Genomic DNA, 51,190 nt, shown 5'->3' on the forward strand with positions numbered 1-51,190 from the left:
CAGTGACGCCGACGCCGACAGTGACGCCGACGCCGACAGTGACGCCGACGCCGACGCCGACGGTGACGTGTGATCAGCCGGAGTGGTCGGCTACAAAAACATACACGTGGGGTGCCAAGGTGTCCTGGAAGGGACACACGTGGGAACTGACCACTGAATGGACTGATCCTGGTGAGGAACCGGGCGTCTATGCCGAGTGGGACGATCTGGGCCCGTGCCAGTCGGGCTCTATATCCAGCCGGTCCGGAGTCACTGCGCTACAGCCGACGCCTACACCAACTAAGCCGGTCTTCCTTCCTTCGAAGAAGACAGAGGCAGAGGACATCACTCGTAAAGAGTGTGAAGATAACATGGAACTTTCCATGAGCCTCGACGGTTACACTAAGAACAGGTTCGCTTGGTGCCAGGCCGGGACAATGATTGCCCGTGACTGGGTCAAGACAAAAACCGGATGGAAGCTGACCGGTGTAGCCGTATTCAATGTGCAGTATAAGGTGCGCACGCAACAGAATTCTCGTCGGTTTACTCTATATGCACACGTCCTCCCGATAGATAAGCTCATCTGGGGGACTATGACGAACCCCTATATTAGCTTGTACAACGTGGTATGGAGCGAATCTGGGACGTGTAAGCAAGTCGATAGTCAGGGAAATCCAAACGAACCACTCTCTACTTGGAGATCTTCCTCTTCATCGGAATGGCAAGTCTCGTGGACCTTTGAGACGGCCAAGACGGCCATGGTAGATGGTGTGGAGCAGTGCAATATCAGCCCTTATAACGTCGTCACAGAAGTTAGGGCTCAATATAGAAAGAACTCCTCGGCTACAGCTGCTGTGCGAGTTCGTTGCGACTCGGCCGAATATCTTACATACTATAAAAATGGTGGATGCATAAATACGAATCAGGTCATGTATCTCACCATCAGAAGGACTGATAGGAACGAAGATGGTGTGACATGGCCGCAGCAGTATGACCATATTAAACATGCTCTAGAGAGCACGGATGGGGAGGCGACGGTACCCAGCGTTCCTGGCCCCCTTTTCCCGGATTATCCGCCTAGAACGAGCAAGGTAATTCCCGGCGGGAGTCGATGGTCTCCCCTATTTAGACTCGCTAGCGTTACCGAATCCAGGGATCAGAGAATTCATTCGAGATCGTTCTGCAAAAAAGAGATTCGAGCATCCTGGCCATCAAGTATTAAGAAACATGGAAACAAGGCGCTTAATTGCGATGAATTTCCGTTCGCGTCGACCGAGAAGGGATCCAGATATGCAGATCCCCCATATGCGTTCTCAGTAAGACTGATCAATGCTATACAAAATCAGAAGTTCGGGGAGGCTTTGGGTGCCTGGTATGAGAACAATCGCATAATTAGAAGAGATCCGTTCTATATCGACGTCCAGTAGAATTTAAAATTGAAGGGTAGTGTATAATAAGGATGTGGCGTGAGCATGACTAGAGTTATGCTCACGCCACGCCCTGTTGCCAATACCGGAAAGGAAATGCCGCGATGTCCACAAATTCTCGTCTCCTGAAAAAAATGTGTGATGTTGCCGGGGTTCAATACTCACTCATTCAAATTATGGATTGGGAAGGTCCGGGAAATAGTTCTGTAAATACCGACAAGGAAATCTCTGAGGGTGACCATAACTGGGTCGTCTCTACATCGAATCTGGTGCGCATTGAAACAAACTTCGATACACAGTTCTTGAACGTATGGTTTGAGTTGTGGGATGGCCCTCCTGTAGAGTTGGATTTTGAAGAATCTGCGATCGAGACAGACGTGTGGGTGGGGATCCTGGAATCCACTTCTGGTAAATTATCCGCTGTTGAAATAACTGATCCAAGAGAAAGTCCGCCCGTCTTTGACCTCGGCAAGGAGGGCATTAGATGGAATATGCGAGTTATTCTGCGCACCCTAGTCGAAGAGGAGCCTGATGAATGGAATGACCACGAGGAAGCCGAGCCTTTGTTGTCTGACGAACTAGAAGAGATTATTCTTCAGTTCTGGGAATAGTCATTGCGCTTGGATGACAAAAATTGAGCCCTTTTCAACCTAGTGGCGCTGATCAGCGCAGACGCGAAGGAGGACTGGGATGAGATAAGAGGAGGTCCCTTAAAACAGCAGTCGACCAAGATTCGATCCCCTAACCGGGAGCCTCGTTGCTGTCTTACCGTGCCGCGATTTCGCTGCCGGCCGCACCCTCCTCCGCCTGGCCGACCTGATCCGCGCCCACCGCGCACAACGGCGCTCCCGATGGCGCCGCCTCGGCTCTGGGCAGCAAGCCCTCCTGGTCTTGGCCCATCTACGCGGGCGGTGACACCTATGCCCGTCTGACCGACGGGTTCGCCATCGGTACCACCACCGCCTGGCGCTACGTGCGCGAGGCGGTCGACCTGGTCGCCGACGTGCACACCGCCGCGGGGAATGCCTCGCGCCTGGCCTACGCCGTCGGCGACGGCACGCTCATCCCGATCGACCGGCTGGCCGACGACAGGCCGTACTACTACCGGCACGGGGCCAACGTTCAGTTCCTCGCCGATCCGGCCAGCCGCCTGGTGTGGGTCTCGCCCGCGTTGCCCGGGGCGGTGCACGATCTGACCGCGGCCCGACGGGCCGACGGGCCGACCTGATCGACGCCCTCACCGGCGTCGGCGTTCCGGTCTTTGCCGACCGAGGGTGTCAGGGCTCGCAGACCAGCCCATCGCCATCGCGGTCCTGATACCACGCGTACTCAGCGTCCACGCCACGCCGGTACGGACCGTAGCCATTGCGGTTGGCCTCGGCGCAGGTCCGGTAGCGAGGATCGAGGGCGTTGCCTGAGTCCTCGCTCGGCGTCGGTCGCGGCGTCGGCGCGGGAGCACTGCTGGCACCACACCGGCCCGACCAGATACGTAGCCTCTCCCGCTTGGCCTTGGCCTCGTCAGCACGCATCACCTGAATGTACTTGTCGTTCGGCTTGTAGAGCACGGCCTTGCCGTACCCGTAGCGCACGAGGCTGCGGTTGACGAACGTGCCGCCGGCGTTCCAGGCGTAGAAGAGGGAGCGCCCATAGCGGTCCTTGGGGTCCTTATCGGCCAGCAGCCGTACGGTCTTACCGACCGGCAGCAGCGCGGCGGTCCGCGCGGTTGCTTCCTTGTACCAGCACTGGCCTCGCTCGGGGGTGTTGACCTCCAGCAGTCGCACTCGCACCGGACGGCTTGTGCGGGTGAATCGCACGTCGATGGTGTCGCCGTCCACGATCTTCACGATGGTGGCCTTCTTCGTTCCCTTCGGTACGGCCGCCGCATCGGCTGGGGCGGCCAAGACCGCGGCCGGGGCGGCGGACAGGCAGATGGTGAGCAGGCACGTGCTGAGACGCTTCACAGAAGCTCCTTCGCGCGAGGGGATCGAAGCGCCGCAACCGTAGCAAGGTGTGCTGGTGTCCGTACGTGAAGTGACCAACCTGAGACGGCACCGGAGAAGGGGCAGCCAGGCGCTCCGCACCTACGCGTGGACCCGGGCGAAAGGAACCGCCCAACAGCGGCCGCGGCCGCCGTACTCATGGCCTGCGCCAGGACGCGCAGGTACGGTCCGATCATGGCCCCCTCACGGAAGATCCCAGGCGGCAGCGGACGCATCCCGACCATCACTCCCGAGCGCCTCGCCCGCGGATGGTCAGGCCCGAACGGCACGAAGATCCGGACGCTGGCCGATGGTGAGGCCGACCGCTGGCTAGAGCTTCTGGAACTCGCTGGCGTCGAGCATGAGGACGTTCTCCTCTCGGCGTTGCGCGGGGGAGCTCTCGGCTGGCTGCTCCCTCTCGGCTTGTCCGCCGGCAGGAAGGCTATGAAGCACCGGTTCCTCGAAACAGTGCTGGAGCGGACCGAGGAGGCCGCAGCCCATGCGATGGCAGGCCTATCGGTTCCGCTGATCGTCCAGGACCGTGATGGTCACCTGATCGGGGCGTTGAACGCGGTTTCCCTTCCTCCGCCGGTCGTGGCGAGCGCGGCGGATCGCGGCGTTCCCTTCGAGGTCATGATCGAGGCCCTCACCACGGTGGTGAAGATCCGCGCGGTGGCCGTTGACGAACAGGCACGTGGTCAGGGCATCGGGTCGGCGCTGCTGACCCGATGCCTGCAGGTGTATTTCCAGCTCGGCTTCCACCTGGCGTACGGCCACTTCCGCGCAGGCAGCGGCTTGGAGGTCTTCTACAGCGGGTGCGGCTTCGACGTCCTGGCGGAGCAGTCGGTCCTGGACTTCGGGGTCTACCTCGGTCTTCCGTTCCGTCTTCTCCCCGAAGAAGGAGAGCGGATCTTCGCTTGCGTGAGTGAGCGGTAACGTGCGGATCGCTGACCCACATATCCGCTGCTTCCTACGCCGTTACTACTGGCTCGCCGCGAAACGAAGATCACGAGTCCCTCGGATCCTCGCTCACTCCGTGTCGTTGCAGCCACTTCCGAGCCGTCTCCGGCTTCCCGCCCGTCGCCTCCGCCAGCAGCCGGCCCAGTAACCGCTGCTGGATCCCCGCCGTCCGCAATCTCCGGGCCTCCTCTACCAAGGCCTCCTCCAGAGCCTTCTGCTCCAGCCGCTTCCTCTCCAGCTCCGCCGCCAGTTCCTCGAACCGCGCCATCGACGCACTCAGAGGGCGATTCGCGAGTCGAGGTCCTTTTCGTCGTTGATGTTGGAGAAGGCGGGCTGGTCAGGGGGCTCGCTGCCGGACTATGCGCGCGGCCGAGTGAACAAGCCGGGCTCGGTCTCGAGGAGAATGCCGCGGCCGACCAGGCGCTTGAGTTCGGAGCGGATGTTCTCGGTGTTCTTGGCCACGATGGGCAGGTCCAGGGCCTTGCACAGGTCGCGGGCGCGCAGAGGCCGGTCGGCGTCGGCGAAGACGGTCAGGATCTGCTGGTAGGCGGGGTGGTCGGGTAGCGCGGGCGGCGGTGCGGGCGGTTCGGCGCCGTCTTCGTCGGCGAGCGCGAGGAGGGTCTTGCGGGTGATCTGCAGATGGTCGATCGCCTCGTCGAGTTCACGCAGCCGCACAGCGAGTTCGCCGATCCGGGTGCGGGTCTGTTCGGCCTCGTCGGCCAGGGCGGCCTTGCGTGCGTCGATCCGCTCCAGCAGCCCTGGGATCGGCTCCCGCCCGGTCACGCGCTGCGCCAGGACGGGGTGGAGGCGCCGGTCAGGCGGCGGGTCATCACGTCGCTCATCGCCCAGTACACGCGCGATTCGGAGCTGGTGGGGCGGTGTTCGTAGTCGCGGACCAGACGGCGGTGCAGAGCCAGGGTGCCGTAGGTCTGCTCCACCACCCACCGTTTGGGCTGGGGCGCGAACCCCCGATCGGCGGGGTTGCGCTCGACGATCCGCACGTCGATGCCGAGGCCGGCGCCGTGGGCGACGACCGCGTTCTTGAACCCCTGGTCGACCAGCGCGGTGCGCACGGTGTCGCTCTGCGCGGTGATGCGGTCCAGTAGGGCGATGCCGGTGGCGTTGTCGTGTGCCGAGGCCGCCGAGACGACGACCGCGACGACGAGGCCCAGCACGTCCACGGCCAGGCCGCGTTTACGGCCGGGCACCTTTTTGCCCGCGTCCCTGCCGGTCGTGTCGGAGGGGACGCCGGCCGCCGCGTGCACGCTCTGGGTGTCCAGCACGACCAGGCTCGGGTCGGCTGATCGGCCCCGTTTCTCCCGGGCGTGCCAGCGCAGCAGGTCGTGGATGGTCTGGTCGGTGCCGTCGTCGCGCCATTTGGCGAAGTAGGAGTAGACCGCGCTGCGGGGCGGCAGGTCGTGCGGCAGGAAGTCCCATTGGCAGCCGGTCCGGCCCTGGTAGAGGATGGCGCCTGTGATCTCGCGCATCTCGTAGGCGCCCTGGTGGCCGCTGACCGAGGGGTGCGCGGCCTTCCACGCGGTGATCACGGGCTCGATCAGGGCCCACCGCTCGTCGGACACGTCGCTCGGGTACGGCTTGCGCTCGCTCACCCCGTGAGCCCAGCACACCCAAGCCCGTTGACCAGCCGAAATTCCGCAGAACCGCCCGATCGTGCTACGACAAGCCGGACATCAACTCGCGAATCACCCTCTCATAGAACCCATGCGTCAAGATTAGGCACTGGTGTCCCCGCTGCCAGGACAACTTGTCGCAAGACAGAGATCAGGGGCTCGTCCGGGTTCCAGCAGCACGTGCGACCGAGGAGCATCCCGAAGCGACGGAACGATCTCTGTGACCCGCTCAGCGCGTCTGTGACGGGCGGAGTGACCTTAGTGGGCGGCGGAGGACGGGTGGGGCGTTACGAGGTCTCCTCGATCCGTTCAGAGCGTGGGCGACACGGGAGAAGTCAGGAAGATACTCCTATTGCGCGCAGAGCGCGTAACCGTAGTAACGTGACCGCAACACGGGATAGAGAGCGTCAGGATCTACCCGTGAGCAGTCCAGCGGACGCCCAACGAAGGAGGAGATTCAGTGCAGCGACACACGCCGTTCCGCTGGATCTTCGATTCCGAGTCCGGCAGGATGGGCGACCATGAGTGGCAGCACCCCAGGACCCGACCGCGTGGTCGTCGCACGGCACTCGGTGTCGTTCACCGATCCCGAGCTGGTCAAGCTCGGCAAGACGCTCGCCAAGAAGCACGGCGTCCCCTTCGGCCGGTTCGTCGAGCAGATGCTCGCCAAGGCGCTGGACTACGACCTCGGCGCGGGCACGCCCGCCCGGCAGGAGCCCCTGCCGCTCGTCGGCGACCGCACCCACGCGTAGCCGTACGGCTCGCACAGCCAAGGAGAGATTCAGGGCAAAAGAAAACGCCTCCCAGTGGGAGGCGCTGGTGCGGACGAAGCGCCAACTTCGTCCGCGCCGGTAGATGGACAACTTAACAATCCCCAGCACGCGAATCACATCTCTGCTCTGGCCGCCAAACCGATGAGCTGAGCGCCTTTCGCGTGTCTAACTACGCTTGGAGGAGACGATAGCACCTCGCCAAGCGGATAGCCCAGCACGCCCTAAAACAGACATGGCGTGTCGGCCATCCGCCCCCCCATTGACATCACCCATCCCCGCGCACCTGACCGTCGCGCCCACGCTCGGGCTGTGGCAGCAGGCCGTCGACCACCTGGCCGACGCCGCCGGCCGCCGCTCCGACTGGGTGCGGGGCGTCATGGCGCTGGCGTGGCAGCTCATGCTGCGCTCGGACAAGTTCAACGTCACCGCGCCTCAGCGCGGCGCGACGTGGGACATCCTCACGGCCGAGATGGGATGCTCGCGCAGGGCCCTGGCCTACAAGCTGGCGTGGATGCGCGCGGTGGGCCTGCTCGTGACGATCACGCCCGGTTCGACACCGCGGTTCCGCCCCGGGACGTTCCGGGGCCGCCTCGATGACGGGTTCGGCAACCTCGCGGCCGAGTACGCGCTGACGATTCCGCTGGAGTTGCTGGACGACGCGGCGCTGCAGGCGATCGAGGACAGCTACGCGCCGGTCGAGGACGCCGACGACGAGGTCCCGTGGCCGGTCGAGACCGTCCGGGAACGTCCTGTGTTTTCGCAGGTCAACACCCCTGTGGAAGGAAGTTGCACCCCCTGTGCTGATGGTTCTGTAGGAGAGAAGACTCTCCCTACGCACGCGCGGGAAATGTCCGATTCCGCGCCACCGTCGAGTGCCTGGTCGGCCACCGTCACGCCAGGCACCAAGAAGGACATGATCGCTGCGTGTGAGCGGCTGCGCGCGGAGAACCCGCCGCTGCGAGTCGTCTCCGCCAAGGACTTGCGGTCTCTGCTGCGGCCCCTGTTCGCGGCCGGGGCCACAGTCCGCGACGTCTACCACGTGCTCAACACCCGGCCGGACGGGCAGCGGTGGGGGGACCTGACGCCGCCACTGCGCAGGCCCCGCTACGAGCGGTGCCGGATCCTGCGGGCGATGATCCGGCACCGGCTGACCTGGTGGATCACCGGCGACGGCGAGCTGAAGCACGTGCTGCCGTCGCAGGAGCACGCCGCAGCCGAGGCACGGCGCCGGACGGAGGCGCAGCGCTTCCGCGTCCAGGTCCTCGAGGGCGCCCGCTCGGCAGGGGACGCGCTGCGGGGGTTGGCGGCGGTGCGGGCGGCGTTCGCGGCGACGGGTGCGGGGGCTGCGGCGCTGGAGAAGGTCGCGGCGCGCAGGGTGCGCCAGTCGCGGTGGGTGGCGTGAGCGGGCGGGCCGGGGGAATCCGGCACAAGGATTTCGATCTACGGCGTAAAGCGCGCGAGGTCGCACAGGCCACCGGTCCCGAGCGCCCGCGCGCCGCCGTACGGGGCGGGCTTTTCGGCACCGATGGGATGACCTGTGCTTGTGTGTCTGGTATGGGGGGAGGGGGACCGGCCCTTCGGACGGTTCCCCGGAAGAGTGGCGTGCGGCTCCCGGGGCTTTACACCGTAGATCGCAATCTTTATGCCGGATGCTCGGCGGTGAACGCCACCAGCTCGGCCTCGGCCGCCGCCACCTTCTGCTCGGCCTCCGCGACCCGCGACCACGGCGCGTCCCCGTTCGCGACCGCCACCCGCGCCCGCTCCGCCTCGGCCAGGGCGCACTCCACCGCGCACACCAGCGCCGCCCGCTGGCCCTGCGCGTCCAGACCGTCCCACGAGCTGGCGGCCAGACGGACCCGATAGGCCAGCTCCGCCGCCTCCCAAATCACGCCGTCATCGCACCCGGCCGCGGCCCACGCCCGCGCGATGTCCATCGCAGGCAGGCCCGACCCGCTGGAGAAGCACCGGCCGCCCGGCAGCAGCACGCAGTCCATCTCGGTCTCGTCCTCGCCGCCCAGCGCGGCCGGCGCGTGATAGCCGAGGTAGGTGCCGCTCCACCCGGCGGGGAAGACGTCCGGGGCGAACTGCCAGTCGGGGCCCTCCATCTTCGACAGCACGACCTGGACGGCCCCGTGCTCGCCGGACACGATCCAGGCTCGCGCTCCGGGCCGGGTGCCGTCTTCGGTCTCGTCCTGGATGATGCGGGTCAACTCCATCGCGGGTGCCTTTCGTCAGCGATGCGGTCCGCCCATCATGGCGGGCAGGCCGTGAAGGTGATCACCAGATGCGGGCTCAGCGGCGCTCGTCGCGGTTGGTCTCGGCCAGGTGCGTGAGGCCCGCAGCGACCTCGGCCGGGTCGAAGACCTGGGTGAAGGCGGCCTCGCCGAGGCGGCGGATCGCGGTGATCTCATCGGCGATCTGGATGCACGCGGCGGAGTAGCCCTCCGCCCATCCCTTCTCCGCCGGCGGGATGGTGGCCGGGTCGGACGCGCGCCGGTAGCGGACGGCGAGAAGTTGCAGCCAGGCGTCTTCGGTCAGGGCCGGGTCGTCGGGCGGGCTGCTGATCTGCTGAGCGGCTTGGCGCATCATGACCGCGCGGATGGTCTGCTCGTTGTGTTCGGGGCTGCCGACCCTGGCGGGAGTGGTCGGCTGGGACGCGCGGGCCTCCAGCAGTGCCGCGTACTCGACGGTGGGCGGGATCGGCACCGCGACCTGGATCGCGCCGTGCTTCTCGCCGTGCTTCTTCAGGATGGCGTTGGTGGTGGTGCGGGAAGCGACACCGCAGCGTTCGATCTCGGTGGGGGAGACGCCGGCGGCGAGGGCGCCGCGCACGAGGGCGTCGCGCCGGTCGTCCAGGTCGCGGCGGGCGTCGACCCAGGCGCGCAGGGCGTCGACGGCCAGCTCTGGGCTGTCGAAGGCGAGCGCCGGGTCGACGGGTGGAGTTACATCGGTCATGTAGTGAACACTACGCGATTAGCGTAGTGATCACTGCGTGTTTCATGTAGTCCGTACTACGTTGGCGCGGGGTCCGCTGCCGCGGGGGTGATCGGTGCGGGGAGGGTAGGGGATCGCTGGGGGGTGCGCTCCCGATCGCTGACAGACGCTCTCAGCGCTTCGATGGGGGTCGTTTGCGCTGATCAGAAAGCTTTGTATTTACACGACGCTTATGCAATAATCGGTACACCACAACCGAAGATCAAAACCAACGGTGAGCAGGCAAAACACACCGGCGCACCAAAATTAATGAATGCAAAAACGCATTCAAAATACGCCCGAAAGGACCACCATGATCGAACGCCTCTACACCCGCGCCACCCCCGGCAACCCCGACAGCATCGACGTCGTCCACCTCTCCATCACCCTCCCCGGCCACACCGACGGCTTCGGTGACACCGCCCCGCACGGCGCGGTCTTCGCCACCGAGTTCACCGGCACCCGCGCCGACCACGACTTCTTCAAGGGCACCTGCCACCTGCCAGTCGGCAGCACCTGCACCTGCGACACCGCCCCGGCCTACGACAGCGACACCCTGGAGCAGGCCGACATCTACGACCACCACCACGACGGTTCCCTCGCCGAGTTCGTCCGCACCCACGAGACCAGCCTCTACAACGACGGCTACGTCCGCCTGGCCGCCCCTCTCGACCTCGCCGAGTCCTCCTGGACCTACACCCGCCGCACCGGCCTCGTCACCGAGGAGATCGAACTCACCGCCAGCGACGGGGAGATCCACAAGAACGGCGCCCTCATCTGGGCGTGGGAGTCGCTGCCCACCGACGACCCGGACGGCGAGCAGGCCGACCGCGCCGCCGCGATGCTCCGCTTCCTGCACGACTGCGACGTCGAGCTGATCCGCGAAGGCTTCATGCGCTGACCCGCCCCGCCCCGGCGGGCCACCCGCCCGGGGCACCCCACCAACGAGAAAGGACCCCTGCACGATGGCCCGCCCCCTGCGTGACGTCCTGGTCGCCACCGGCTGCCCGGCCGCCAACGACTACCTCACGTCCGGCCGCGCGGCCCTCGTCGCGGAGGCCCGCTACGACCTGTTCCGCCTCACCCGCGCCGAGCGGGACGCCGCCTGGGACACCGCCCACTCGGCGCTGCGCACCGCCCGCACCCAGGACGTGCGCGCCGCCGAGGCCGTCGACATCGAGATCGACGCCCACCAGGCCGACATGACCGACCCGCCCCAGCGGTGGCTACGCCTGCGCGAACACGTGCCGTCCTGGCTGCTCTGGAACTGACCCGACCGCCCCGCCGAGAGGGGGCCGCCACCACACGGTGCGGCCCCCTCGGCATGAAAGGAGACACCCGCCATGTACGACGACGACCCCGGCGCCGACCTCGAAGCGCTCTACACCGCCCGCCTGGACGCGGACCTGGAGATGGCCGAGATGGCGGCCACCGCCGACCGCATCCACCGCCTCCGCACGAAGGGCATCTGCACCCACCAGTCGTGGGTCGGCTACCTGCCCAAGCCCGTCCACGAGCCGCAGAAGCAGCTCACGCCCGGCCAGGTCGCCTGCACCGACATGTGCAGGCGGGTCTTCGCCAGCGAAGACGACCTGATCGCCGACGCCGAAGAGCACCTGCTGTAACCCCCCGGGGGCGGGGCCGCCGGCCGTACGGCACGCCGTCCCGCCCCCTCCACCAATCCGGAAGGAATCATGGAACAGCCCATCCTGCGGTCCGTCCGCGGCCTGCTGCTGACCCCCGCCGTCAACGGCGGCCAGCCCGCCGCGGTCGACATCACCGCCTACACCACCTGGCCCGAGTGCCAGTTCCCCACCGCCGCCCTGGCGTCCCTGCTGTCCGTGCCCGGCCACCCGGTCACGGCCGAGCAGGTGCGCATCCACACCCTGGCCCACCCGTACGCGGCCACCGCGACCACGCCCGCCCGCTTCGGGGTCGTCCTGGCCTGGGCGCCGTCGCTGGCCCCCGCCAACCGGGTCGCCTCCCAGCTCGCGTCCTGGTACGGGTTCGAGAGCCGCACCGGCGAGGACCTGCCGATCCGCGGCAACGCCGTCTTCTGCGCCCTGGGCGGTGATTACCAGGCGATCGACGCGCCGAAGGACCTGCGGGACAAGGCCGTCGAGATCGCCGACCTCGACGCCGAGGGGTGGCTGGTCCGCTACCCCGACTACACCACGCGGCTGCGGCCCCGCCACACCGACCGCGTCCTGGTCGACGGCGTGCTCTGCTCGATCGTGCAGATCGGCTCGAACGGGCAGATGGTCCGCTACCGCGACCCCCACACCCACGACGAGCACTGGGCCCGCCGCCCGGGCGGCGGCTGGACCGTCCTGCCCGACACACCGAAGGAGAAGACCAAGGCATGAGCACCCCCATCCCCCATGCCGAGCAGCCCGGGTTCACCTGGGACACTCTGCGCCCCTACGAGAAGGGCGGCTGGCCCTGCGGCGCGACCGGCTGCGACACGGACGAGTCCGTGGTCGCGCTCGTCAGCCAGGACCCGTACTGGCGCTACGGGCTGTGCGCCGGATGCGCGGCCGACGCCGGATGCCCCGCCGAGTTGCTGCCCGCGAAGGAGGCCACGCCGTGACGATCCCTGACCCGACCTCCGCCGCGGCGACCGACGACGACTCGAAACTGTGCGTCGTCATCCTGCCGCAGAACAAGGTGCAGACCCTGCTGCAAGGACTGCATGCCGCCTGCGACGAGTACCGCGACCACGACGAGTGCGCCGCCTGCGACGCCGAAAAGGAGCACACCGGGAACCCGGATGCCACCTGCGAGGACCTGGACCACGAGCAGGAGAACGTCGGCCGGTGGCAGGGCATCGCCGCGGAGATCACCGCCCACACGGGGGTGACCTACCCGTGACCGAACACCCGCCGCTGCCCGAGCGGCCAACCTGGGCGGACCTGGTCGAGGGCGACGTCCTCACCCACAACTACAACTCCAGCCACACCTGGAAGTGGCACGTCATGGGCCAGGTGTATCCGCTGCCGCCGTATCCCGGCTACATCGGAGTCCCGATCTGTACCTACGTCGATGGCAAGCCGTTCGGGCCAACTCACACCGTCCGGTTCCGCGTTACCGATCTCGTCGCTGATCTCGGCACGGTCACCGTCATCACCCCCTCACCGACACGGAGGAAGAAATGACCTCACCCGCCCCTGCGCCGCCCGTCACCGACCTGCGCGGCGAACCGCTCGCCCGCGCCGCCCTGTCCTGGCTGCGGGAGCACCCCGACGGCTGGGACCAGGACACCTGGAAGACCTGCTTCGCCGGGACCATCCTGGCGATGCTCGGCGGCAGGCTCCTGAACTTCAGCGGCACGGTCATCGTCACCGACGACGACGGCCGCGAGGAGCACCGCTACATCGAGGAGCACGTCAACCAGGCCCTTGGCCTGGAGCGCGGCCACACCCTGTTCGACTCGCACACGTCGTGCGATTGCAAGGTCTGCCGGTACGACGGCGACGAGGTGCCGTGCCGGTCGCGGCGAATCACGCTCGATGACCTCGAAGCGGAGATCAACCGGCTCTACGCCTGAACCCCCTGCGGGGCCCGGTGTCCCGAGCCGGGCCCCGCATCCCTCTATCGAATGCAGTATCGCATTCAGAAAGGCACCATGCCATGTCTACCACGTCCACGCGCCGCTACGTCAGCGCGGGCGAGACGGTCCGCATCCGCGTCTTCCCCGGCAGCGAGGCCGCCGACCACGCCCGCATCACCGGGCACGTCGTCAACGTCCGCCTGCACGCCGACGACCGCGGCGGCCTGCACGGCGCCGTCCAGCAGGACCGCGGAGAGCTGACCTGGCTGACCCTCAACGAGATCGGCTTCTACCAGGACGAGCACGGCCGCTGGTACGTGCCCGCCCACTGCGAGCCTCCGCACGACGAGCCCGGCCGCTGACCCCTCGGCCGCCGGGCTTCCCGCCCGGGACCCGGCGGCCCTTCCCCCTACCACCATCCGAAACGAAAGGCACCGCCACCCATGGCAACCCGACCCAAGCCCACCACCGGCCGCGCCGCCGACATGACCGACGCCGAGTGGGATGCCTTCTGCGCCCGAAAGGACGCCGGCCGCGCGGCCGCGCACGCCGGCCAGATGAAGGCCGCGACCGCCCTGCAGCAGCACCCCGAGATGATCGACGCGTTCCGCGTGTTCGCCGCCCGCATGCACCCCTACAGCATCGGCAACGCCCTGCGGATCTTCGGCCAGGACCCCTCGGCGACCCGGGCCGATGCCCGGTTCTTCTGGGGCGGCAACGACCGGCGGATCCGAGAGGACGCCGCCCCGGTGTGGATCTACGCGCCGAAGGTCGAGCGCACCCGGAAAGAGGAGGTGACCGACCCGAAGACCGGCCAGACGGAGACCGTCGAGGAGCACTACTCCACCTGGCCCGTGGAGGACGTCTACCCGGCGTCCGCCACGGTGCCGAAGAACGGGCCGTGCATCTTCTGCGGCACCGACGAGGGCGGCACCTGCCCGCCAGGGTGCGCGGTGATGCAGCCCGTCGCCGGGCCGATCCCGTCCCGCGACGACGTCGTGGAGGTCCTGCACAAGACCCTCAAGGCTGTGGGCGGCTTCGACGCGTCCGGCCTGGACGAGCTCGACGACCCGTTCCCGGACGGCGCGACCGCGCCGGGCCTCACCTGGCACACGCTGTCGGTGGTCCGGCCGGCCGCCAAGGGTAAGGGCAAGAAGGACAAGACGCGCCGCTACCGGTTCCTGCACGAGGCGGATCTCGAGACGGGCCGGATCCGGTACGCGGTCGCCGGGTTCGGGGTGATCTGGATCGGCCCCGACACCTACGCCTACGGCGGCAGCGACCCGGACACGCTCCGCGTCGAGTACGGCGACGTGCGCCCGACGTCGGACTACCGGATCAAGAACGGGTCGATGCCCGCGCCGTACGCGCCGGTCGTCTACGGCATCACCCTCGGCGGCTACGCCATCGTCTCCCCCGAGAAGCGCACCGAGGACAGCCGGTTCTGGCTGAACGTGTGGCGCGTCGGCCCGTACCACCAGGGCGTGCCGGACGCCACCCGCGACCACACCGCGCAGGTCGTGCGGCAGCTCATCGACCACTACCTGACCTGCCCGGAGCGGGCCGACGTCGAGGCCGCGCACGCCCGTCTCCACGCCCCGAAGCGGGCCGCTGAGCACGCCGACAAGGCCGCGAAGCTCCGCGCCGAAATGGAGGACCTGCAGGCGAAGCTCGCCGCCGAAGAAGCCGCCGCCGCCGCGCAGAGCGCACTGATCGGAGGCCAGCAGTGACCCCGCCGATCCCCGCGCTGCTCGCCCGCCAGCAGACCTGGCGCGGCGTGGCGGTGCCGTACGTGACGCTGCGGCACCGCGACGGCACCCCGATCCTCGGCGAGGTCGACCGTGAGCGCGTCGCCGCGTGCCTGACGTGGATGCGCTGCCAGTTGTGCGGGCAGGCGCTGGAAGACGTCGCGGTGCTGATGGCCCGGCCGATGGACTTCGGGCAGGGCTACGTCAACGAGCCCGCGCAGCACCCGTGGTGCGCGGCCTACGCCGTCCAGGCGTGCCCGATGCTGTCGGGCCGGCTGGAGCGGCACCGCGTCAGCCCCCGCTCGTCTCGCCAGTGCGGTGACCCGCTGTGCGCGTGCGTGGAATGGGCCGAGCAGGAGCCCAGTCTGGACGCGCACATCCGTGCGGGGCAGCCCGCCAGCCCGTGGTTTTCCGTCTGGTTCCCCGTCGCCGCGTACACGCTGCGCAGGTCCGCGCGGGGCCGGGTGAAGGGCGTCGCGCTGCCCGACCGGGCGGTCACGAAGATCCGCCTGGTCAGCAAGGGCCATCCCGGGCCGGTGGATCTCACGCGGAGCATGCTGTTCGATCTGCCCTGGTCATAGCCAGGGGCGAGCCCGCACCTGCCGGGCTCGCCCCTCTCCCTGAAGCGGACACCCCCGTCCCCGGCGGCGGGGGCGTGCCGCCCTTCCTGCTTACCCGGTAAGCACCCGAGCGCCGTACAAGACGTACGGCACGAACGAAAGGACATCCGCCTCATGCCCGTCACACCCGACGCTGAGGACACGATCGCCTACCCCGCCCCCTGCGACCTCCCCGGCGGCTGCGGAGCCGCCGCCGACCAGCCCTGCGAGGGCTACTGCCTGGTCGACTGGAGCGACGACGGCCACCCCGAGCACTCCGGTGTGCTCGACGGCTTCGGCCAGGTCCACTCCGACGCCGACCCCGGCCTGTGAGGAGCGCCGCCGTGCCCGCTTACCCGGTAAGCACCACCGTGGAGCCGCCCCGCATCTGGGCGGTCGTCCTCAACGAACTCGTCCTCGCCGGGCGGCCCTGCGCCGACTGGTGGCAGCTGTACCGGCCCCGGTTCGAGACCAGCGGCCAGGTCACCGTCCTGGGCAGCGGCGTGCCCGGCGACCTCATCCAGCTCGGCCCCTACGACCGGGAGACCGCGGACTTCATCCGCGGCCACCTGATCGAGCACGACGTCCCGCAGGGCGCGGTGAAGATCCGCTGCTGGAAGGCCACGCCGTGACCGCGCCAGACGAGCCGCGCGGCGCGGTCGCCCGCCACGACCAGTGGCGCACCACCCACCTGGCCGAACGCAACGACCTGTGGTGCATCCGCATCGGCCACCCCGGCTACGCCCGCTCGGGAGGCCTGTTCTCGGCGGCGGTCTCGACCGCGCCGCTGTGCCGCCCCACGATGATCGTGCGGTGGGGGCCCGCCGGCGACGGCGGGGCCGTCGACAAGAGGGGCGCCTGCCTGGGCTGCACCTGGGAGGGCCCTACCCGGCGCTCTCCCAACGACGCCGTGGAGGACGCCCACGACCACGCGTGGCCGTCCTGGCGGTCCCTGCTGGCGGTCCGGGAGCTGCGGACCAGTAGCTACGACCCAGAGGCGGTGCGCCGCTGGCGGCTGCAGGTCGCCTCCGCTTACCCGCCCGGGTGGCTGGAGAGTGGCGGCCCGATCGTGGTGCTGCGCCGCAACCCTGACGACCGCATGCACCGGGCCGGGAAAGCGCCCGGCGGCGGCTACGAGATCGCCGCTGCACCTGATCCTCGCGAAGAAAGCAGCGGCGAGGCGATGCAGGGAACCCTGCCGGGCCTCTAGATTACGAATGCGCAAGCGCATTCGATAGTAGGGACCCCTGAGACGAGGAGCCACCATGAACAAGCGTGAGCTGATCGAGAAGGCCGCCGAGGCCACCGGCCAGCCGGTGAAGGTCGTCACCGCCGTCCTGGACGCGGTCCTGGACACCATCCAGACCGCCGTCGCCAACGACGACACGGTCTCCATCACCGGCTGGGGCAAGTTCGAGCTGGCCAAGCGCGCCGCCCGCACCGCCCGCAACCCGCACACCGGCGAGCCGATGCCCCTCGCGCCGACCGTCAGGCCGGTGTTCCGGGCCGGCACGGGCTTCGTCGGCCTGACCCGACAGAAGCACGCCGCCAGCAAGTAACGCCGCACGATCCCGAGGGGGTGGGCCGCACAGCCCACCCCCTCCCGCGTGTATGAGAATTGTTCTTACTCCTGTTATGCGGAAGGCGTAGCATGACGGCATGAGCAGTGAACGCGTGACCCTGTCGATCAACGCCGTCACCCGGCAACTCGCAGCCGAAGCCGCCGAACGCGCCGGCCTCAGCCTGTCCGCCTGGGCAGACCGGGCGCTGGCCTACTACGCCGTCCGCGAGGGCGCACCGGAACACGACCACCTCGCCGACGACCTCACCGAGGCCCTGGCCGACGAGCACGAGCTGGCCGCCGCCGACGACGAGTTCCACCAGCGGGGCGCCGCGTGATCCAGCTCAAGCCCGGAGGCGTCTACCTCTACTCCCCCAAGGGAATCGACCGCGAACGGCTGATGCTCGTCACCTCCGCCGCCGGGATCTGCGACTCCCGGCGGCGTTTCATCACCGGCCTGACCGTCCTCGCCGCTCCGGACGGTGACACCCTCACCGTCCCGATCACCGTGGGCGGAGCCCGCCGCTACGTCAACACCACCCAGCCCATGCGGCTGATCCGTGACTGGTTCCTTGAGGACCACGGCACCATCTCCCCCCAAGAGCTGGAAGCCGTCCGAGCGATGCGCCGCCTCGCCGAGGACCTGTGATGGGTGCCTGCCTGGAACCCATCCCGCAGATGGGGCCATTCAGGACCGAGATCCGCGGCGAATCGTTCTACCTCACCGCGCCCCGCTCGATCCTGCGCGTCGCCTCCCCCACCCACTGGAGCGTCACGGCCGCCGCCGCTGACCAAGCCGTGGCCGCGCTCGACCAGGCGATGCACCAGACCGCGTTCGTGGAGTACATCGTCGGTGGTGGCACGTTCACCTCCCGGCCCGTGGCCGAACCGCGTGACGGCTGGCTGGAGTTCACCTGGACCGACTGCCACGCCCACCCCGACAACCCTCACGTCAACGGCCACGACCGCGCCCTGGTCGAGCTGCCCTACCAGGACACGCCTGCGGTCCGGTGGATCCTCAACGCGCTCAGCGGCACGCCGACGCCACCACACTGGGTCGATGACCCGGCTGTCCCTTTGAGTGAGCACAAGCTGACCGGCTATCCACTGCTGGCTGCCTGCTCATGCCGCCGCTGGCACTCTGTGGCCCGCGACAGCGTGAAGGCCGCCCAGGGGTGGATCTGGCATATGCGCCGCGAGCAGGAGCAAGCCCACGCGCTGACGGGAGGTGGACGATGACCACCGGAGGCATGTGACCCCAGGCTCGGAGCGCTTACCCGGTAAGCACCCAGGGCCCAACGACGAAGGGGAGAGGCAGGTAGCCTCTCCCCTTCGTCGTGCCGGAACGGCTCACCGCGCCGTGGTGGCCGTCAGCAGCTCCACGAGCGTCTCCAGATGCTCCGGCCGCATCCGCTCCCGCAGCGTGGCCGCGACCTCGGTCGGCGACCCGAGCGGCAGCGTCACGTACGGCCCGCCCGTCTCCGGGGGCTTGGGCGTCTTCCCGCGCGGCTCCGCCGGGGCGCTTACCGGGTAAGCACCCTCCCCCGAACCACCGCCGCTCTCCCCCGCCGGCGCGGGCGAAGGCGCAGGGGCCGGGCCGGGCAGCTCGACCTCCGGAGCGGTCTCGGGAAGGTACTGCTCCTCCGGCGGCAGCTTCCCGATCACCCGGGCGTCCCGCACCGACAGCCGCCCGTCCTCCAACGCCTCCTGCAGATCCGGCCGCAGGTTCAGCAGGGTCAGCCGCTGGGAGGCCCACCCCGAGGACTTGCCCAGGCGGCGCGCGGCCTCCCGCCCGGAGATACCGCGCAGCTCCATGAGCTTGGCCAGGGCCCGCGCCTCCTCCAGCGGCGACAGGTCATCGTGGTGCAGGTTCTCGATGAGCGCGCGTTCCTCGGCGTCGACGGCGTCCTCGCGGACCTTCACCGGCACCTCGGACAGGCCCGCGAGCTCGGCCGCGTGGCGGCGCCGGTGCCCGTGGTGGATGACGAACGGCCGGTCCCCGACATGCTCAGCGTGGTGCGGGTAGACGGCCAGCCAGATGTCGCGGGGCACGACCACGATGTCCTGCAGCAGACCGTCCTGGCGGATCGTCTCCGCCAGGCCCTCCAGCTCGCGTAGCGTCTCGCGCGGGTTGTCAGGGTTGTCGGCCAGGTCGGTCAGCCGTACGGTCTGCGGCCAGGCCGGTCCGGATGCGACCGGCCGCAGCGCGGCCACGGTCGCGACCGGCGCGGCGGCGGTCGCGGTGTCGTCGCCGGCGGCGACCGGCTCCGGAGCGGCGACGATACGGGAGCCCGTCGACGGGCGAGCGCGGGTCGGCTTGGCCACTACCGCACCTCGACCGGTGCGCTCAGGCCCGCACGGGCGACGAGCTGCGTGGCCAGCTCGGCGAACCGGTCGGCCATCTCCTTGCCGTCGCGGCCCAGCGCCTGCAGTGGCAGCGGGGGATCGGCGTCCGCGGCGTCCTTGATAGCGACCCGCTCCGGTAGCACTGGCCGCATCAGCGCCTCGCCGAATGTCTCCGGGATCGACTCCTCCACCTGGAAGCGGTGCGCGCCCGTACGGGTGTCGACCCGGTTGACGACGTAGCCCACGACCTCAAGGCCGGGGTTGCTCAGCTTCTTGCGGTTGGCCGTGACGAAGTCCCGCAGCGCGATGGCGCCCTCCATGCCGTCGATCTCGGGGTCCATGACGCACAGGGCCAGGTCCGCGGCGGCCAAGCCCATCTGGGTCAGGTGGCCCAGGTTCGGTGGGCAGTCGATGAGCACGACGTCGAACTCGGCGTCGGCGCCCTCCAGGGCGACGTCGAGGCGCTGCACTGCACCGAGCTGAGCGGCCTCCAGCGTGGCACGGTTCTCCAGGTCCGCGCGGGAGGGGATCAGCGTGATCCGCTCGCTGTACGGCTCGGGCCAGCCAACCGGAGCGAACGCATCGACCGCGCATCCGGCCAGGTCCTCGTTCGGGTTCTCCGCGATGGCCTTGAGCACGTCGGAGATGGTCGGCCGAGGCGTGGCCGGATCCTGCTGGAAGGCCAGACGGCGGCTGGCGTTGGCCTGCGGGTCGAGGTCGATGACCAGGACGGACAGACCTCGGTCGGCCAGGGCCGCAGCGAGGTTGATGGTGGAGCTGGTTTTACCGGTGCCGCCCTTGTTGTTGGCGACGGCGATCCTCCGCGAACGCCGCGTGGGGGTGGTCATGGGTCCTCCTGTAGCGAGTTGCGCTCCGGCAGCCGCCTGAGCGCATTGCACATCCTAGGGATTCACGCACCGCCGGGTCGTGGGCATCGGCGGGTGTGGACAGGCGAAAGGGCCGCCTCCCGGTGTGGGTGACGGCCCGCCGCTGGTCCTCGCTACAGGTCCGCTCGTCAGCATACCCGCCGCCCGGCCGGGTGATCAGCGTCCTGATCGGGTCGGCTATCGGGTCCTTTTGAAGCGCTGTACGGAGCGCATGTGCGTGTCGTAGGCCGCCACCAGCTCCGCCGGAGTGGTGACGAGGACGGCGTCCATGCCGCCGCACGCGCACGTTGCCCGGTTGATGTCGTGACCGGCCCGCGCGGAGGCGACGAAGTCGAGTTCCCGGCGGGGCGCGTGCCGGTGGTGCCTGATCAGAGGGTCGCCGGCCCAGTGCGGCCAGGTGTCCTCGTCGTGCGTTCGCGTCACTCGGCGGCCGGTTCCGGGGGCAGCCGGTTCTCCGGGTTGACGGGGATGCCGAGCAGGTCGAAGTACGGGTCGAGCGCGTCGTCGTAGATGCCTTGCGGGCTCAAGCCGGTGCGTTCGCACGCGGCGGTGAGGCGGGCGTCCACGATCGGGTCGGCGCGGATGGTGATGGTCTCCCGCTCGTCCTTCGGCACGCCCTTGCGGGGCCGGCGGGTGGGAGGGTCGCGGCGGGGCCGGTCGGGGCTGACGTCGACGTCGGTGGGCACGCCGATCCGGTCGAAGTAGTGGGTGAGGGCGGCCTGGATGACGCCCTTGCGGCCGAGGCCGGTCTTCTCGCAGGCGACGGTGAGCCGGTCGACGGCGATGGGCCACATGCGGATCGACAGGGGCCGCTGCTCGGTCCAGGTGGGGGCCTTGGTCCGCTTGGGGGAGCGGGTGGTGCGGCTCGGTGGGGGCGGGGTCTGGCCGGGTGCGATGAACAGGGGCTGGCGCAGGGGGTCGTCGGAGGGTGGCCGGTCCATGTGGTGGTCTCCGCTGTGGTGGGCCTCGCGCCGTGGTGCCTCGCGCAGTGGGTGGGGTCGTTACGCATGTTAGCGCTTTTTGCGTTGTTGAACGCGGGCATGCATTCGAGTGAGCCGGTGAGCGCGGACAGTAGTCACCCCATGTTGATCAGTAACTGTCGCGCATGCACAACGGATCAGGTAGCATGGTCGCAGACCATCACGCTAGATGATCATGAAGCGCGGTCGCCACCACGACCCCGCCCACCCGAAACGAAAGGCACCCCATGACCCGCCCCACCAGCACTTACGAATGCAACAACGCATCCGTAAAGCCACCCGCTCCGCTCACCCTCGCCACCACCACCCACGGCGGCAAGGTCCACCTCGCCTGGGCCACCCCCGTCAACGGCAACCACCTCCTGTGCGGCAACCCCGCCCCCGCCGGCCAGATCCTCGCCCACCTCAGCGACGACGGCCGCGAAGCCCTGGCCCACACCCTCCTCACCGTCGCCGTGACCGCCGACCGGCTGTGCCGCTGCTGCTTCACCATGCGATTCCGCACCGAGTACACCACCCTCGTCCAGCTCCTCACCGGCCCATGAGCTGGATCAAGGCCGTCGAGATCGTCCCCGGCTACCTCGTCCGCAGCCCCTACGGCTCCCGCGACGTCGTCCTGGAGATCAACGAGGCCGTCCACTACCCCAGCCACGTCGAGCTGAGCGGCTGGAAGGTCAACACCCGCACCTGGGCCGAGAAGCACTTCACCGGCGGCAAATGGCGCAAGGCCACGCAGCTGTGGTTCATCGCCGACCAGCGCGGCGCCTGGGAGTACCCGCCCGTCCGCGTCGCCGGACCGCTTACCCGGTAAGCACCCGGGCCCGCCACCTGGCGGGCCCGCCCCATCCCCTGAAAGGCACCGCAATGCCCCACATCGACCGTGAGGACCACCGCGTCATGGAGCGCGCCCGCGACCTCCTCACGCAGCACAGCCCGACCCTCATCGAGGCCCTGCGGGTCTACGCCGAGTACATGGACGGCGCGGCCACCGAGGCCAGGACCGCCCACGAGGCCGGCGTCGAGACCTCGCTCGTCACCAACAACGGCTTCCGCCAGATGAGCGAGCTGTTCAACCACAACCGCGACAAGGCCCGCGCCGCCGCCGAGGCCATCGTCTCCTGGAAGGACGACGAGTGACCACCCCGAGATTCCAGGCCGTCCTGTGCGGCAGCGGCTTCCGCGTCCACGCCGCGGGCTGCCGCGACATCGCCCGCGACATCGCGCGCAGCGCCTCCGCCATCGACGCGATCCCCGTCATCGCCACCACGGCGGAGGAGATCGCCGTCGAGCTCAACCAGGATTTCATCGCCGAGGGCTCCATGACGGCGGACGAGGCGCTCGACTACGTCACCTTCGTCGGCTGCACGGGGCTCGCGTGATGGCCCCCAACGGATCCACCCCGAAGAAGGAGGACATCTGCTGATGGCCCGCGACCGCCCCATCGACTGGAACAGCCCGTACATCCGGCGGGTTACCGAGCGCGACACCGTGAGGCACTACGATTCCACCCCCGGCTTCGCGCCGAAGCGCCACGGTCGCAGCGCACCCGTGGGCGCGCTCGTGGAGATCGCCGACCCTGCGTTCATCGGCGGCTCGATCTGGAGGGGCGTCGTCCGCTCGCACATGATGTGGACGGACGACAACACGTACACCGGCCTGTCCATCGTGGAATGCACCGACCCGGTCGACTTTCCGGACTACCGGACCATCGGCCGTGCCGAGCAGGTCGAGATCAAGCACGTCACGGTGATCGGCTGATGGCCCGCCGGCCGCGCCGGTGGGCGCCGAAAGGGAAGGGCTGGCGGTGCGTCCTGGACGGCGGCACGACGGCCGTATGGATGCGCCTGGAGGCCGACGACACCGTGACCGCCACGGTGTATCTCGACTTCAGCCAGGGCCAGGCCGAGCCGGACCCGTACGACGGGATCTGGTCGGTCAGCACCTACCGGGGCGGCCCGATCCTGCACGCGATCATGGACAAGCCGTACAAGATCGTTCCGTACACCTTCCGCTGGGCGGGAGTCGACACGTTCTGGGGCACCCCCAGCGGCTACGAGCCGCTGCCCCGGCACGGTGTGCCCCGCCGGTCCCCGAAGATCCGCCGCGACTGGACGCGCTACAAGCACGTCCACACCCGCTGGTACCAGCGGCCCATGCCCGGCGGGTACGGCATCCGCGAGGTTCTGCCCCGCAAGTTCCGCGACCCCCGCGGCGCCTGCTGTCGCTGATCGAGGAGGCCAGCGGGAGCGTAGGCGCTTGCGCAGCTGAGACCATGATCAGAGAAAATGTGGAGCGCATATAAGGAATGCAGAATCGCATTCCTTACTTCGTGGCCCTACCCTCCAGGAGGAGACGATGACCGAGACGGCCCTGTGCGTCGCGCCGCGCTGCGGAGCGGGAAACGGCCCCCGCCAGGCCGTCTCCGGTCAGTTCATCTGCGGGGGCTGCCTGACGCGCTGCCGCCGGGATCTTGCGGCGATGCCTGCGATCGTGCGTTGGCTGGCCCAGCACACCACCCCTGGCGGCAGCGGCGGTGAGAAGGTCTCCGGGTCCCGGGAGGCCCCGGTCCCGGTCCGCCTGGACGTGCTGTCGGCGATCTTCCCGGCCGCCGAGCGCGTCATCGACCCCTACGGCGACCAGACCGGCCCGCCGTCCATCCCCACCACCCTGAAGTCCTGGGTGTGGCTCATCTGCGAGCACCGCGGCCTGGCCTACCCGCAGCGGGCCGACACCGGCGAGCTGGCCGGCGTCCTGCTGCGGCACCTGGACTGGGCCGCGAGCAGGCCGTGGATCGGTGAGCTGGTCGGCGAGGTCGCGCACCTGCGGAAGGTCGCGCACACGCTCGCGCCGTGGCAGGTCCACGTGCAGGCGCTCGTCGCGCCGTGTCCCTCCTGCGACCTGCGGGCGTTGATGCGGATCGCGGGCGAGCCGTACATCGAGTGTGACCGGCGCATCGGCGGGTGCGGAAACTGCTGGACCGAAGCCGAGTACGAGCGCCACGTGGCTGAACTCACCGGCGCGTAAACACGACGGAAATGTATCATGATGGGTATGACGATCCTGAAGCCTCCGCCCCCATATGAGCAGGCAGCAGCCGCTGAGAAGCGGCTGACCGCAGCGGCGGAAGCCTTCCACGCGGCTCTGCTGGTGCCGCTCACCGACCCTGAGACTGGCAAAGAGATGCTGCCGCGCACCCCGCTGGCGGACGTGCTGCGGCTGAACGAGATCGCGATCCGCCGCGCCCACCCCCGCAGTTGGGAGCGACACCTGGAGAAGTTCACCGCCGCGGAGAAGGAGCTGTACGACGCGATCCTGGAGGCCACCCGGCCGGCGGACGGCGAAGGGGTCTCCAGCTACCCGCGGGTGCCGTTGCGGAAGCGGGCTCAGCTCGCGGGCCTGACGGTGTACGCGATTGAGCGGATCGTCGCAGCGGGGGGTAGGCCGTCGTAGGATCAGGAGCGGGTGAAACTGTCATACATCCATAAGACGGCCTCGGCGGCGTCGCGCTGCCGGGGCCGTCTTATGTCTGATGGTGGTTCCGCGGGCAGGGATGGAATGACGTTAGACGCCCCAGGCGGGCGCTTGGTTGTCACACTCCCATCAAGAATCTGAGAATTCCACACTGGATGAACCAAGAACCGGAACAATAGGGCGTATGCCTCGCATTAGCCCTAACCTCCGGCTAGAGAAGCTCGGCGACCGCCTGCGCCGCCTCCGGGAGGAGAAGGCGCTGAAACTGGTCGATGTCGCGCAGGCGACGGGCATCTCCGTCGCGAAGGCCAGCCGCATGGAGAACGGTGCCAACCAGGTGAGCACCGAGGATGTCGAGCGGCTCCTGGACCTGTACGAGGCGGACGATGCGATGCGGATCATGTGCCTGCAGCTCGCCGAGCAGGCCCGGCTGGCACCGTGGTGGAAATCCCACGAGAAGGGACTGTTCACGCCGTACGTCTCGCTTGAGACCGAGGCCCGCCGCAAGCGCTCGTGGCAGCCGAACCTCGTCCCGGGCCTGCTGCAGACGCCTGAGTACGCTAAGGCAGCGATCTCCGCTGATCAGCCGTGGGAAGACGCGTCCGTCATCGCGCTTCGGGTCCGGGCCCGTATGGCGCGTAAATGGGTGTTGACGTGCGAAGACCCGCTGAAGATGCACGCGATCATCGGGGAGGAGGCGCTGCGCCGGCCGGTCGGCGGGCCGGAGGTGATGGCCACCCAGATCGATCAGATTGTGCGGATGAGCGAGCTGGCCAACGTAACGGTGCAGGTCATGCCATGTTCGGTGGGCGCGCACGCGGGCATGGCGGGGGCGTTTCTCCTGCTGTCGATGACGGATAATCCCACGGTGCTGTTCCGGGAGGTCGGCGCCGAAGGGATGATCGACCACGGCCCGCGCGTCGAGGAGTACGAGAAGCGCTGGGCCTACATCGCCGCGGCGGCGTTGCCTCCCGAGGAGACACGAGCGTTCCTGACGGGCATCAAGCAGGAGGTTCCATGCTGACCAGGCAGTGGGTCACCGCGTCCGAGAGCGGCGGATGCGTGGAGGTGCGGCTGGCCGACGACGACGAGCGCGTGCTGGTGCGCGACACCAAGGACCGGGGCCGGGGGCCGGTGCTGAGCTTCACCCGGGGGGAGTGGGGGGACTTCCTGCGGGGGGTGCGGAGCAGCAGGAAGTTCGACCATCCCGCGTGGGGTGCCGCCGGATAGCAGAGGGGGAAGGTGCCCCGGCGGCTCCCGCGTGGGGGTGTTACTCGTCGCGGGCGTGGTCGAGGCCGAGCTTGTACGCGGCGGCGGCCGACAAGGGGATGGTCCCCCGCCGGGCGAGACCGCGGTACATGGCTGAGGCCGCGCTGGTGATGGTCAGCGCGGTGAACAGCCGCGTTGCGGCGGGCCCGTCCGCGTGGGGTGTTGCGATGCCGACGATGAGGATGCCGCCTGCGCCGATACCGGCGAGCACGGCCAGCATCCCCGTCAGCGTGGTTCGTCTCATGTAGTTGGTGCGCCTTCCCGTACTGGAGCGGTGTCGAACCGCTTCACCAGTCCTTGAAGATCACACTCTGACACTCGTGGAATTCTCACGTCATGCCCTAGAGCCCCATGAGTCCAGATCGTTATGATTACAACTATTTACGCCAATTCGTTCACAAAATAGACACATGATCAAGCTGAAGGCGGCTTGAGTGGCTCTTCCTTTTGTAGCCTTGCCATCACGTCAGCGAGGAGTGTCTTCTCCATCTCCCGCTTGTCCGGTTCGGAAAACTCCGGCGAACTGCGGATGTCGTCCAACTTGCGCAGCAGGGCCATGACGACGCGTTCGGAGGTCAGCTCACTGACCCCGGCCAGCACGGGATCGCGCGTGGCGCGTCGTTCGATCTCCTCACGCAGCAGCCGGGCCGCCTCATCACGGCCGGCGTCAGCAAGCTGATCGGGCTCGATGCCGAGCACCAGGCCGATCAAGACGAGCTGCTTGTCGGAGGCCCGGGTGCGGCCATTCTCGATGTTGCGCCAGGTGCCTTCGGAGAACGCCCCCTCGGGCGCCATGGCCGCGATCCGCCGGGTGGCTTCCCGGATCGTCAGTTCCTTGGCGATGCTGCCCGCTCGCGTTCGGACGTTGTTGACCAGGACGGCTTCGGGTGGCAGATCGTCGGTCGTGCGTCTTGCCGCTGGCACGGCCGCCTCCTTCACAGGGTCCGCTTACTTCGCGCAGCTAGCGTTGTTTCGCTGATTACGCGCAACGGTATCAGCGAGTGCCACTTCGGTACAGGCATATGAGTGTCTGTCCTACGTCACTTTGATTACTAAGTGTAACCAAAGTAGTTACTGAGATTACGCACATTACGCGTAGCAAGTTGACTCCTGCGCAACAGAGGGTATCTTGGGATCATGAAGATCCACCCTATAAACCGAGATGAGAGGAGGTGAGACGGTGGCCAGCACGACGACCGGCACTACCGACCCGGACCCCCACAGCAACGCCACCCTCACCACACCGGTAACCCTCGGTGATATCCCTATGTGCGGTGCCTCACCGCCCGCCGGAGCGGCGGACGCCGCGGCGATCGTCGCGCGGATCCGCGCGAACGAGCCCGTCACCGCCGCCGAGATCGCCGCCCTGCACCTGCAGGAGGTCGGACGCGCAGCCGAACTGCTGCGCGTCAGCGGCGGCACCGTCCGCAACATGGTCAACCGCGGTGAGCTGGACGCCTTCCGCAGCGGCCGCCGCATCCTCGTCCCCCTGGCCAGCATCACCACCTACCTGGCCCGCACCTACACCCCCGCCAGGAGCGGCACCGCCGCCCCTGCAGCGGCGTAACACCTCCACCCGAAACGGAGACATCCATGTTGATCGCTCACCGCCGCACCGCCTCACGGTGCAGCCTCTCCCCCTCCGGGGTCCTGACCACCCCCACGGCCGCCTGGACCCTCGTCGGCCACCGCCGCCGGCCGGACGGCGACCTCGACGTCATCGTCCGCCGCACCCCCCACGGAGACCGCGGCGGCAACCGGTACTTCGGCTACCGGCTCAACGCCGTCGACGCCACCTGGCGGCAGGTGGGTTCGTTCTGGACCCGCCCGGACCGGGCCGCCGCCGCTATCGAATGCGCTCCCGCATTCGTTGAGGTAGGCAGTCCTCACCTGCTGAGCCTGCTCTGCCTCGTCACGCCCCGCGTCTCGGAGTGCAGCACCGGCCACGGTGAACCTTCTCCAGCCGGGAACGCGCGCTCCCTGCGAGGCGGCTGGGTCTCCTCAGCCGCCTCGCGCGTCCTGGTGGTCGAGGAGATCACCGCCGAGCACCGCCGCCTCGACTCCGACCTGTACCTGCACCCCCGGCCCACGCACGCCCTGTGCGAGCGCGATGCCTTCGGCACCCTCGTGAAGGTCTGGGCCACCAACCGCAACCCCCGCGCGGACCTGTCCCGCGCCGGTCTCGCCCTCGCCTCCGAGCACGGCCTGACCTACCGGAGGACCCAGTGAGCACGCCGCTGACCGACGCCATCGCCGCCGGGTGCCGCACCCGGCCCACGGCCGAACTGCTGGGTCTCTACCGCCAGGGCGCCGCCCTGTCGGCGACCGGCCCCGTCACCCTCAGCGGTGACGTGCTGGCCGCGATCGAGACCGTCCTGATCGAACGCGACGCGCTGGCGGGTGAGGCCCGATGACGCCGCCCACCGACGCCGAGATCGAGCACTACCTGGCCGCCATCACCGCAGGCGACGACCACGCTCACCCGTACTGGCCGGCCGCCGTGCTCAGCCGCACCACCACCGAGACCGGAGGCACCCGATGATCCCGCTGAGCCTTGTCGACGCGACCGCCGAACGCGTCGTCGCGGTGGCGCACGCCACCCTGGAGGAGTTCGACGGCCGTCCCATCAGCGACTACCTCGGTGGTGAGGCCGCGTTCCGGCTCGGGGAGCTGTCGCTCGCCCTGCGCTCGGTGCTCGCGCTGCTGCCGTACCCGGAGGAGACGCCCGCCCCGCGGCCCGCGTGGCCGATGGGCCGGGCCGTCTCGATCGGGTCGCTCACCGACCTGCCGCGCCCGCTGTTCGTCGTCGCGCCGGAGTTCAACGACGGCTGGCCGGTCAAGGTCAGCAAGGTCCACGCCAGCGACGACGGCACGGTGGCCGTGGACATCAACTACAGCGGCACCTCCTCCGGCCGCGTCTACTGGCCCACCGACCGCATCGTCCTGCCGCTGAAATGGGAGGACGCTGAATGACCGTCCTCGACATCGGCACCGCACGCCTGCTCGGCCGGTGGCCGGACGGCTCTCCGGAGTGGCACGCCGCCCGCGATAACCGCATCGGCGGCTCGACCATCGCCGCGATCCTCGGCATCTCGCCGTGGGAGTCGCAGTTCTCCGTGTGGTGCCGCATGGCGGGCCTGGTCGACGGCGACGAGCAGACCGCCGCTCAGGCCCGCGGCCACTACCTGGAGGGCGGTATCCGCGCCTGGTACGCCGACCAGCACCCGCAGCTGCAGGTGCGCCACGGCGGCACCTACGTCCACGCCGACCCGGCCCGCTCCTGGCAGCTCGCCAACCCCGACGGGCTCGTCTACGACGGGGACCGGCTCGTGCGGGGCGCGGAGTTCAAAACCGACGCCGACGGCTCCCACTGGGGCCGCCCCGGCACCGACGAAGTGCCGCTCTACTACCGCACGCAGGTGCTGTGGTACATGGACGTGTTCGGCCTGCCGGAATGGGACCTCGTGGTCCTCGATGGGCGCCTGAACTTCCGCTCCTACACCGTCCGCTACGACGCCGACGACGCCGAGTGGATCCGCAGCCGCGCCGAATCGTTCATGACGGCGCTGCTGTGGAACGAGATGCCGGAGCTCGACCACCACCCGGCGACCTACGAGACGGTCCGCAAGCTCCACCCGGACATCGACAAGGACGAGCACCTGGTCCTGCCGGACGAGCTGGCCATCGAGTTCATCGAGGCCGCCAAGGACGTCGAGCGCGCCACCCAGCGCGAGCAGGCCGCCCGCGCCGCCGTCCTGGACGCCATGGGCAACGCCTACCGGGCCTGGTGGAACGGCCACAAGCTGGCCCGCCGCCAAGCCAAGAAGGGCGGCACGCCGTACCTGATGGCCGAGCAGTACCTCACCTCCATCCCCACCCCGACCCGCCCGGCCGCCGCCGTGGAACCCGAAGGAGTCGCAGCATGAGCACGTCGACCGCGCTGGAGCGGCACACCGCCCAGCTCGCCGAGCAGATCAACGCCCGCACCGCGGAGTTTGCCGCGGCCCTGCCGAAGGGCGTGACGATCGAACAGCTCAAGCAGGACGCCCTGAACTGCATCAACGCCACCCCGGCGCTGGTGACCTGCTACACGCCGACCGTGCTCGGCGCGCTCATGACGTGCGCGCAGCTCGGCCTGCGGCCCGGCGTCGCCGGCCTCGGCCACGCCTGGCTGCTGCCGATGAAGAACTGGCGGGAGAAGCGCACCGACGCGACCCTCATCATCGGCTACCGCGGCTACGCCGAGCTGGGGTACCGGCATCCGCGCGTCGTCGGCATCAGCTCCAACATCGTCCGCCAGGGCGACCTGTTCGAGATCGACCTGGGCGCCAAGACGGTGACGCACCAGCTGCCGCCGCTGGGCACCCCGCGCGGCCGCCCTCTCGGCTTCTACGCCACGGCCGACATCCAGGGCCCGCACGGCACGAACCTCATCATCGCTGAGCCGATGAGCCTGGAGGAGATGCAGGAGCACCGCGACAAGTACGCGATGGCCAAGAACAAGAACGGCATCGTCGGCCCCTGGAAGGACCACTTCGAGGAGATGGCCCGTAAGACGATGATCCGGGCGCGGCTGGTCAAGATGATGCCCGTCGCGCTGGAACTCAACGTCGGCATGATGGTCGACGAGGGCGTGCGGACCAACCTCGACCCGGACGCCGACCCGGTGGAGGTCACCGAGCGCCCGGCCCCCGAGGACGACGAGACCGGCAGCGGCGGCCCGGCGACGGTCCAGCCCGCCGAGACCGTCCGTGAGAGCGTCACCCTGACCCGGCCCGCGCAGACCGCGCAGCCCGAAGCGCCCGCTCCCGGTGGGATCAACTCGGGCCAGTCCAGCCGGATCGCCGCGCTCATGCGCGAGCGCGGCATCACCACCGCCGACGCGGCGCTCGACGTCGTCCACAGCGTCATCGGCCGCCGGGTGCCGTCCCGGCAGATGACCGCCGACGAAGCCGGAAAAGTGATCGCCGCGCTGGAGGCGATGCCCGTCCCGACGCTGGAAGGCGAGGTCGCCCCGAAGGACCAGCGGCCGACCCTCGCCGAACCCGTGCAGGATCCCGCGCCGCCGGCGCAGACGGCCGGGCCCGCCACGGACGACCAGCTTCGGCAGCTCAACATCCTGTTCACCGAGTGCGGCGTCACCCACCACACCGGCAAGGGCTCCAAGGCCAAGAACGACACCGAGCGGTTCGCTTGGCTGGAGCGCACCATCGGCGCGAAGGTGGCCAGCACCAAGGACCTGACCGCTGAGCAGGTCGAGCGGGCCATCGCGATCCTCACCGAGGGGAAGGTCGGACTCGCCCAGCGGCGCACCGAGCTGATCACCACCATCGGGCGGCTGTTCGCGGGGATCGGCATCACCGACGCCGACGACCAGTTCCGGGACGTGTCCGCGATCCTCGGGCGGGTCGTCACCACCCCGGCGGACCTGACCGTGAACGAGCTCGCGGACCTGGCCGCCCTGCTGACCGACACCCAGGGCAAGGTCGCCGCGTGGAACGCCGCGGTCGACGCCGCGGAGAAGGCCAACCGGGACGCCGCCCAGACCAGCGGCACCGCCACCGAGTGATCCCCTCCTGCCCGGCCCGCCGCTCCTGGCGAGCCGGGCGCCCCTTCAACCCTCGCAAGGAGGACCCCGTGATCCGTCCCATCTACGTCGCCAGCAGTCCGCTCACGCCGGAGGACATCCGCTACTACGTCAACGACCACGAGGCGGTCCTGGAGATCGGGGACCTGCGGATCGTCGTCCCCGCCAAGGACATGACCGGTCTGCAGGCCGCCGCCGCCATCGCTGACCGGCTGGTCGACGTCGCCCACGCGTTCCGCGTCCAGGTCGGCCAGCAGGGCGGCCGCCTGGCCGAGGAGATCCGGGCCCGAGAGAACGCCGCGGCCCGCTGCACCTGCGGCATGCCGCACCTGACCGGCCACCGGCACCGCACGGACGGCCCCTGCTACGCAGAGGAGGCCCCCCAGACGCCCGTCCTGACCGGTCAGCCGCCGGCCGAGCAGCCGCCCACGCCGGAGGGGGAGGTCGACACGAGCTTCTGGGCCAAGCCCCTCGTCCCCACCCCGGCCCCGGCGCGGCCTGAGCAGGTGACGCAGTCATGACGGCCGTGGACCTGCCGGGCGGCGGCACCGTCCTGCTCGACTGGTCTCCCCCGCTGGGGACCTTCACCGCCCGCGCCGACCGCAACGGCCAGGTGCTGTGGCAGGAAGGCACCACCGCGAAGGAGCTGCCGACGCTCGCGGCGCTGCGCGCGGTCCTGCTCGGCCACCGGGTCTGCCTGCCCGGCGACATCGCGGACCAGCTCCTGGCCACCCAGAACGAACGCGGTTCCGCGTTCTGAAACCCTCCACCCGAAACGGAGACACCCATGGCAACCATCGGCGAAGCCAACGCCATCAACACGCTGCTGAGGTACTTCCTCAGCCCGGCCGGCATCCCTGCCGAGAACGCCCGCGAGGCGGCGGAGTTCCTGGCCGAGCGCGCCAGGAAGGCGCTGCAGACCGGTATCCCGCCCGAGGAACTGCGCGCCTGGTGGCAGGCCCGTGAGAACACCGCCTACATCGAGGGCGCTGACGGATACCCGGGGCTGCGCTGCTCGACCTGCCACACCTACCTGTGCCTCGTGGAGGCGCGTGAAGGACTCGCTGGCCTCAACGCGGTCGTGGACGCGCACATCTGCCCGAAGGAGAACGACCGATGATGACCATCCTCGTCATCCTCTCCGTGCTGACCATCGGCCTGATGAACGCGGGCTGCTGGTGGCTGTACGTGCGGGGCCAGCACGTCGACCGGGCCCGGCTCGCCGCCGAGCAGTACGCCCGCCACCGCGCCGAGCACGAAGCCGACCAGCTCAAGGAACGAGCCATCGCGCTCGCGCTCGAGGTGAGCCGCCTCAAGGCGGATCTCCTGACCGTCACCAAGGAGAAGCACACCCTGCAGACCCGCCTCGATGACCTCACCGCAGGACCGGGCGCGTGACAGCCGTCCTGCTCGTCCTGCTCTTGCCGTACGTCGCTGCTGCGGCCGTGGCCCTCGTGGTCGCGGCCGTGGCCGGCCTGATCCATCTGCTCGGAGGCAGCCGGTGATGCTCCCGCTGTGGCTGGTCGTCCCGCTCGTGGTCCTGCCGTGGTCGGCGCGCTCGTCGTGCTGCTCGTGGCCATGGTCGTCGCCGACACGTGGCTGTACCTGGCGCAGAACCGGCGCCGGGTCCCGCTGGACAAGCTGGCCGACCCGGCGTTCAACCCCCGTCTCGACGGGCTCGTGATCGAGCCCCCGCACTGGAAGCGAAACGATGCCTGAACCCGTCATCACGATCCGAGCGTTCGGGGTGCCCGCCCCGCAGGGCAGCAAGAAGGGCCGCCCCATCTACAAGGGCCGCGGGCCTGAGCGGGTCTTCACCGGCCGGGTGGCCCTGCAGGAGTCCTCGGACAAGGTCAAGCCGTGGCGGGCCGCGGTAGAGGCTGCGGCCAAGGCCGTCGTCGCGACGAAGCCCGGCTGGGCGGTCCTGGACGAGCCGCTGATCGTGGAGGTCTGCTTCTCCCTGCCGCGGGGCGTGAGCGTGAAGCGGGCGCATCACACGACGTACCCGGACCTGTCGAAGCTGATCCGGTCGACCGAGGACGCCCTGACGAAGGTCGTGTGGGCCGACGACGCCCGCGTGATCGCCTACCGGAACCCGCGCAAGCTGTACGCCGGGGACGACGACCCGGACGCGCTGCCTGAGCCCGGGTGCGTGATCCGCGTCTGGCGGGTCGCGGAGGTGCAGCGGTGATCCGGCTGCTGGCGTTCGTCGTGATGACCGTGTTCGTGTGCGCCGTCTCCTGGTTCGCCTACGCCCGCTACCCGGTCACCGGGCTCGTGCTGCTGGTGTTCGGCACGGCCGCGTTCATCGCGCCCGGTTACTTCGCGCTCATGGACCCGGGCACGCCCGCCCAGCCCGCCGGCCAGAAGGAGGGGGAGCGGTGACCGTCCGAGGCGAGACCATCGTCTGCTGGTGCTGCGGCATCCCCGGCCCGTCGTCGGGGGCGTTCGAGCTGACGGAGTCCTGCTACAGCCGGTGGCTACGCGCAGGCAAACCCAGAAGCGGGCCGCCGCCCCACGACCCGGCCAAGGGCAAGCAGGCCCGCGCCGAAGGCCTGCGCCGCGCCCGGGAGATGCGGCTGCAGCGGTACCTGAAGATCCGCGGCGAGTGCGCGACGCAGGGCGAGGCCGCGGCCCGGCTCGGCGTGAGCCTGCGCACGATCTGGAGCTACGAGCAGCAGATCCGGGAACGCGAGCGGACCACCCGGGCGCGGCCGGACGCCGCGTGAGCGACGTCGACCAGCCGGGCCGGGGCCGAACCCCCGGCCCGGCCCGTTTCCTCTGCCCCGTCTCGTCACCGAACCGAGGAGGACCACCATGCCGCCGCCGATGACCAGCGAAGCCGCAGCGTGGATCCGCGAGCATGTCCTGACGCTGCCGTGGGTCACCCTGAACCTGCCCGGCCGTAAATGCGGGTGCCAGCTCGGCCGGACCCACGCGTGCCGGACCGGGCACCACGGCGACTGCGTGTTCATCCGCGAACCGGGGCCGCTGCTCACCCACGAGACCGAGGTGTACGGTCCTCGCGCCGGTAACCTGCGCGGATCTACCGTGAAGGTGTGGCTGACCTGCCGGTGGATGTGCGACTGCTGGTGCAGGCACCGTCTCGAGCTGGACCCCGCGCCCGCCCCCGGGGCCGCCCCGGCGGACGACCAGGCGTCCCTGTTCGACCTCGACCCGCCCCCACCGACATCCAGGAGCCACCAGCAATGACACCCCTTCCCTCGACCCGGTACCGAATGCGGCACCGCACTGGTAAAGAATCGGCCGCCGCTCAGGGGAACCGAAGGCGCCGGGTGACCATCACCTACGGCGGGACCGCCGCGGACCTGCGTGATCCACGCACCGTCGTTCCCGCCAAGACCGTCTACGGCCGCTACCGCAACCAGCTCATCGCCTACGCCCAGTGGAGCCCGCAGCCGAAGGTCAACGCCGAACCGGTCCGCGCGCACCTGCTACGGCTCCAGCAGGAAGCGCAGCTCGGTCTCCCAGCGATCTCCTCGATGACCGGCGTGGGCTTCGCGACCCTGCAGAACATCGTGATCGGCAAGCCGTACCGGGGGAAACCGCCCGCGCAGACCGTGTTGAAGTCGACGGCGGACAAGCTGCTCGGGTTCTGGCCGACCCTCGACCGGCTCCCCGGGCGGGTGCCAGTCGACGCGACCGGCACCCGCCGCCGGGTCCAGGCCCTGATGCGGCAAGGCTGGTCGATGCCACGGATCGCAGCCCAGATCGGCAGCAGCAGAGAAGCGCTGAGCCGGATGATCCAGCGCCGCACCGTCATAGCGCGGATCGCCCGCGCGGTCCGCGACGTCTACGACGAGCTGTGGGACGTGCCAGCCCCGGCCCGCACGGCAGCCGACGTGCGATCGGTGAACAGGACGAAAGCCCTCGCCGTCCGCTGCGGCTACGTCACCGGCATGGCGTGGGACGACGACACGATCGACGACCCGAACGCCCGCCCGGACCTCGGGGCGCGCGTCTCCCGCGACCAGGCCCTGTCCGAGGACTCCGACTGGCTGATGACTACCCAGGGCCTGACGGTCGAGCAGGCCGCCGAACGGCTCGGCGTCACCCGCGACTACCTCGACAAGGCCCGGTCCCGCCACCAGCGGCGGCCTGACCCGGCAGGCCGCCGTCACGCACCTGCAGGCCGTCTACGCGGCCCTGCGCGCTCACCGTCTCCAGAAGGCAGGCCAGCATGAACCCGCTGCTGACGTACTTCCCGGAATGGAAGCGCGAACTGTGGCAGCCCTGGCGCGACGACGCCGCGTGCGCCGGCCGCGCCCACGAGATGAGCGACCCGCGGCGCGCGAAAGCGCTCTGCAGGAACTGCCCCGTGCTCGCCGCGTGCCGCGCCTGGGCCGACAGGTGCGCCGCTCACGGTGAAGACCGCTCCGGTGAAGTCCTCGCCGGAGAAACCCCGTCCGAGCGTGGCGCTCGCCGCCGGACAACTCCCTCTCCGCCCGAAGGAAACGCAGCATGATCGGTGACGGTGAGCTGGTCGACGGTGTTCTCGGCTGCGCGGTTGCGGACGTGACCGGCGGCGGGATGCAGCCGTGCGAGCGGGACGCGGTGCTGGAGGCGCTGCTCAGCTGCACCCACGGACATATGGAGCAGACACCGCTGTGCATGTTCCACGTGCGGGAGGTCGCGGACGGCTGGGTGCGCTGCCCGGTGTGCGAGGTCGCGCCGGGCGGTGGACACCGCTGCCGTCTGGAGGTCCTGGCGGACGTCGACCGGCCGGGCGGTGATCCGTGGGGGAACGTGCGGATCCTCGTACGGCCGGCGGCCGGACGGACCGGTAGGGTCCGGCGGCTGCCGAGGTGACGGGACCGAGGAGGGCGGCCTACGGTGGCGGCGTGCTGCTTCCCTCGGTGGCCATCCCTGGTGTGGTGATGCGTGAAGGAGAAGCGGCGTGGTGTGGTTCAGGGTTGATGACGGGCTGCATGGCCACCCGAAGGTGGTGATGCTGAGCCTGGACGCGCTCGGGTTGTGGACCCGGGCGGGGTCGTGGGCGTCGTTCTACCTGACGGACGGGTTCGTGCCGGAGGAGATCGTCCGGGAGTTCGCGAAGCGGAAGTGGAAGCGTCTGTCGGACGAGTTGGTGGAGCGGAAGTTGTGGCTACGCGTCGATAAAGGGTTCGTTTTCCATGACTTCGGTGAATACAACCCGCTCGCTAAGGACGTGCTAGCGGAACGGGAAGCTGCGCAGAAACGGATGCGTGAGCTGCGGGCCCGACGCAGGAACAGGGAGCTTCTACCTGCGGGAACGCCCGACCCGGAGGGGGAGACGGGAATTAATGTTCGCCCGAACACTTCGGGAACGTTCGCGGAACGTTCGCCTGATGTTCGTAACCCCGTCCCGTCCCGACCCGACCCAACCCCAATCAAGTCCTCATCTCACTCACCTACCTCGCCGTACGGGCCGCGCCGAGGACAGGACGATGACCGGGACCAGCAAGGAGACGACGACCTGGCCGGTCTCGTCACGCGGCTGCTCACGCCGCACACCCGCACCCCGATCACGGCCGACCACGCCGACCGCGTCGTCCGCGACATCCTCACCCGGGGCCGCAACGTGAAGTACCGGGCCCGGTACATCCGGCGCGTCCTCGAAGACAACCCCGCCCGATTCCTGCCCACCCCCGCACCCGCAGCAGCCGCAAGCGGCGACCGCTGCCCCCGCCACCCCTACCAGGCCGCGACCACCTGCACCTCCTGCGCAGGCGACCGCAAAGCCCGACCCGACGCGTAACCTCCCGGCTGGCGAATGCACAACCGCGTTCGCCAGCCCCACCCCCGGCAAGGAGGACCGGTGTACTTCAGCAAGGCCACCCTCACCCGATGCGGGCGCCCCGGCTGCGGAGCGGCCATCCGCTGGACCATCACCGAAGCAGGCAAGAAACAAGCCGTCGACGCCGACCCCATCCCCGACAGCCACCCCCACACGCACAAAGCCACCCGAGCCGTCCACTGCGACGTCCATGGACGCCTCCGCTCCCGCACCATCACCACCGCCCGGCCCCTGGCCGCAGGCGAAGCCCGCATGATGGCCCACGCCGCCACCTGCACCGGCACCCGAACCACCCCACCGCCACGCCGGCCCCGCGCCCGCGCACCGCACGACGTCCTCGGCGTCCCCGCCACCGCGACCCGCGAACAGATCCGCAGCGCCTACCGGCGCCTGGCCCGCGAGCTCCACCCCGACCTCAACCCCGACCCGGCCGCCGCCGAGGAATTCAAAGCCGTCACCCGCGCCTACGCCGCCCTCACCGGCGGGCACTGACCGGCCCTCTCGTCACTGACCCCCTACGCATCCCCCGCACACTGCGCGCATTACGCACCCCCCGCGTAGGTGTAGAACGCGCTGAGATCAACGCTGAGACGCGAACAGGGGGGTCCCCGTACATCGATGACCCCACCACCCCTGCGACCCTCACAGAGCGCTACAGAGCTTCAATCAACAGTGAAAACGATTATCAGTGCTAACCCACAACGGGGGTGCCCTGTGAAAATTGCTTGCACATGCATATAACCCCGTGGCCGGCCCCCTCTGATTGTTTACACATGCAACTAAACTCGGGTGCGCGACCTCCGCCCGTCGCGCGTACGCGCGCATTTCCGCCTGTGCGCGCGTGCCCGCTCACATGCGAGGATCCGACAAACAGAGATCGAATTCCGTCTTGCATACACGACGGATCGATGTATGGTTGACCCATGACAGTTTCACGGATCGGTCAGGGGGTGGGTTTGTTGCTTGCGTCGCTCGCAGCGCTCACCCTCACGGCCGCACTCAGCCCCCGCGCGGGGGCAGACATCACCCCCGCGCCCGACCCATCGCCGGACAACACGGCCACGGCCACGGGACAGCCGTCCCCTGACCCCGTGGTCACGGTCACGGTCACGGTCACCGAAACCCTGCCCGCCGTAAAGGTGACGGTCACGGAGACCACGACCATGCCCGCCCCGCCTGCGCAGGCCCCCCCGCCCGCGCAGGCACCGCAGGCACCCCCCGCCGCGCCGCAGGCAACCACCCCGCCACCCGCGCCGGTGGTCACGCCTACGGTCACGGTCACGGCGACGCCTACGGCCACCCCGGCGGCGGCCCCCGCGCCGGTCCCGACCCCCACGGCCCAGCCGGTGGCGAACGGGACCGCGCGACCGGATCCCGGCCTAACGAATGCATCCCCGCATTCTGAACAGCCGGTGTCCTTCCCGCCCCCCACGGGCACCCCCACCCCCACGCACACGCCGGGGGCAGGACTCCCAGCCAGGGCAGCGGTCGCACTCAAGACCGCCCCGGCGGGCGACTCCGAAGGGCTGCCGGTCACGCTCCGGCTGATCCTCGGAGCCGCCATCGCGGCGGTCGTCGTCGCCGCCGGTCTGTTCGCCGTCGTGCTGGACCGGACCTTGAAGGCCCGTAAGGCCCGCCGGAAGGGCACGGGGGCACCCGCCCCCTTCCCCGCCCGTGACGGCCAGACCGTCACGGAAACCCTGTCCCTCTAACCCCTCTGCCCCCGCCACCCCGGCGGGGGCACCCAACCCAACGAAAGGCACTGATCATGACCAGCACCACCCCGGCCGCCGCCACCCCCGCTGCCCTCACCAACTTCGCCCCGGCGGAGCTGGTCACCATGGCCGCTGACGCCCTGGAGGGCAAGCTTGCCCGGTTCGGCCGGTACGTCCCGCTGAACCTGTCCGTCCTGGCCACCTACGCGGCGGAGGGCACGCTTGACGGGTCCGTGATGCCCGTTGACGCCCTGATCCCGGCGACCGACGCGGACCCGGCGGAGTACGTCTACACCGACGCCAAGGGCGGCCGGTGGATCCTCCGGAGCAAGCGCGGCCTCACCCTGCTGGGGGTCGAGGCGGGCCACGCTTACGCCGGGGAGATGAAGCCCGGCCAGATTCGCGCCGCTGCGGAGAAGATCGCAGCGGAGATCGCCACCGCCAAGGCCAAGGCCGTGGAGGAGGAGAACGCCCGTCTCAAGGCGGAGTTGGAGGCGCTGAAGGCCGCCAAGGCGGAGACCCCCGCCGCGCCCAAGGCGACCGGCCGCACCACCAAGTAACACCCCCGCCCCCCGCCACCCGGCGGGGGGCACCCCTCCCACCCGAAACGGAGACACCCCATGTTCAACCGCTCCCACCGGCACACCGCCGAGACCGCAGCCGCCCACGCCCGTCACATCGCCGATCACGTGATGGCGATCCTCGCGGACCATCAACTCAACCTGCCCGTGACGGTGGCCGTCGGCCGCACCCGCGCCGCCATCCGCTTCGACCGCGTGAGCTACGAGGTCGTTGCCGGACTCGGGGAAGGTCTGGCCGACCCCGCCGCCCGCGCCTACGTCGCCATGGCGCTACAGATGCTCGCCACGGCCGCCAGCATGCTGCGCAGCGACGACGGCCCCCGCATGATCGGAAGCCACGCCTACAGCGTGTGCCAACTCCGGGAACTGACCCTCAGCCGCCCGGCGGGAGACCCCGCCACAACGGTGCTGCCGTTCGACCGCGCCCGCCCCTACATCCGATAGCCCACCCGCCCATTACCGAATGCGGAGACGCATCCGGTAACGGGCACCCCACCCGAACCGAGAGGAACGAAGAAGATGGCCAGCCAGGACCGCCAGCCCGCCCGCCCCGTTGACGAGATGATCAGCGCCGTGATCTCTACCGCGTTCACAGACATCATGGCTGCTGTGGGCATCGGCCACGGTGTCATCGTGGGCATGATCGAAGACGGCACGGTGTCGCTCTCACTGAATGTGGACGGCCACGCCCGCGCTACGACGCTCGTGGAGAGCATGCCGGACGGCATGCGGAAGATCACGGCCCGCGCCGCTATCGCACAGGTTGACCTACTGCTGAGGCTCACGGGATGCGGACACGCCGACATGATCAGCGTGGAAGCCATCGCAACCACGCTGAAGGCGCTCAACGCATCCATGACTGTCGCCAACGCCCAGCGCGTCACCGTCAACTAGACCGCGCCGACGCGCCCCGCTTGCCACGGCAGGCGGGGCGTTTTCGCGTGTCGGCACGGGGGGTACCCCCCCGCCGGCCAGCGCCGGCCGCGCCGGACTCGGCGGTGGTTTTTGGGTTTTGCTTCATGATGTGGGGATGGGTTGGGTGGATCTTGGGGTGGCGGCGGGGCGTGCTGGGGTGTCGGTGCGGACGGTGGAGCGGTGGGTTCGGGAGGGGCGTCTCGTGGTGGTGGGTCGGGGTGCGTCGCGGCGGGTGGAGTTGGCCGCGGTGCTCAGGGTGGAGCGGGAGCGGCGTGCTGCTCGGGGGCGGCCGGGGCCGCGGTTGGGTGTTCGGGTGAATTCGTCGGGGGAGTGTGTTGCGGGCGTTGACGAGCGTGCGTGATCCTTTTGGAGGGTGCCGTTCGTGTGCCTGGGGGGCTCCGCTGGTTGGGCGTTGAGCGTGGGGGTTTTGTGAGTTGGTCTCATGTTTACTGGTGAGCATCGCTCTACCTGTTGGTAACTTGTGGGAATAGGTATTCCCGGTAGTTGACCTTACGGTTACCTACCGTTGACCCTGACGCTCACTTGTCAGAACCCTCTCACCTGGTCCTGCTCCCATACGCTCCCCGACGTCCTGAGCGCTCCCGTACGGTCCCGTGATCCGACGCGCGACCATCAACCCCTGACGGTCCCTTACCCGCACAGACCGTCCCAGACCCCGCACCCCGCGCAGACACTCCCATTGAGCAGTGCCGGTGCCCGCCCGTCGCGCGATCCGAGCGGGCACCGTACCCCTTGAAGGCCACGCGACGCTGTGAACGGACCCGCGTGGCCACCCCCGCACATCGGCGCCGACCTGCCGCACCTGAGCCGTTCGCCCCCTTCAACGTCGGCAGGCCCGGGACGACCCCCGTGGCCTCGGGACCTGCCGAACACCACCCCCGCACCCGACCCGGGCGCGGGCCGTACCCCTCCATGAAGGAACCGACATGACGACCACCTCATCCCCGCTCGCCCTCCCTGCTTTCGTCCCGGCCCGCGTCTTCTCCGGCGCCCGCCTTCACGAACTGCGCACCGCGGCCGGCGCCCGCCTGGAACTGCTCGCGTTCGTATCCGGCCTCACCTCCTCCGCGATCCGCTCCTACGAGACCGGCCGCTCCGTTCCGAGCCTCAACACCGCCGCGGCCATCGCCCAGGTCCTCGACTGCACCCTCGACGACCTGCTCGTCGCGACCACCGACGAGCCCCAGGAGCAGGACGAGGCCGGGACCGAGGCGTAAATGCGCTGGCACACCCACGACAACCTCGCCGACCCCGACGCGCCGCCCGCGCCGAGGGGCCGGCTGGTCGACCGCTCCTGGTGGCTGACCGTCCCGCGTCTGCTGCTGGCCTGCCGCGTCCTCGGGCATCGGCCGACCGTCGACGGTGTCGACACGCCCCGGTGGTCGGCCCGCTGGGTCGTCTGCTCCCGGTGCGGGACCCGCCCGTCCCCGCAGGGCGACCTCGACCCCACCGTCTGGGCGATCCGCCAGCCGTACGACGGGCCGTTCGTCATCGTGGATCCCCTCCCGAAGGACCGGCACGCCCGGCTCGCGGAGCTCGGCGGACCGCACCCGCCCGGGGCATGGCCGCGCCGGCCGGTAGGGGAGGTGTCCGGCGAGGTCGTGCTCGGCCGCACCTACGGCCGCATCTCCTTCGGCATCGAGGTCGGCTGCGAAGGCGACGAGCACACCTTCGGCGCCGCCGTGACCATCAACCCGATCGGCGCCCTGTACGTGACCCTGGCCGGGTTCGGGCGAGGCCTCGCCCGCCGCCTCAACCCGGGCACCACCACGAAGACCATCGGGCTCGACCTGTACGGAGGCCGCCTGTCCTGGCAGGTGTGGGCGGACCGCGACTACTGGTCGAGTGAGACGCCGGCCTGGCGCTCCGGGTCGGTCGGCGTGAACCCGCTCGACTCCCTGCTCGGCGGGCCGAAACGCTACGACTACCGCGACGAGGCCGGGCCGGACCTGGAGACGGTCGACCTGACGGACGGCACCTACCAGCTGCAGCTCGTCCTGCGCCGCCAGCGGTACGGCCGTCCCCGGGGGAAGGCCCGCTACTCCTGGTCGGTGGCGTGGCGCTCCGACCGGCCCATCCCCGTCCGCCCCGACGACGCGGGTTCCAGCAACGGCATCGTGTCCGCCGCCGTCGAGGTCGGAGACCAGGCCGTCACCGACGACACCTGGGCGGCCGAAGCGCTCACGCGGATCGCCGCGCAGATCGAGACGATGCGCGCCCGGCACCGCTACCGGCCGCAGAACGCGGGGGAGCAGGCAGGACCGTGATGCCCGCCGGCCCCTACTCGCTCGATGCGCTCGCGGCCCGGCGGATCAGCCCGCACCCCGCGGCGTACCGGGACCGCGCCGCCTACGTCGAGGACTTCTGGCTGTGGTGGGCGCTGCGCCGCGACGGATGGCTGACCCGCGCCGAGCAGCACGCCGTCACGGATGTACTCGCCGAGCACCTGAACGTCCAAGGGCGGAGGGCATGAACCACTACTCGTCCTTGGACGGTTCACGCCCCTTGACCGTCACCCCAAGGCGCTTTCGCGTCCACTCCACGCTCCAGTGGAACGCGGCGAGAGCGGGGAGCGAGAACAGCGCAGACCCTGGGCCTTGCCGCACCACCACGTCGAGCAGGCTCAGAACCGTGATGATGCCGATCAGCGCCCACGTCCTAGTCTGGGACTCCAGCACCCAACACGCTGCCTGGCGCAGTCGCTCCGCCGAGCGTCGGCCCGGGTCCTGTAGCTCACGACGTAGTTGCCATACCCGGCGGAACTGCTGCACCGCGTAGAGGACCTGCATCGACTTGGTGGCCCCCGCGTCGGCGAGATCCCATTGCTCGGAATGAAACTCCTCCTGGTAACGAGCGCGGTGTTCGAGTGGCACGAGCTGGAGTTCAAGGTCGATCAAGCGTTTAGCGAAGCGAGGCACGGTCGGTCCGGACGGGTGACCCCTTTCGGGTGTGGTGGCCTGTAGCTTCCTCCTCGCGTGCCGAACCTCCTTCTCGAACGCCGCAAGCCTCGTGGCAGCCTCATTGAGAGAGTTGATGAGACCCTCGGCATCGCGGTTGGTGATGGGGTCGTAGGCGCGGATGAGGACGCGGGCGAGGTCGAGGGCGAGGCCGTGGACGCAGTCAAGATCGCGGGCGAAGCTGGGGTCGCGGACGTGGTCGCGGTGGCGGGCGAAGGCACGGTCGCGGAAGGAGACGGATTCGCGGTCGTCGGTGCGGTCGATGACGAAGAAAAGTTCGGGGTATCGGCTGTAGGAGTTGGGGTCGCGGGCGAAAGCGAGGAAGCGGTCGAGGCCGATGTTGGGGTCGCGGACGAAAGCGCGGGCAAGATCGGGATCGCGGGCGTGGTCGAGAATGCGGGCGAGCTTAAGGGCAGAAGAATCGTCTAGGACGTAGGCGAGAAAGAGGAAGTCGCGGCTGAGGTCGAGGTCGCGGGCGCGGATACGGGCGAGGGTGTCGGTGAAGAGGTGGGCGAGGTCGCGGGCCTCGGCCAGGACGGAGTCAAGGACAGCTAGCTGCTCTGCTGTATCCGTCACGTCGCTCATGCTGTCCCCCGAGCCGGCTTCGCGCGGACACCAAATAGGTCGGCGACCTTGCTGCGGGATCGGGCGAGGGCGGCTCGTGCATTCTCAGCTCCGTCCGGAGTGAGCCGGTAGTACCGGCGGCGCGGACGGCCCTGCTCGTGTGGGTCGTTTTCCTCCCAGCGGGATTCGAGCCAGCCGATTCCCTCGAAGCGGGCGAGGATCGGGTGGATGGTCCCAGAAGCCAAGCCAGCGGCCTGACAGATCTCCAGGCCGTACATCTCACGGGCGGGGTCTTCGAGGAACGCGCGGAGGACGAGCTGCGTCGGCAGCGTCATCCGGGGCGGAGGCTGCTTGCCCATGCTCTAACTCTACCAAGCCCCTAGGTAGAGAACGACTTGATTCGAGAATCCCAGGAGAAGCCGTGCCCAACCGCTACGTCGAGCACATCCCTCTGCCCGACATCCCCCGGGCCGTCCGCAACGCCAAGGCCCACGACCTTGTCGGGATCCGCCGCTCCATCGAGGAGTTCGGGTGCGTCATCGCGGGCGAGCTGGACGAACGCACGGGCCGGCTCGTCGTCGGCCACGGCCGCCTGCAGGTGCTGGAGGAGATGGCTGCCGAGGGCGCGTCCCCACCTGAGGGCGTCAAGCTCACCGATGACGGCACGTGGATGGCGCCGATCGTGCGGGGCTGGGCGTCGCGCTCCGACGCGGACGCCGAGGCGTACCTGATCGCGAACAACCGCACCTCCGAGCGGGGCGGCTGGGAAGACGACGTGCTCGCGGAGATGCTGGCCAGCATCGCGGAGAGCGACGCGCGGCTGCTGGACTCCACCGGCTACAGCGCCGAAGACCTGGCGGATCTGGAGGCGGCGCTGGCGGCGGACCTCCCGCCGGGCTTCGACACCGGCGACGACGGCGGCGTGGAGCGGGAGGAGGAGCTGCCCGAGCCGGGGGACGCGCCCACCGAGGAACGCGCGGCCGTGTGGGGCATCGTCGTCACCTGCGACACCGAGGAGCAGCAGGCCGGGCTGCTGGAGCGGCTGACCGACGAGGGCTGGAACGTGCGGGCCCTGATGTGACATCGGGTCCTCGTGGTGGCCGGTACGGTGGTGGACCGTGACCAGCGCCCTCGCCTCTTCCGTTGTACGGCTGCCCGCCCGGGACCGCTGGTACGTGATCCCTGCCGTGCTGCCGATCGAGGTGACGGAGGAGACGGCAAAGCTCACCGTCGCGGAGTTCTTCGGGCTGATTGAGCTGTGCGACATTAATAAGTGATTCTGAAAATATGTTCGAACGCCGCCAAACCGGCAATGGATGCAAGCTTGTTTGACTCGCATCCATTGCCGGCTTGGATACCTAGATCACCTCGCTTGCTGCTCGCTGCTGATCCCCATAGGAATCACTTTGCTTGTAGATTGCCTCTGGAGCTTTGGAGGACGGCCAGGTCATGATCAGGTATTCTTCGACTGGCGTCTCCGCAACGAGGTCAATCGCAGCGTCACGGCCTCGCGCATGTACGCGAATACGATACTGACCAGGCCCTTCGGGGGTGAGGTCAGGGAAGTAATCAGGTGCTTCGGACGCTAGGCCACATACGCGCATCCTGCCGAGAACTGCTTCCAACGGCATCTCCACAACCTCGTCCCACTCTTCTGTTGTGACACGAGGGGGCTCGTCGTATACCTCTACGGATACAGCTACCTTGCCGGTGTGGATACCAGTCTTGATTATCGCGATACCGGGCTGAGTGGTAACGAGACCGTTGGGAAATACCACGGGAGTCTGCGGTAAAGTGCCGGCTTCGGCTACAAGGAGTGTGTGGTAGTTCATCCACATGTCACCTTGTGCTGCTGCGACAGGTACGCTCATGGGACTAGGGTAGGTCCTTCGAGTTAGTTAGGGGATGATCGACACGTAGAATGCGTCGTTCTCTATTACGCGGTTGTTGTAATAGAAGGTATTAAGATCGCTTCCTCCGTTGCTGTTCTGTGTTTCATCGATCATTCGCCTGCTGAAGTCACCGTTACCGGTGTGCGCGCCTTCGTGCGTAGAGGCCATCGGGTACTCATCACAGCTCTTCCCTGGAGGGCGGGGCAGACTGCGCGGGCAGGCTGTGTCGCGATTCTGCTGGCTGAGATCTGGATCGGTGAGGCGGTGCAACGGGTCGCTGTCAGGGGCGCCAGGCAATCCACTCGCCTGAGCGTCAGCGATATGGTCCGCGAGTTCAGGATAAGGGCCGCTCTTGCTGTAGGTCATCGTTGGGTCGAAGTCGGGAATGACACACCCGGGCACGCTGTTACCAGGGAACGCATGGTCACAGCGCACCCGAGACCAAGGAGTGGCGGAAGCGGCCTCTACGGGATTGACCCATGTTGGGTTAGTGAAGGTCGAAGTTATCTCCGTGTCCGCCCAACCGATGGAGCCTCTGGTGGTGGCGGTGGAGTCGAAGAAGAACTCCCCGCCAGGGGCAGGCGTTTGGTTCAACTTCAGCAGTTGAGGTGAGAAGCTTCCGCCGGCCAGCGTGCAGTCTCCGCTGCAGTCCCCTACCCCGGAGATCATGGTTCCGGACCATTGCCCCCACGCTGCGTAGACGCTTACCTGCTGTTGCTGAGCCCACGTAAGAAGCCTGGGCGACGTGTAAGCGAAGTTGAATACGTTGTAGTTGATGCCTCCGATCAGGCGCCCGGTAGGGACTTCGAAGATCTGGAGGTATGCGCCTTCGACCATGCATGCCTCGGTGCGATTCGTCATCCACACATCTACGGCATCTATGCACCACTCCGGGAGAGGCTGAATATCTAAAGCACCAGCCTCGGAGCGAGAGCGCGCATCGGCTTTCGGTTGAGGAAGCTTGATCTCGGATGGTGGCGCAGGATCGACGCATACAGCTTGTTTCTTTCCTGCGTCGACCTTGAGCTTTCCTATTTTTTGCTTCAGCTCATCGCAGGTATCGATTCGGTTCTTCCTCTTCGCTGCAGGCGCTGGGCGTGGCGGTTCCAGGCTCTCAGCTCTCGCCGGGTCGCGTATAGGGTCCGAAGCGCTGGCTGATGTGGGAAGAGAAGCCAGGACTGTCAGAGTCAATCCTAATGCAACAAGGATTGGCTTTTTGCGCACGCGTTCCTCCGGTCTTGGGGATTTTAGCAACTCCTGATGGAGTGCTCCTTGCGACAGGTTGGGCGGTTTTGCCCGGATAGTTCAGCACGGACATGCGGGAAAAAGCAACCCCTCCTTGAGATATGCAACAACTACATCATGTGATTATTCGTGGCCTCTGTGTAATGAACGCTGGATATGTGCGAGGCGATAAAAGGGAAAGAGCGTTCCATTCACTCTCGGTATTCGTCGAACTACAAATCCATGGTTGACTTTTATAACTACTTCTTGTATGCACCCTGGTTTGGTTGCTATCTAATTGCGGCGAGGTGAACGGAAAGGGAGAGCGTGCACGTTGAGATCACACTGTCGTCGCCGGTGAGGCAATCCGCGCGGGTCCTGCAGTTGCAAGGCATGTTCGACGTGCCGATCGAGCAGAAGCTCACCAGCTCGTGGGCGATCGACGTGCCGGTCGAGGAGCGGCCGTGGAACGTCGGTCTGATCGTCGGCCCGTCCGGCGCCGGGAAGTCGACGCTGGCGCGGCACCTGTGGCCGGGCCGGGTCGTGTCCGAGCAGGCGTGGACGGACCGGGCGCTGGTGGACGACTTCCCGAAGGGCATGTCCATCAAGGACATCGTGGCGCTGCTCGGCGCGGTCGGCCTGTCCAGCCCGCCGGCGTGGCTGCGGCCGTACGCGACCCTGAGCAACGGGGAGGCGTTCCGCGCGTCGATGGCGCGGGCGCTGGCCGAGGCCGAGGGCCTGGTCGTGGTGGATGAGTTCACGTCCGTGGTGGACCGGCAGGTCGCGAAGGTCGCCTCGCACGCGGTGGCGAAGACGGTCCGGCGGCGCGGGCGGCAGTTCGTCGCGGTGACCTGTCACTACGACGTGCTGGACTGGCTGCAGCCGGACTGGGTGCTGGACGTGGCCGCCTCCGAGTTCCGCTGGAGGCAGGTTCAACCCCGGCCCCAGCTCCAGCTTGAGGTCCGGCCGGTGGACCGCGCTGTCTGGCCCTTGTTTGCACGTCATCACTATCTGACGGGCAGCCTGCACCGGGCCGCGAAATGCTTCGGCGGGTTCATCAACGGTGAGCTGGTGGCGTTCACGTCGTACCGGCATTTCCCGCACCCGAAAACGAAGACGATTAAAATGGCACACCGCACGGTGGTGCTGCCCGATTATCAGGGTCTTTCCATCGGCGGGAAGCTCACTGAGTGGGTCGGGCAGCACCTTTATGAGCAGGGGTATAGGCTCCGTGCGGTGTTGAGTCATCCGGCGCTTATCACGTACCGTTCCCGGTCGCCGAGGTGGCGGATGGTTGGGCAGGATAAAACGCTCGGCACGACGAGTTCGTGGAAGCACATGCATGCCGACACGTTGAATCCCCGCCGTCTTGGGACGGTGTCATTTGAATACGTGCCTCGGCGCCCGGACCGGTGACGCGAGCAGATCGAAGATCGTTTTCGTCTCCGGATCGGCATCGGTGAAGGCCCGCCGCCAGTCCGGCGGCGGCGCGAGAAGCCCCTGGTTGCCGCGGACTTCGAGGAGTCGCGTGGCCGGCGTCGGGTCAGCCAGGACCCAGTTTCTGGTGTGGGGGTTGGCCCAGGGCGAGGGGTGGCCGCGCACGACGTCGACCAGCTCCACCGAGCCGAGGATGACGCCGAACTCCAGGTCGTACGGCGCGGGGATGCCGAGTTCGGCGAGTTTGTCATAGCCGCGCTGGTCGGTGCTTTTTCCGGCGTGAATGAGAAGGGTCCCGGTGTATCTCGGGTCCCAGCTCCGATTTTCGATGTCCTTTCGTCCGTGGGACTTTTCGGGGTCGCCGTGGATTATCGCCCACGCCCATGGTTGTTTAACGGTGATCATTCTTACTTGCTGCATACGTGCAGGGTAGCGCATCTAAACGATCTTGGGTAACGCTAGTTGATCTTGAATTGGGGGGTCCCTCATGGGTATCGGAGCAGCGAAACTCATCCCCGTATCCGAACGTCGCGCAAAGGCCATCCAAATGCGGCTGGCGGGAGTCAGCTACGAAGTCATCGCCAAACAACTCGGCTACTCCAGCCGCAGCGCCGTCTGCCAGGACATCAAGCGCGCCCTGGCCAAGTCGATGAAGGAAGAGCAGGAGTCCGCCGAGGAGCTCCTGAAGCTGGAGATCGACCGCCTCGACCGGCTCATGGCCTCCGTCTGGCCCGCCGCGCTCGACGGCGACGTCAAGGCCGTCGAAGCCGCCGAACGCATCATCAAGCGCCGCTGCGGCCTGCTCGGCCTGGACCTCATCAACCGCAACGGCTCCGGCGACGGCGACCTCGTCTCCCTGCTCGGCACCCTGTTCTCCGAGCTGCAGAGCCGCCACCCGGCCGCCCTCGCCCAGGGCACGCCCGCGGTCGAGGTCGACGCGATCGAGGTCGGGGAGGCGCGCACGTGAGCCTGGGCATCGTTCGGCTCTCGCCCGCCCAGGAGCGCAGCATCGCCGAGTCCACGGCCCGCCTCAACATCTGGACCGGCAGCGTCCGATCCGGCAAGACCATCGCGTCCCTGCTGCGGTGGCTGATGTACGTCGTATCCGCACCCCGCGGCGGGCACCTGGTCATCGTCGGCAAGACCGGCGACACCATCAGCCGCAACGTGTTCGAGCCGCTCATGGATCCCAGCCTGACCGGCCCGGTAGCGAAGCGGATCTTCCACACCCGGGGCAACCCGACCGCGAACATCCTGGGCCGCCGCGTGGAGATCATCTCCGCGAACGACGTACGCGCCGAGTCCCGCCTGCGGGGCCTCACCTGCGCGGGCGCGTACGTGGACGAGGCGACGCTGATCCCAGAGACGTTCTTCGACCAGCTCCTGGCCCGCTGCTCGGTGCCCGGGGCGAAGATCTTCTGCACGACCAACCCCGACGCGCCCAACCACTGGCTGCGCAAGCGGTTCCTGCTGCGGCATCGCGAGCTCGACCTGCGGTACTGGCACTTCGTCCTCGATGACAACCCGGCGCTGGACCCGGTCTACGTCAGCAACCTGAAGGCCGAGTATTCCGGGCTCTGGTACCGCCGCTACATCCTCGGCGAATGGTGCATGGCCGAAGGCGCGATCTTCGACATGTGGGACCCCGACCGCCACGTGGTCGACTCGCTGCCGCTGATGGAGCGCTGGCTGGGCGTCGGCGTCGACTACGGCACCGTGAACCCGTTCGCCGCGCTGCTGGCCGGCGTGTCCGTCCCCGACGCCGAGGGGCAGCGCCGCCTGTACCTGGCCTCGGAGTTCCGGTGGGACTCCCGGGCGGAGCGGCGCCAGCTCACCGACGCGGAATACTCCAAGCGGCTGGTCGACTGGCTCGACAACATCCCCGACGCCTACGGGCCCGGCACTCGCGGGGTGCGCCCTGAGTACCTGATCGTCGACCCGTCTGCGGCGTCGTTCGTCACCCAGCTCCACCACGATGGCTTGATGCCGCAGCTCGGCGACAACTCCGTCCTGGACGGCATCCGCACCTTGTCCAACCTCATGGCCGCCGATCACCTGAGGGTCCACCGCTCCTGCGCGGGCTGGCTCGGCGAGGTCGGCTCTTACTCCTGGGACGACCGCAAGGCTGAGAAGGGCGACGACGTCCCCGTCAAGGTCGATGACCACAGTTTGGACAGCAGCAGGTATATCGCCCACACCACCCAGGCGGTATGGCAGCCGCTGCTGGAGCCCGTTCCGTCGTACTGACCTCCCGACCCACCCCGGCCTGGCGCCGGGGCGGTGCTGCTCCGCGCGCCCTTCCCCGTGCGCGCGTCGAGCGCCGATCCGGTCGTGGCCTGCCGCTGTTGAGGGGCGGCGGTGGGCCAC

Annotated in this window: 83 protein-coding genes and 1 pseudogene; 67 read left to right on the forward strand and 17 right to left on the reverse strand. The window is 68.5% G+C overall.

Annotated elements, in window-relative coordinates:
- The 3 genes and pseudogenes from ABD823_RS19305 to ABD823_RS19315 all read left to right on the forward strand — a co-directional run.
- A partial coding sequence (locus ABD823_RS19305) for a NucA/NucB deoxyribonuclease domain-containing protein (protein WP_344861510.1) occupies positions 1-1,406 on the forward strand: 1,406 nt, incomplete at its 5' end.
- A 104-nt stretch (positions 1,407-1,510) separates the two neighbouring features.
- Positions 1,511-2,017, forward strand: coding sequence for a hypothetical protein (locus tag ABD823_RS19310; protein WP_344861513.1), 507 nt, complete (start codon positions 1,511-1,513; stop codon positions 2,015-2,017).
- Positions 2,018-2,163: 146 nt separating this feature from the next.
- Positions 2,164-2,693, forward strand: a pseudogene (locus ABD823_RS19315) (transposase family protein); the annotation flags it as partial.
- On the opposite strand, the gene ABD823_RS19320 reads toward ABD823_RS19315, so the two are convergent.
- The gene (locus ABD823_RS19320) at positions 2,684-3,487 is read right to left on the reverse strand and encodes a thermonuclease family protein (RefSeq protein ID WP_425566629.1); all 804 of its coding nucleotides are present in this window, start codon (positions 3,485-3,487) and stop codon (positions 2,684-2,686) included. The pseudogene ABD823_RS19315 and the gene ABD823_RS19320 sit on opposite strands and share 10 nt — an antisense overlap.
- 93 nt (positions 3,488-3,580) lie before the next feature.
- Here ABD823_RS19320 and ABD823_RS19325 point away from each other — a divergent pair, with 93 nt between their 5' ends.
- Positions 3,581-4,321 (forward strand): GNAT family N-acetyltransferase, encoded by a 741-nt coding sequence (locus ABD823_RS19325; RefSeq protein ID WP_344861517.1) that lies wholly within the window; start codon positions 3,581-3,583, stop codon positions 4,319-4,321.
- Between the two features lie 70 nt (positions 4,322-4,391).
- Here ABD823_RS19325 and ABD823_RS19330 read toward each other — a convergent pair whose 3' ends face one another.
- The 3 genes from ABD823_RS19330 to ABD823_RS19340 all read right to left on the reverse strand — a co-directional run bounded on the left by ABD823_RS19330 (position 4,392) and on the right by ABD823_RS19340 (position 5,955).
- Positions 4,392-4,613 (reverse strand): hypothetical protein, encoded by a 222-nt coding sequence (locus ABD823_RS19330; RefSeq protein WP_344861519.1) that lies wholly within the window; start codon positions 4,611-4,613, stop codon positions 4,392-4,394.
- Positions 4,614-4,702: 89 nt separating this feature from the next.
- Entirely contained in the window at positions 4,703-5,128 is a 426-nt protein-coding gene (locus ABD823_RS19335) for a hypothetical protein (protein WP_344861521.1), read from the reverse strand.
- Positions 5,125-5,955 carry an IS5 family transposase gene (locus tag ABD823_RS19340; RefSeq protein WP_344861523.1) on the reverse strand — a complete coding sequence of 277 codons (831 nt, stop codon included), beginning with the start codon at positions 5,953-5,955 and terminating at the stop codon, positions 5,125-5,127. Before ABD823_RS19340 ends, ABD823_RS19335 begins: the two co-directional genes overlap by 4 nt.
- A 542-nt stretch (positions 5,956-6,497) precedes the next feature.
- On the opposite strand from ABD823_RS19340, the gene ABD823_RS19345 reads away from it, so the two are divergent.
- The gene (locus tag ABD823_RS19345; protein WP_344861525.1) at positions 6,498-6,728 is read left to right on the forward strand and encodes a hypothetical protein; all 231 of its coding nucleotides are present in this window, start codon (positions 6,498-6,500) and stop codon (positions 6,726-6,728) included.
- Positions 6,729-7,008: 280 nt separating this feature from the next.
- Entirely contained in the window at positions 7,009-8,151 is a 1,143-nt protein-coding gene (locus ABD823_RS19350; protein ID WP_344861527.1) for a hypothetical protein, read from the forward strand.
- Between the two features lie 238 nt (positions 8,152-8,389).
- On the opposite strand, the gene ABD823_RS19355 is transcribed toward ABD823_RS19350, so the two are convergent.
- Together ABD823_RS19355 and ABD823_RS19360 are read right to left on the reverse strand one after the other, a co-directional pair.
- On the reverse strand, positions 8,390-8,965 hold the full coding sequence (locus tag ABD823_RS19355) for a hypothetical protein (RefSeq protein ID WP_344861529.1): 576 nt from the start codon (positions 8,963-8,965) through the stop codon (positions 8,390-8,392).
- Positions 8,966-9,041: 76 nt separating this feature from the next.
- Positions 9,042-9,704 carry a hypothetical protein gene (locus ABD823_RS19360; protein ID WP_344861531.1) on the reverse strand — a complete coding sequence of 221 codons (663 nt, stop codon included), beginning with the start codon at positions 9,702-9,704 and terminating at the stop codon, positions 9,042-9,044.
- A 331-nt stretch (positions 9,705-10,035) separates the two neighbouring features.
- On the opposite strand from ABD823_RS19360, the gene ABD823_RS19365 reads away from it, so the two are divergent.
- The 18 genes from ABD823_RS19365 (at position 10,036) to ABD823_RS19450 (ending at position 18,419) form a co-directional block, all read left to right on the forward strand.
- Positions 10,036-10,623 carry a hypothetical protein gene (locus ABD823_RS19365; protein WP_344861533.1) on the forward strand — a complete coding sequence of 196 codons (588 nt, stop codon included), beginning with the start codon at positions 10,036-10,038 and terminating at the stop codon, positions 10,621-10,623.
- Between the two features lie 64 nt (positions 10,624-10,687).
- Positions 10,688-10,993, forward strand: a complete 306-nt coding sequence (locus tag ABD823_RS19370) for a hypothetical protein (protein WP_344861535.1) — start codon at positions 10,688-10,690, stop codon at positions 10,991-10,993.
- Between the two features lie 72 nt (positions 10,994-11,065).
- Entirely contained in the window at positions 11,066-11,347 is a 282-nt protein-coding gene (locus ABD823_RS19375) for a hypothetical protein (protein ID WP_344861537.1), read from the forward strand.
- 69 nt (positions 11,348-11,416) lie between these two features.
- Positions 11,417-12,088 (forward strand): hypothetical protein, encoded by a 672-nt coding sequence (locus ABD823_RS19380; protein WP_344861539.1) that lies wholly within the window; start codon positions 11,417-11,419, stop codon positions 12,086-12,088.
- A complete protein-coding gene (locus tag ABD823_RS19385; protein ID WP_344861541.1) occupies positions 12,085-12,312 on the forward strand; it encodes a hypothetical protein in 228 nt (75 codons plus the stop codon). The genes ABD823_RS19380 and ABD823_RS19385 overlap by 4 nt, the downstream gene beginning before the upstream one ends.
- Positions 12,309-12,593, forward strand: a complete 285-nt coding sequence (locus ABD823_RS19390; RefSeq protein WP_344861543.1) for a hypothetical protein — start codon at positions 12,309-12,311, stop codon at positions 12,591-12,593. Before ABD823_RS19385 ends, ABD823_RS19390 begins: the two co-directional genes overlap by 4 nt.
- Entirely contained in the window at positions 12,590-12,877 is a 288-nt protein-coding gene (locus ABD823_RS19395) for a hypothetical protein (RefSeq protein WP_344861545.1), read from the forward strand. Before ABD823_RS19390 ends, ABD823_RS19395 begins: the two co-directional genes overlap by 4 nt.
- Positions 12,874-13,269 (forward strand): hypothetical protein, encoded by a 396-nt coding sequence (locus ABD823_RS19400; RefSeq protein ID WP_344861547.1) that lies wholly within the window; start codon positions 12,874-12,876, stop codon positions 13,267-13,269. Before ABD823_RS19395 ends, ABD823_RS19400 begins: the two co-directional genes overlap by 4 nt.
- A gap of 83 nt (positions 13,270-13,352) precedes the next feature.
- Positions 13,353-13,634 carry a hypothetical protein gene (locus tag ABD823_RS19405; RefSeq protein ID WP_344861549.1) on the forward strand — a complete coding sequence of 94 codons (282 nt, stop codon included), beginning with the start codon at positions 13,353-13,355 and terminating at the stop codon, positions 13,632-13,634.
- A gap of 81 nt (positions 13,635-13,715) precedes the next feature.
- Positions 13,716-15,002: a hypothetical protein gene (locus ABD823_RS19410; protein WP_344861551.1), complete on the forward strand. Its 1,287-nt coding sequence runs from the start codon at positions 13,716-13,718 to the stop codon at positions 15,000-15,002.
- Positions 14,999-15,601, forward strand: coding sequence for a hypothetical protein (locus tag ABD823_RS19415; RefSeq protein WP_344861553.1), 603 nt, complete (start codon positions 14,999-15,001; stop codon positions 15,599-15,601). The genes ABD823_RS19410 and ABD823_RS19415 overlap by 4 nt, the downstream gene beginning before the upstream one ends.
- 153 nt (positions 15,602-15,754) lie before the next feature.
- Positions 15,755-15,952: a hypothetical protein gene (locus ABD823_RS19420; protein ID WP_344861555.1), complete on the forward strand. Its 198-nt coding sequence runs from the start codon at positions 15,755-15,757 to the stop codon at positions 15,950-15,952.
- 11 nt (positions 15,953-15,963) lie between these two features.
- Entirely contained in the window at positions 15,964-16,251 is a 288-nt protein-coding gene (locus tag ABD823_RS19425; protein ID WP_344861557.1) for a hypothetical protein, read from the forward strand.
- A complete protein-coding gene (locus ABD823_RS19430) occupies positions 16,248-16,829 on the forward strand; it encodes a DUF6349 family protein (RefSeq protein WP_344861559.1) in 582 nt (193 codons plus the stop codon). Before ABD823_RS19425 ends, ABD823_RS19430 begins: the two co-directional genes overlap by 4 nt.
- Before the next feature lie 55 nt (positions 16,830-16,884).
- Positions 16,885-17,178, forward strand: coding sequence for an HU family DNA-binding protein (locus tag ABD823_RS19435; RefSeq protein ID WP_344861561.1), 294 nt, complete (start codon positions 16,885-16,887; stop codon positions 17,176-17,178).
- A gap of 100 nt (positions 17,179-17,278) precedes the next feature.
- Entirely contained in the window at positions 17,279-17,518 is a 240-nt protein-coding gene (locus ABD823_RS19440; protein ID WP_344861564.1) for a hypothetical protein, read from the forward strand.
- Positions 17,515-17,829 (forward strand): hypothetical protein, encoded by a 315-nt coding sequence (locus tag ABD823_RS19445; protein ID WP_344861566.1) that lies wholly within the window; start codon positions 17,515-17,517, stop codon positions 17,827-17,829. Before ABD823_RS19440 ends, ABD823_RS19445 begins: the two co-directional genes overlap by 4 nt.
- On the forward strand, positions 17,829-18,419 hold the full coding sequence (locus ABD823_RS19450) for a hypothetical protein (RefSeq protein ID WP_344861568.1): 591 nt from the start codon (positions 17,829-17,831) through the stop codon (positions 18,417-18,419). Before ABD823_RS19445 ends, ABD823_RS19450 begins: the two co-directional genes overlap by 1 nt.
- Before the next feature lie 111 nt (positions 18,420-18,530).
- On the opposite strand, the gene ABD823_RS19455 is transcribed toward ABD823_RS19450, so the two are convergent.
- From ABD823_RS19455 to ABD823_RS19470, 4 genes are all read right to left on the reverse strand, one after another.
- The gene (locus ABD823_RS19455; RefSeq protein ID WP_344861570.1) at positions 18,531-19,505 is read right to left on the reverse strand and encodes a ParB/RepB/Spo0J family partition protein; all 975 of its coding nucleotides are present in this window, start codon (positions 19,503-19,505) and stop codon (positions 18,531-18,533) included.
- Positions 19,505-20,374: a ParA family protein gene (locus ABD823_RS19460; RefSeq protein WP_344861572.1), complete on the reverse strand. Its 870-nt coding sequence runs from the start codon at positions 20,372-20,374 to the stop codon at positions 19,505-19,507. The genes ABD823_RS19455 and ABD823_RS19460 overlap by 1 nt, the downstream gene beginning before the upstream one ends.
- 216 nt (positions 20,375-20,590) lie before the next feature.
- Complete coding sequence (locus tag ABD823_RS19465; RefSeq protein ID WP_344861574.1) at positions 20,591-20,836, reverse strand: hypothetical protein; 246 nt, start codon at positions 20,834-20,836, stop codon at positions 20,591-20,593.
- Positions 20,833-21,354, reverse strand: coding sequence for a hypothetical protein (locus ABD823_RS19470; protein WP_344861576.1), 522 nt, complete (start codon positions 21,352-21,354; stop codon positions 20,833-20,835). Before ABD823_RS19470 ends, ABD823_RS19465 begins: the two co-directional genes overlap by 4 nt.
- Before the next feature lie 266 nt (positions 21,355-21,620).
- Here ABD823_RS19470 and ABD823_RS19475 point away from each other — a divergent pair, with 266 nt between their 5' ends.
- The 10 genes from ABD823_RS19475 (at position 21,621) to ABD823_RS19520 (ending at position 26,094) form a co-directional block, all read left to right on the forward strand.
- Positions 21,621-21,938, forward strand: a complete 318-nt coding sequence (locus tag ABD823_RS19475) for a hypothetical protein (protein WP_344861577.1) — start codon at positions 21,621-21,623, stop codon at positions 21,936-21,938.
- Positions 21,935-22,204, forward strand: coding sequence for a hypothetical protein (locus ABD823_RS19480; protein ID WP_344861579.1), 270 nt, complete (start codon positions 21,935-21,937; stop codon positions 22,202-22,204). The genes ABD823_RS19475 and ABD823_RS19480 overlap by 4 nt, the downstream gene beginning before the upstream one ends.
- Positions 22,205-22,257: 53 nt before the next feature.
- Positions 22,258-22,530, forward strand: a complete 273-nt coding sequence (locus ABD823_RS19485) for a hypothetical protein (RefSeq protein ID WP_344861581.1) — start codon at positions 22,258-22,260, stop codon at positions 22,528-22,530.
- Positions 22,527-22,772 (forward strand): hypothetical protein, encoded by a 246-nt coding sequence (locus tag ABD823_RS19490; RefSeq protein ID WP_344861583.1) that lies wholly within the window; start codon positions 22,527-22,529, stop codon positions 22,770-22,772. The genes ABD823_RS19485 and ABD823_RS19490 overlap by 4 nt, the downstream gene beginning before the upstream one ends.
- A 43-nt stretch (positions 22,773-22,815) precedes the next feature.
- Positions 22,816-23,151: a hypothetical protein gene (locus ABD823_RS19495; protein WP_344861585.1), complete on the forward strand. Its 336-nt coding sequence runs from the start codon at positions 22,816-22,818 to the stop codon at positions 23,149-23,151.
- The gene (locus tag ABD823_RS19500; RefSeq protein ID WP_344861587.1) at positions 23,151-23,621 is read left to right on the forward strand and encodes a hypothetical protein; all 471 of its coding nucleotides are present in this window, start codon (positions 23,151-23,153) and stop codon (positions 23,619-23,621) included. The genes ABD823_RS19495 and ABD823_RS19500 overlap by 1 nt, the downstream gene beginning before the upstream one ends.
- A gap of 127 nt (positions 23,622-23,748) precedes the next feature.
- Positions 23,749-24,417 (forward strand): hypothetical protein, encoded by a 669-nt coding sequence (locus ABD823_RS19505; RefSeq protein WP_344861589.1) that lies wholly within the window; start codon positions 23,749-23,751, stop codon positions 24,415-24,417.
- Between the two features lie 27 nt (positions 24,418-24,444).
- Entirely contained in the window at positions 24,445-24,843 is a 399-nt protein-coding gene (locus tag ABD823_RS19510; RefSeq protein ID WP_344861591.1) for a hypothetical protein, read from the forward strand.
- 205 nt (positions 24,844-25,048) lie between these two features.
- Complete coding sequence (locus tag ABD823_RS19515) at positions 25,049-25,888, forward strand: helix-turn-helix domain-containing protein (RefSeq protein WP_344861593.1); 840 nt, start codon at positions 25,049-25,051, stop codon at positions 25,886-25,888.
- Entirely contained in the window at positions 25,882-26,094 is a 213-nt protein-coding gene (locus tag ABD823_RS19520) for a DUF397 domain-containing protein (RefSeq protein ID WP_344861595.1), read from the forward strand. Before ABD823_RS19515 ends, ABD823_RS19520 begins: the two co-directional genes overlap by 7 nt.
- A gap of 40 nt (positions 26,095-26,134) precedes the next feature.
- Here ABD823_RS19520 and ABD823_RS19525 read toward each other — a convergent pair whose 3' ends face one another.
- Positions 26,135-26,377, reverse strand: coding sequence for a hypothetical protein (locus ABD823_RS19525; protein ID WP_344861597.1), 243 nt, complete (start codon positions 26,375-26,377; stop codon positions 26,135-26,137).
- A gap of 170 nt (positions 26,378-26,547) precedes the next feature.
- Positions 26,548-27,057: a hypothetical protein gene (locus tag ABD823_RS19530; protein ID WP_344861599.1), complete on the reverse strand. Its 510-nt coding sequence runs from the start codon at positions 27,055-27,057 to the stop codon at positions 26,548-26,550.
- Positions 27,058-27,313: 256 nt separating this feature from the next.
- Here ABD823_RS19530 and ABD823_RS19535 point away from each other — a divergent pair, with 256 nt between their 5' ends.
- The 28 genes from ABD823_RS19535 to ABD823_RS19670 all read left to right on the forward strand — a co-directional run bounded on the left by ABD823_RS19535 (position 27,314) and on the right by ABD823_RS19670 (position 43,222).
- Entirely contained in the window at positions 27,314-27,700 is a 387-nt protein-coding gene (locus tag ABD823_RS19535) for a helix-turn-helix domain-containing protein (RefSeq protein ID WP_344861601.1), read from the forward strand.
- 26 nt (positions 27,701-27,726) lie between these two features.
- Positions 27,727-28,362 (forward strand): hypothetical protein, encoded by a 636-nt coding sequence (locus ABD823_RS19540; protein WP_344861603.1) that lies wholly within the window; start codon positions 27,727-27,729, stop codon positions 28,360-28,362.
- On the forward strand, positions 28,359-28,547 hold the full coding sequence (locus ABD823_RS19545) for a hypothetical protein (RefSeq protein WP_344861605.1): 189 nt from the start codon (positions 28,359-28,361) through the stop codon (positions 28,545-28,547). Before ABD823_RS19540 ends, ABD823_RS19545 begins: the two co-directional genes overlap by 4 nt.
- Positions 28,544-28,675, forward strand: coding sequence for a hypothetical protein (locus ABD823_RS19550; RefSeq protein ID WP_344861607.1), 132 nt, complete (start codon positions 28,544-28,546; stop codon positions 28,673-28,675). Before ABD823_RS19545 ends, ABD823_RS19550 begins: the two co-directional genes overlap by 4 nt.
- Complete coding sequence (locus tag ABD823_RS19555) at positions 28,672-29,106, forward strand: hypothetical protein (protein ID WP_344861608.1); 435 nt, start codon at positions 28,672-28,674, stop codon at positions 29,104-29,106. The genes ABD823_RS19550 and ABD823_RS19555 overlap by 4 nt, the downstream gene beginning before the upstream one ends.
- Positions 29,103-30,059 carry a lambda-exonuclease family protein gene (locus ABD823_RS19560; RefSeq protein ID WP_344861610.1) on the forward strand — a complete coding sequence of 319 codons (957 nt, stop codon included), beginning with the start codon at positions 29,103-29,105 and terminating at the stop codon, positions 30,057-30,059. The genes ABD823_RS19555 and ABD823_RS19560 overlap by 4 nt, the downstream gene beginning before the upstream one ends.
- Entirely contained in the window at positions 30,056-31,702 is a 1,647-nt protein-coding gene (locus ABD823_RS19565) for a recombinase RecT (protein ID WP_344861612.1), read from the forward strand. The genes ABD823_RS19560 and ABD823_RS19565 overlap by 4 nt, the downstream gene beginning before the upstream one ends.
- A gap of 68 nt (positions 31,703-31,770) precedes the next feature.
- Complete coding sequence (locus tag ABD823_RS19570) at positions 31,771-32,241, forward strand: hypothetical protein (RefSeq protein WP_344861614.1); 471 nt, start codon at positions 31,771-31,773, stop codon at positions 32,239-32,241.
- Positions 32,238-32,480, forward strand: coding sequence for a hypothetical protein (locus ABD823_RS19575; RefSeq protein WP_344861616.1), 243 nt, complete (start codon positions 32,238-32,240; stop codon positions 32,478-32,480). The genes ABD823_RS19570 and ABD823_RS19575 overlap by 4 nt, the downstream gene beginning before the upstream one ends.
- 27 nt (positions 32,481-32,507) lie before the next feature.
- Positions 32,508-32,840, forward strand: coding sequence for a hypothetical protein (locus tag ABD823_RS19580; protein ID WP_344861618.1), 333 nt, complete (start codon positions 32,508-32,510; stop codon positions 32,838-32,840).
- Complete coding sequence (locus tag ABD823_RS19585) at positions 32,837-33,118, forward strand: hypothetical protein (RefSeq protein WP_344861619.1); 282 nt, start codon at positions 32,837-32,839, stop codon at positions 33,116-33,118. Before ABD823_RS19580 ends, ABD823_RS19585 begins: the two co-directional genes overlap by 4 nt.
- Before the next feature lie 117 nt (positions 33,119-33,235).
- Complete coding sequence (locus tag ABD823_RS19590) at positions 33,236-33,439, forward strand: hypothetical protein (protein WP_344861621.1); 204 nt, start codon at positions 33,236-33,238, stop codon at positions 33,437-33,439.
- Entirely contained in the window at positions 33,432-33,911 is a 480-nt protein-coding gene (locus ABD823_RS19595) for a RusA family crossover junction endodeoxyribonuclease (RefSeq protein ID WP_344861623.1), read from the forward strand. The genes ABD823_RS19590 and ABD823_RS19595 overlap by 8 nt, the downstream gene beginning before the upstream one ends.
- On the forward strand, positions 33,908-34,105 hold the full coding sequence (locus tag ABD823_RS19600; RefSeq protein ID WP_344861625.1) for a hypothetical protein: 198 nt from the start codon (positions 33,908-33,910) through the stop codon (positions 34,103-34,105). Before ABD823_RS19595 ends, ABD823_RS19600 begins: the two co-directional genes overlap by 4 nt.
- Complete coding sequence (locus tag ABD823_RS19605) at positions 34,102-34,449, forward strand: helix-turn-helix domain-containing protein (protein WP_344861627.1); 348 nt, start codon at positions 34,102-34,104, stop codon at positions 34,447-34,449. The genes ABD823_RS19600 and ABD823_RS19605 overlap by 4 nt, the downstream gene beginning before the upstream one ends.
- A gap of 52 nt (positions 34,450-34,501) precedes the next feature.
- The gene (locus tag ABD823_RS19610; protein WP_344861742.1) at positions 34,502-34,933 is read left to right on the forward strand and encodes a DUF6248 family natural product biosynthesis protein; all 432 of its coding nucleotides are present in this window, start codon (positions 34,502-34,504) and stop codon (positions 34,931-34,933) included.
- Between the two features lie 83 nt (positions 34,934-35,016).
- A complete protein-coding gene (locus ABD823_RS19615) occupies positions 35,017-35,925 on the forward strand; it encodes a hypothetical protein (protein WP_344861629.1) in 909 nt (302 codons plus the stop codon).
- On the forward strand, positions 35,922-36,206 hold the full coding sequence (locus tag ABD823_RS19620) for a WhiB family transcriptional regulator (protein WP_344861631.1): 285 nt from the start codon (positions 35,922-35,924) through the stop codon (positions 36,204-36,206). The genes ABD823_RS19615 and ABD823_RS19620 overlap by 4 nt, the downstream gene beginning before the upstream one ends.
- Positions 36,203-36,550, forward strand: coding sequence for a hypothetical protein (locus ABD823_RS19625; protein WP_344861633.1), 348 nt, complete (start codon positions 36,203-36,205; stop codon positions 36,548-36,550). Before ABD823_RS19620 ends, ABD823_RS19625 begins: the two co-directional genes overlap by 4 nt.
- A gap of 88 nt (positions 36,551-36,638) precedes the next feature.
- Positions 36,639-37,478, forward strand: a complete 840-nt coding sequence (locus ABD823_RS19630) for a hypothetical protein (RefSeq protein WP_344861635.1) — start codon at positions 36,639-36,641, stop codon at positions 37,476-37,478.
- Between the two features lie 60 nt (positions 37,479-37,538).
- The gene (locus ABD823_RS19635) at positions 37,539-38,009 is read left to right on the forward strand and encodes a J domain-containing protein (protein ID WP_344861637.1); all 471 of its coding nucleotides are present in this window, start codon (positions 37,539-37,541) and stop codon (positions 38,007-38,009) included.
- Between the two features lie 920 nt (positions 38,010-38,929).
- Positions 38,930-39,229 (forward strand): hypothetical protein, encoded by a 300-nt coding sequence (locus ABD823_RS19640; protein ID WP_344861639.1) that lies wholly within the window; start codon positions 38,930-38,932, stop codon positions 39,227-39,229.
- 56 nt (positions 39,230-39,285) lie between these two features.
- Positions 39,286-39,792, forward strand: a complete 507-nt coding sequence (locus ABD823_RS19645; RefSeq protein ID WP_344861641.1) for a hypothetical protein — start codon at positions 39,286-39,288, stop codon at positions 39,790-39,792.
- A 60-nt stretch (positions 39,793-39,852) separates the two neighbouring features.
- Complete coding sequence (locus ABD823_RS19650) at positions 39,853-40,257, forward strand: hypothetical protein (protein ID WP_344861643.1); 405 nt, start codon at positions 39,853-39,855, stop codon at positions 40,255-40,257.
- A gap of 75 nt (positions 40,258-40,332) precedes the next feature.
- On the forward strand, positions 40,333-40,707 hold the full coding sequence (locus ABD823_RS19655; RefSeq protein ID WP_344861644.1) for a hypothetical protein: 375 nt from the start codon (positions 40,333-40,335) through the stop codon (positions 40,705-40,707).
- 968 nt (positions 40,708-41,675) lie between these two features.
- Positions 41,676-41,966: a helix-turn-helix domain-containing protein gene (locus ABD823_RS19660; protein WP_344861646.1), complete on the forward strand. Its 291-nt coding sequence runs from the start codon at positions 41,676-41,678 to the stop codon at positions 41,964-41,966.
- Positions 41,967-43,016 (forward strand): hypothetical protein, encoded by a 1,050-nt coding sequence (locus tag ABD823_RS19665; protein ID WP_344861648.1) that lies wholly within the window; start codon positions 41,967-41,969, stop codon positions 43,014-43,016. It begins immediately after the preceding gene.
- Complete coding sequence (locus tag ABD823_RS19670; RefSeq protein WP_344861650.1) at positions 43,016-43,222, forward strand: hypothetical protein; 207 nt, start codon at positions 43,016-43,018, stop codon at positions 43,220-43,222. The genes ABD823_RS19665 and ABD823_RS19670 overlap by 1 nt, the downstream gene beginning before the upstream one ends.
- A 4-nt stretch (positions 43,223-43,226) precedes the next feature.
- Here ABD823_RS19670 and ABD823_RS19675 read toward each other — a convergent pair whose 3' ends face one another.
- Together ABD823_RS19675 and ABD823_RS19680 are read right to left on the reverse strand one after the other, a co-directional pair.
- Positions 43,227-44,291, reverse strand: coding sequence for a hypothetical protein (locus ABD823_RS19675; RefSeq protein WP_344861652.1), 1,065 nt, complete (start codon positions 44,289-44,291; stop codon positions 43,227-43,229).
- Positions 44,288-44,629 (reverse strand): PadR family transcriptional regulator, encoded by a 342-nt coding sequence (locus ABD823_RS19680; protein ID WP_344861654.1) that lies wholly within the window; start codon positions 44,627-44,629, stop codon positions 44,288-44,290. Before ABD823_RS19680 ends, ABD823_RS19675 begins: the two co-directional genes overlap by 4 nt.
- Positions 44,630-44,691: 62 nt before the next feature.
- On the opposite strand from ABD823_RS19680, the gene ABD823_RS19685 reads away from it, so the two are divergent.
- Both ABD823_RS19685 and ABD823_RS19690 read left to right on the forward strand, forming a co-directional pair.
- A complete protein-coding gene (locus ABD823_RS19685; RefSeq protein WP_344861656.1) occupies positions 44,692-45,351 on the forward strand; it encodes a ParB N-terminal domain-containing protein in 660 nt (219 codons plus the stop codon).
- Between the two features lie 37 nt (positions 45,352-45,388).
- Positions 45,389-45,547 carry a hypothetical protein gene (locus ABD823_RS19690; RefSeq protein ID WP_344861657.1) on the forward strand — a complete coding sequence of 53 codons (159 nt, stop codon included), beginning with the start codon at positions 45,389-45,391 and terminating at the stop codon, positions 45,545-45,547.
- An 81-nt stretch (positions 45,548-45,628) separates the two neighbouring features.
- On the opposite strand, the gene ABD823_RS19695 is transcribed toward ABD823_RS19690, so the two are convergent.
- Both ABD823_RS19695 and ABD823_RS19700 read right to left on the reverse strand, forming a co-directional pair.
- The gene (locus ABD823_RS19695) at positions 45,629-46,141 is read right to left on the reverse strand and encodes a hypothetical protein (protein WP_344861659.1); all 513 of its coding nucleotides are present in this window, start codon (positions 46,139-46,141) and stop codon (positions 45,629-45,631) included.
- A 27-nt stretch (positions 46,142-46,168) separates the two neighbouring features.
- On the reverse strand, positions 46,169-47,386 hold the full coding sequence (locus tag ABD823_RS19700; RefSeq protein ID WP_344861661.1) for a NucA/NucB deoxyribonuclease domain-containing protein: 1,218 nt from the start codon (positions 47,384-47,386) through the stop codon (positions 46,169-46,171).
- A 327-nt stretch (positions 47,387-47,713) separates the two neighbouring features.
- On the opposite strand from ABD823_RS19700, the gene ABD823_RS19705 reads away from it, so the two are divergent.
- Positions 47,714-48,802: a GNAT family N-acetyltransferase gene (locus ABD823_RS19705; RefSeq protein ID WP_344861663.1), complete on the forward strand. Its 1,089-nt coding sequence runs from the start codon at positions 47,714-47,716 to the stop codon at positions 48,800-48,802.
- On the opposite strand, the gene ABD823_RS19710 is transcribed toward ABD823_RS19705, so the two are convergent.
- Positions 48,767-49,243 carry an ASCH domain-containing protein gene (locus ABD823_RS19710; RefSeq protein ID WP_344861665.1) on the reverse strand — a complete coding sequence of 159 codons (477 nt, stop codon included), beginning with the start codon at positions 49,241-49,243 and terminating at the stop codon, positions 48,767-48,769. The two genes, ABD823_RS19705 and ABD823_RS19710, sit on opposite strands and share 36 nt — an antisense overlap.
- A gap of 127 nt (positions 49,244-49,370) precedes the next feature.
- On the opposite strand from ABD823_RS19710, the gene ABD823_RS19715 reads away from it, so the two are divergent.
- Both ABD823_RS19715 and ABD823_RS19720 read left to right on the forward strand, forming a co-directional pair.
- A complete protein-coding gene (locus ABD823_RS19715; protein WP_344861667.1) occupies positions 49,371-49,790 on the forward strand; it encodes a hypothetical protein in 420 nt (139 codons plus the stop codon).
- Complete coding sequence (locus ABD823_RS19720) at positions 49,787-51,070, forward strand: PBSX family phage terminase large subunit (protein WP_344861669.1); 1,284 nt, start codon at positions 49,787-49,789, stop codon at positions 51,068-51,070. The genes ABD823_RS19715 and ABD823_RS19720 overlap by 4 nt, the downstream gene beginning before the upstream one ends.
- Positions 51,071-51,190: the final 120 nt, after the last annotated feature.

Source organism: Planomonospora alba (assembly GCF_039534085.1).
Classification (GTDB): Bacteria; Actinomycetota; Actinomycetes; order Streptosporangiales; family Streptosporangiaceae; genus Planomonospora_B; species Planomonospora_B alba.

Bases quoted from the DNA above. Each gene is read 5' to 3' on its own strand.
- ABD823_RS19310 (WP_344861513.1), top strand. From the start codon at position 1,511: ATGTCCACAAATTCTCGTCTCCTGAAAAAAATGTGTGATGTTGCCGGG.
- ABD823_RS19325 (WP_344861517.1), top strand. From the start codon at position 3,581: ATGGCCCCCTCACGGAAGATCCCAGGCGGCAGCGGACGCATCCCGACC.
- ABD823_RS19330 (WP_344861519.1), bottom strand. From the start codon at position 4,613: ATGGCGCGGTTCGAGGAACTGGCGGCGGAGCTGGAGAGGAAGCGGCTG.
- ABD823_RS19345 (WP_344861525.1), top strand. From the start codon at position 6,498: ATGAGTGGCAGCACCCCAGGACCCGACCGCGTGGTCGTCGCACGGCAC.
- ABD823_RS19355 (WP_344861529.1), bottom strand. From the start codon at position 8,965: ATGGAGTTGACCCGCATCATCCAGGACGAGACCGAAGACGGCACCCGG.
- ABD823_RS19360 (WP_344861531.1), bottom strand. From the start codon at position 9,704: ATGACCGATGTAACTCCACCCGTCGACCCGGCGCTCGCCTTCGACAGC.
- ABD823_RS19365 (WP_344861533.1), top strand. From the start codon at position 10,036: ATGATCGAACGCCTCTACACCCGCGCCACCCCCGGCAACCCCGACAGC.
- ABD823_RS19370 (WP_344861535.1), top strand. From the start codon at position 10,688: ATGGCCCGCCCCCTGCGTGACGTCCTGGTCGCCACCGGCTGCCCGGCC.
- ABD823_RS19375 (WP_344861537.1), top strand. From the start codon at position 11,066: ATGTACGACGACGACCCCGGCGCCGACCTCGAAGCGCTCTACACCGCC.
- ABD823_RS19380 (WP_344861539.1), top strand. From the start codon at position 11,417: ATGGAACAGCCCATCCTGCGGTCCGTCCGCGGCCTGCTGCTGACCCCC.
- ABD823_RS19385 (WP_344861541.1), top strand. From the start codon at position 12,085: ATGAGCACCCCCATCCCCCATGCCGAGCAGCCCGGGTTCACCTGGGAC.
- ABD823_RS19400 (WP_344861547.1), top strand. From the start codon at position 12,874: ATGACCTCACCCGCCCCTGCGCCGCCCGTCACCGACCTGCGCGGCGAA.
- ABD823_RS19405 (WP_344861549.1), top strand. From the start codon at position 13,353: ATGTCTACCACGTCCACGCGCCGCTACGTCAGCGCGGGCGAGACGGTC.
- ABD823_RS19410 (WP_344861551.1), top strand. From the start codon at position 13,716: ATGGCAACCCGACCCAAGCCCACCACCGGCCGCGCCGCCGACATGACC.
- ABD823_RS19420 (WP_344861555.1), top strand. From the start codon at position 15,755: ATGCCCGTCACACCCGACGCTGAGGACACGATCGCCTACCCCGCCCCC.
- ABD823_RS19435 (WP_344861561.1), top strand. From the start codon at position 16,885: ATGAACAAGCGTGAGCTGATCGAGAAGGCCGCCGAGGCCACCGGCCAG.
- ABD823_RS19440 (WP_344861564.1), top strand. From the start codon at position 17,279: ATGAGCAGTGAACGCGTGACCCTGTCGATCAACGCCGTCACCCGGCAA.
- ABD823_RS19450 (WP_344861568.1), top strand. From the start codon at position 17,829: ATGGGTGCCTGCCTGGAACCCATCCCGCAGATGGGGCCATTCAGGACC.
- ABD823_RS19460 (WP_344861572.1), bottom strand. From the start codon at position 20,374: ATGACCACCCCCACGCGGCGTTCGCGGAGGATCGCCGTCGCCAACAAC.
- ABD823_RS19470 (WP_344861576.1), bottom strand. From the start codon at position 21,354: ATGGACCGGCCACCCTCCGACGACCCCCTGCGCCAGCCCCTGTTCATC.
- ABD823_RS19475 (WP_344861577.1), top strand. From the start codon at position 21,621: ATGACCCGCCCCACCAGCACTTACGAATGCAACAACGCATCCGTAAAG.
- ABD823_RS19480 (WP_344861579.1), top strand. From the start codon at position 21,935: ATGAGCTGGATCAAGGCCGTCGAGATCGTCCCCGGCTACCTCGTCCGC.
- ABD823_RS19485 (WP_344861581.1), top strand. From the start codon at position 22,258: ATGCCCCACATCGACCGTGAGGACCACCGCGTCATGGAGCGCGCCCGC.
- ABD823_RS19495 (WP_344861585.1), top strand. From the start codon at position 22,816: ATGGCCCGCGACCGCCCCATCGACTGGAACAGCCCGTACATCCGGCGG.
- ABD823_RS19500 (WP_344861587.1), top strand. From the start codon at position 23,151: ATGGCCCGCCGGCCGCGCCGGTGGGCGCCGAAAGGGAAGGGCTGGCGG.
- ABD823_RS19505 (WP_344861589.1), top strand. From the start codon at position 23,749: ATGACCGAGACGGCCCTGTGCGTCGCGCCGCGCTGCGGAGCGGGAAAC.
- ABD823_RS19510 (WP_344861591.1), top strand. From the start codon at position 24,445: ATGACGATCCTGAAGCCTCCGCCCCCATATGAGCAGGCAGCAGCCGCT.
- ABD823_RS19515 (WP_344861593.1), top strand. From the start codon at position 25,049: ATGCCTCGCATTAGCCCTAACCTCCGGCTAGAGAAGCTCGGCGACCGC.
- ABD823_RS19520 (WP_344861595.1), top strand. From the start codon at position 25,882: ATGCTGACCAGGCAGTGGGTCACCGCGTCCGAGAGCGGCGGATGCGTG.
- ABD823_RS19525 (WP_344861597.1), bottom strand. From the start codon at position 26,377: ATGAGACGAACCACGCTGACGGGGATGCTGGCCGTGCTCGCCGGTATC.
- ABD823_RS19540 (WP_344861603.1), top strand. From the start codon at position 27,727: ATGTTGATCGCTCACCGCCGCACCGCCTCACGGTGCAGCCTCTCCCCC.
- ABD823_RS19550 (WP_344861607.1), top strand. From the start codon at position 28,544: ATGACGCCGCCCACCGACGCCGAGATCGAGCACTACCTGGCCGCCATC.
- ABD823_RS19555 (WP_344861608.1), top strand. From the start codon at position 28,672: ATGATCCCGCTGAGCCTTGTCGACGCGACCGCCGAACGCGTCGTCGCG.
- ABD823_RS19560 (WP_344861610.1), top strand. From the start codon at position 29,103: ATGACCGTCCTCGACATCGGCACCGCACGCCTGCTCGGCCGGTGGCCG.
- ABD823_RS19565 (WP_344861612.1), top strand. From the start codon at position 30,056: ATGAGCACGTCGACCGCGCTGGAGCGGCACACCGCCCAGCTCGCCGAG.
- ABD823_RS19575 (WP_344861616.1), top strand. From the start codon at position 32,238: ATGACGGCCGTGGACCTGCCGGGCGGCGGCACCGTCCTGCTCGACTGG.
- ABD823_RS19580 (WP_344861618.1), top strand. From the start codon at position 32,508: ATGGCAACCATCGGCGAAGCCAACGCCATCAACACGCTGCTGAGGTAC.
- ABD823_RS19585 (WP_344861619.1), top strand. From the start codon at position 32,837: ATGATGACCATCCTCGTCATCCTCTCCGTGCTGACCATCGGCCTGATG.
- ABD823_RS19595 (WP_344861623.1), top strand. From the start codon at position 33,432: ATGCCTGAACCCGTCATCACGATCCGAGCGTTCGGGGTGCCCGCCCCG.
- ABD823_RS19620 (WP_344861631.1), top strand. From the start codon at position 35,922: ATGAACCCGCTGCTGACGTACTTCCCGGAATGGAAGCGCGAACTGTGG.
- ABD823_RS19625 (WP_344861633.1), top strand. From the start codon at position 36,203: ATGATCGGTGACGGTGAGCTGGTCGACGGTGTTCTCGGCTGCGCGGTT.
- ABD823_RS19645 (WP_344861641.1), top strand. From the start codon at position 39,286: ATGACCAGCACCACCCCGGCCGCCGCCACCCCCGCTGCCCTCACCAAC.
- ABD823_RS19650 (WP_344861643.1), top strand. From the start codon at position 39,853: ATGTTCAACCGCTCCCACCGGCACACCGCCGAGACCGCAGCCGCCCAC.
- ABD823_RS19655 (WP_344861644.1), top strand. From the start codon at position 40,333: ATGGCCAGCCAGGACCGCCAGCCCGCCCGCCCCGTTGACGAGATGATC.
- ABD823_RS19660 (WP_344861646.1), top strand. From the start codon at position 41,676: ATGACGACCACCTCATCCCCGCTCGCCCTCCCTGCTTTCGTCCCGGCC.
- ABD823_RS19665 (WP_344861648.1), top strand. From the start codon at position 41,967: ATGCGCTGGCACACCCACGACAACCTCGCCGACCCCGACGCGCCGCCC.
- ABD823_RS19670 (WP_344861650.1), top strand. From the start codon at position 43,016: ATGCCCGCCGGCCCCTACTCGCTCGATGCGCTCGCGGCCCGGCGGATC.
- ABD823_RS19675 (WP_344861652.1), bottom strand. From the start codon at position 44,291: ATGAGCGACGTGACGGATACAGCAGAGCAGCTAGCTGTCCTTGACTCC.
- ABD823_RS19680 (WP_344861654.1), bottom strand. From the start codon at position 44,629: ATGGGCAAGCAGCCTCCGCCCCGGATGACGCTGCCGACGCAGCTCGTC.
- ABD823_RS19695 (WP_344861659.1), bottom strand. From the start codon at position 46,141: ATGAGCGTACCTGTCGCAGCAGCACAAGGTGACATGTGGATGAACTAC.
- ABD823_RS19710 (WP_344861665.1), bottom strand. From the start codon at position 49,243: ATGCAGCAAGTAAGAATGATCACCGTTAAACAACCATGGGCGTGGGCG.
- ABD823_RS19715 (WP_344861667.1), top strand. From the start codon at position 49,371: ATGCGGCTGGCGGGAGTCAGCTACGAAGTCATCGCCAAACAACTCGGC.